This window comes from Xanthomonas sp. fls2-241-TYG-148 (assembly GCF_030208815.1).
Lineage (GTDB): Bacteria > Pseudomonadota > Gammaproteobacteria > Xanthomonadales > Xanthomonadaceae > Xanthomonas > Xanthomonas campestris.
The window spans coordinates 56,314-111,615 of sequence record NZ_JARVTE010000013.1; the positions used below are offsets into that span (position 1 = coordinate 56,314).

The following is a 55,302-nucleotide window of genomic DNA, read 5'->3' on the forward strand; positions in this document are numbered from 1 at the left end:
TTTGCGTTTCAGGCGTGCCGCGTTTCTCGTGCAGCGCGCAGCCGCAGTCACAAACTCGCCCCCCGCACGGCTTCACTCCACTCGCGCCCGCCATCGCCTATGGTGCGGCATCGATACGGCGCACTGGAGCCTGGCAATGCATCTGCTCATCACTGGCGGCACCGGTTTCATCGGCCAGGCACTGTGTCCGGCGCTGCTGGAGGCCGGCCACCAGGTCAGCGTGCTGACCCGCGACCCGCCGCGCGCTGCGCGCACACTCCCCGGCGTGACCACGGTCGCCACGCTCAGCAACAGCTTGCGCGCCGATGCGGTGATCAACCTGGCCGGCGAACCGCTGGCGGCCGGGCGCTGGACCGACGCGCGCAAGCAGCGCTTCCGTGCATCGCGAATCGGCACCACCGAGCAGCTACACACCTGGATCGCCCAGCAGCCGGCCGAACAACGCCCGCGCGTGCTGGTGTCCGGCTCGGCGGTGGGCTATTACGGCGAACGCGGCGATGCCGTGCTGACCGAGGCCGATGGCCCCGGCGATGACTTTTCTGCAGCGCTCTGCCGCGACTGGGAAGCCGCGGCCATGGCGATTGCCGCGCTGGGCCCGCGCGTGAGCTGCGTGCGCACCGGCATTGTCCTGGACCGCGATGGCGGCGCGCTGGCGCGCATGCTGCCGGCATTCCGGCTGGGTGGCGGCGGGCCGTTCGGCAATGGGCGGCACTGGATGAGCTGGATCCATCGCTCCGACATGGTGGGCCTGCTGCAGTGGCTGCTGGAGCACGGCCAGGCCGGCGCCTACAACGCCACGGCACCGACGCCGGTGACCAACGCAGAATTCGCGCGCACGCTAGCGGAAACGCTGCACCGCCCCGCCCTGCTGGCCTTGCCGGCCGGCGTGTTGCGACTAGGCTTTGGCGAAATGGCCGATCTGCTGCTGGTCAGCCAGCGCGTGCTGCCGCAACGCGCGCTCGATGCGGGTTTTCAGCTCCAGTACGTGCGCCTGGACGCAGCCTTGCGCGCCATCCTGCAGCACTGAGCGCACGTACGCGGCCACACGCGGCACCCAGCAGTGCGCGTCGTCGCGTTACTGCGCAGGGGCCAGCGCGCGCCAGGGTCGGCCAGAGCTCGGAGACTGTTGGGTGGATCGGCACCGCCCATTCCAGGGTGTCGATCGGCTGGTCGGCGTTGATCAGGTCGATGATGCCGTGGATGGCTTCGTCGCCGTGCAGACCCAGAATTGCGGCGCCCAGCACGCGCCGGGTCTGCGCATCGGCGACCAGTTTCATCATGCCGATGGTTTCCCCGTTCTCGCGCGCACGCCCCACCTGCTGCATCGGGCGGTGCGCCACCAGCAGGGGCCGCCCGCTGGCACGCGCCTGGGTTTCGCTCATGCCCACCCGGCCCAACGGCGGGTCGGTGAACAGCGCATAGGCCGGCACCCGCTGGCTGAGCCGGCGCTCGGCGCCGTCGAGCAGATTGGCGGCCAGAATCTCGTAATCGTTGTAGGCGGTGTGCGTGAATGCGCCGCGGCCGTTGCAGTCGCCCATCGCCCACACGCCGGGCACGTTGGTGGCCAGTTGCATGTCGACCTGCACATAGCCTTGCGCATCGGTGGCGATGCCGGCGGCCTCCAGCCCCAGGTCGTCGGTGTTGGGCTGCCGCCCGAGGGCCAGCAGCACGTGGCTGGCCACGATCTGCGGCGCGCCCTGCGCGCACTCCAGTTGCACGGCCGCACCGTCGGCATGCGCCGCGAAGGCGATGCAGCGCGCGTCGGTGCGCACCGCGATGCCCTCGTCTTGCAGCATCTGGGCGATGGCCTCGGAGATGTCGGCATCCTCGCGCCCGATCAGGTGCGCGTGCTGCTCCACCACCGTGACCTGCGCCCCCAGGCGGCGAAAGATCTGCGCAAATTCCAGGCCGATGTAGCTGCCGCCGATCACCACCAGATGCTGCGGCAACGTGTGCAGCTGCAGGATCGAGGTGTTGTTCAACGTATTGATCTGATCAAGCCCGGGCAGCTCCGGGGTGCGTGCGCGTCCGCCCACGTTGAGGAAGATGCGCGGTGCGGTGAGTTCTTGCGCGCCGACGCGCAGCCGATCCGGCGCGACAAACCGCGCATGGCCGCGGATCAACTGCACCCCCGGCGTCTGCGCCAGCCACTGCTCCACGCCGGTACGCGCCGCATCGCTGATCGCGTGCGCACGCGCCTTTACCTGCGGCAGGTCGACCTCCACCGGGCCGGCAATGCGCACGCCATAGTCGGCCGCGCGCCGGGCCAGGTGCGCCACGCGCGCGCTCGCCACCAGGGTCTTGGTCGGCATGCAGCCGGTATTGACGCAGGTGCCGCCCACCAGGTGCCGCTCGATCACCGCCACCCGCTGGCCACGTTCGGCCAGGCGCACCGCCAGCGACGGGCCGGCCTGGCCCGCGCCTACCACGATGGCGTCGTAGCGCGTGGCGGTCATGGCAGCAGCACCAGCGCCACACCGCCCAGCAGCAGCGCGATGCCGTCTTCGAGCAGCCCGGCGGGACGGTCGCGCCCCAGCCGCTGTGCCACGGCGGCGCGTGCCGCAGCGCCGCCATAGGTGCCCAGCACCGCACCGACCACGCCGGCCGCTGCGCCGAGCACCCACTGCCCGGCCTGCAGGCCAATCGCCCCGCCGCACAGCGCACCGCTCAGCAGCCGGGTCAGGAACTGCACCGGGACCTTGCGGCTGGGTGTATTGGGCAATTGGTCGGTGATCAGCTCACCCAGCGCCAGCAACGAGACGATCCAGGGGGTGTAGCGCCAGCCCAGCCAGCTCAGCGGCGTCCCGGCCAGCTGCACGTGGCCCAGGGCCGCGGCCCAACTGAGCAGGGCGGGCGCCAGCATCGCGCGCAGCCCGGCCACCACACCCAGCAACAACGCAGCAGGGAGAAGGTCCATGCAACCACTCCTCGTGAAATCAGCGGGATGCCGCGTCGGTGCGAGCCAGGCTCGGACACGGCCGCGATCGCCGCGAGTATAGGCAGCCCAGGCGCTCTCCCTCGCGGCTGAGCCCGTTACTGCGCACGCCGATACCTCTGGCCGGGCCGCCTCTGGTCGGCTGCCCGGGTCGCCCGCGGTGGCGATGCACTAATATTTGCCTAACGACCACAACCGACAGTGCTGCGGAGATCGGACTGGCCCCAGTGCCCGGCGGACCCACCATGCACCTGCTCCTTGTTGAAGACGACACCATGCTTGCCGACGCCATCTGCGACGGCGTCCGCCAGCAGTCCTGGACCATCGACCATGTCGGCACCGCCGCTGCGGCCAGGACCGCGCTGGTGGAACATCACTACACCGCCGTGTTGCTGGACATCGGCCTGCCCGGCGATTCCGGGCTCACGGTGATCCGCTACATGCGGGGCCATTACGACCCTACCCCGGTGATCGCGCTGACGGCGCGCGGCCAGCTCACCGACCGCATCCGCGGCCTGGATGCCGGCGCAGACGACTACCTGGTCAAGCCGTTCCAGTTCGATGAACTGATGGCACGCGTGCGCGCCATCACCCGGCGCAGCCAGGGCCGCGTGGTGCCGTTGCTCACCCAGGGCGAAGTGTCGGTGGACCCGAGCAGCCGCAAGGTCACCCGCAACGGCAAATGGGTGGCGCTAAGCGCGCACGAATACCGCCTGCTGCTGGCCTTGATGGAACGCGCCGGGCGCGTGGTCACCAAGGACCAGCTCGAGGAAGGCGTGTATGGCGGCCCGTCGGAAGGCGGCAGCAACATGATCGCGGTGTACGTGCACCAGCTGCGGCGCAAGCTCGGCGACGAGGCCATCAGCACCATCTATGGCCAGGGCTACATGATCGGCCAGGCGCCCGAATGAGATCCCTGCAGGCGCGCATGCTGGCGACGCTGGGGGCAATCGTGGTGCTGAGCTGGGCAGCCTCGATCTGGATCATCGTGGCGCTGATGTTCCATGGCAAAGACAGCGCACTCGAACACGAACTCACCCATTTCGGTGCGCAGCTGCTGGCGGCACTGCCGGACCCGATCGAACGCCAGATCGCCACTGTCGATGCAGCGCATCTACGCGCCAGGCGCAATGCCCGCGCCCACGACCAAGCTGCCGCCGATGCCGAATCACCCCGCGCCGAACTGGAACGCACGCTCACCGCGATCGTGCTCAATACCAGCCAGCTGGCGATCCTGGGCCTGCTGATGTGGCTGGCGGTGCGCACCTCGCTGCGCCCGCTGCGCGCCATCTCGCACGCCATCGCCCAACGCAAGGGCCTGGACATGGAGCCGCTGCCCTTGCAGCAGGTGCCCGATGAAATCCGCCCACTCGTGACATCGTTCAACACGTTGCTGGCACGCGTGGAAAAGGCCGTGCAAGCCGAACGCGATTTCGTTGCCGACGCCGCACACGAGCTGCGCACACCACTCTCCGCACTGCACGCCTACGCCGAGGTCGCCCTGCGCGCCACCACGCTGGAAAGCAAGGACGCCGCGCTGCAACGCTTGCTGGAAACCGCACGCCGCAGCAATCGCCTGGCCGAACAACTGCTGGATTTGGCCCGGCTGGATGCCGGCATCAGCTCGGCGGCGTATCACCAGGTGGAAATGGCCGAGCTCATCACGCATGTGCTGGACGAATTCAGCGTGCAGGCCGAGGCACGCCACATCAATCTGCAGGTGGAAGCCGCACCGTGCGTGCTGCGCTGCGACGTGGACGCGGTAGGCATCCTGATCCGCAACCTGGTCGACAACGCCATCCGCTACGGGCGCCTGCACGGCACGGTGGAAGTGAGTTGCGGGTATTGCCTGCGCGCAGATCAGCTGCATCCATTCGTGCAGGTCAGCGACGATGGCCCCGGCGTGCCGGAGGACGCCCGCGCCGCGATTTTTGAGCGGTTTTACCGTGTTTCCGGCAACGCGGTGCAAGGCAGTGGCATCGGGCTGTCGCTGGTGGCCGGCATTGCGCGGCTGCACGAGGCACGCATTGAAACTTGCGAAGGCGGCGACGGACGTGGCCTGTGCATCCGCGTGCTGTTCCCGGCCGGCACCACCAGCGGCCCCGCTGCGCGCTGAACACGCAAGCACGCACGGCGCCCTCGGCGCGCGCACCAATACCGTCCCAAACAGTGCTGCCTACAGTGCCTGGAACCGCTCGCATCCAGGATGCACGCCCATGTCCCACTCCATCCGTTCTACCCCGCCCGCTCCCGCTCCGCTGGTGCTGCACGTCCCCGCAATTGCCGCCAACGATAGTGCGCCGATCGCCACCACCGACATGCACGCGGCACCGCCGTATCGCTGCCCCCGCACCGGCATCTGCAATCGCGATATCTGGAGTGCGCTGCCGGACATCCGCAGCGCGCGCGATGCGCGCCGCCTGCAGCACCGCCATTGCGGGCTGCTGTGCCTGGCGGCCACCGGTGTGCTGGTGATGGCTGCGTGCCGGTTGCTGCTGCATTGACTCCGCGTGCCAGCCGCGCTGGTGCTGCTGATCCATTCGTTGTCTCCTTCCAATCAGGTACCCCTGTATGTCGAGCTCTCCTGTTGTTCGCTGGTGCGCAGTGGCATCGGTCGGCCTGCTGCTATGCAGCTGCGCCAGCACCCGGCCACTGCCGTATAGCCAGTTGCCCTCGTCCAGCTATCTGCGTCCGCATGACGGGAGCCGCGGCGACCGCATGCCCTACGCGTATCAAGGCGATGCCGACTGGAGCCGCTACCGCGCAGCGATCGTGGAGCCGGTCAGCATCTATCGCGGACCGGATGCGCAGTTCGAAGACGTCCCCGAGCAGGACAAGCGCATGCTGGCCGAGTACATGCAACAGGAATTCAGCGGCGCCATCACCCAGCGCTGGCAACGCGCCACCACGCCCCTGGCCGACACCGTGCGCATCCGCATCACCCTTACCGGTGCCAAGCCCAATAAACGGGTGATCGGCACCATCATGAAAGTGGATATCGGTGGCGGCTCTTACAACGCGGTGCAGGCCGCACGCGGCAAGGAAGGCGCGTTCTCAGGCTCGGTCAGCTACGCGGTGGAAATCTTCGATGCGCAGAGCAATCGCCTGCTGGCCGCCTACGTCGAGAAGCAATATCCAAGCGCCTTGAACATCAAGGCCAGCCTGGGCGCATACGACGCCGCCAAGGCCGGCATCCGCAGAGGCGCCGACCAGTTTGTGCAAGGCCTGCAGTGAGTGATGCCGTGACTGCGCTGCGCTGCGCGAGGCGGCTTACGCAGACGGCCGCCTGCGCAGACGCAGGTGCGTGCCGCATCCGGGCGTAGTGTTTACGTAGCTCCGCAGCCGATGTGCGTGCAGCGTCTTGCACACCGATCAATTGGTGCGCCGCTGTCACCGCCGCCACTGACAATGAAACAGGCCGGCGCTACTGCACCGCCGGCCTGTGGTTTTCAGCGCGTGCCGCGCGGAAGGGCCTTCTTGACCGCGGCCTTGCGCGCAACGCTGTTCTTGGCCACCACGCGCTTGGCCGGCGATGCGCTGGCGGTGGCGGCTTTCTTCAGTGGCGCCTTTTTCACCGCCACCTGGCGGGTGGCGGTCTGCTTGGCCGCGGGTGCCTTCTTGGCGATCTTCTTGGCAATGGCCTTCTTCACCGCTACCGACTTCACCTGCGCCTTCTTGGCAGCCGAGCGGGTGCCGGCCGTGGCAACCGCCGCCTTGCGCGCAGCCTTGCTGGCAGCGGTCTTGGTGCTCAGTGCCGCCGCTTCGGCCTTGGCATTGGCCTTGGCGGTTTCCAGCTTCAACTTGGTAGTGGCCTTGGTGCTGGCGATCTTCTGCTTGGCCGCGGCCTTGGTAGTGGCAATTTTCTTCTTCGCCGTGGCGGTGGTGCCAGCGATCTTGCGCTTGGCCGTGGCCGCGGTGGTTTCGATCTTGTGCTTGGCTGCCGCCGTGCCGGTCTCGATCGACTGCCGGGTCTTGGCCACGCTGCGCTTCACCGCGCTGGCGGCGGCGCCGGCTTTCTTGACCACGCGTTTTTCGACCTTGACCACGGCCTTGCGCGCCTTGTTGACCCGCTGCTTGACCTGCGTCACCGCGCCATCGGCGGCGTCCTGCACGCTGGCGACCGCGTCACTGGTGGTGCTGGCGATGCTCTGCCCCAGTTCGGTGGCCGTACTTTTCACGCTGTCGACGGCGTCGGACAGGGTTGCCGTCACACCATTGCCATTGCTCATAAGCCCTCCTTCGGGGCGTCAGTGTGGAAACCCGGGGCGGTGCGCACAGGCACGCCGTATTGCTGAATGTGGGGCTGTTCGAGCGGACGCTACGCCGGGCTCAAGCGGCTGTCAACGCAATGCCCACAAGGCCTGTGCGCGACTTTCACCAGCGGTTAAATCGCGCGCTGGCATCTTCGTTCAGCTTGATTTACGCAGTCAGACGCCCTATTCCTCTTCCACCGCGTAACCCGGAATCCGTTGCATGCGACCGCTGCCCACCCTGCTGTCCCTCTCGCTGGCCGCCGCGTTCGGCGGTTTCGCTGCCAGCGGCATCAATGCCTGGCTGGACAATCGCGCCGAAGCCGCGCCCACTGCCGGTGCGGCGTTCACGCTGCCCACCGCCGCCACGTTGCCGGCGGCGGTCGCCGGGCAGCCGGTGCCCTCACTGGCGCCGATGCTGCAGCAGGCCATGCCGGCGGTGGTGAGCGTCAACACCAAGCAGGTGGTGCGCGTACGCAACCCGTTCTTCAATGACCCGATCCTGCGCCGGCTGTTTCCGGAAATTCCGCAGGACCGCATCAACGAGTCGCTGGGCTCGGGGGTGATCATCGATGCGCAAAAAGGCTATGTGCTGACCAACCACCACGTCATCGAAAACGCCGACGACGTACAGGTGACGCTCGGCGACGGGCGCACGGTCAAGGCCGATTTCATTGGCTCCGATGCCGATACCGACATCGCGCTGATCCGCATCAAGGCCGACAACCTCACCGACATCAAACTGGCTGACAGCAACGCCTTGCGCGTCGGCGATTTCGTCGTGGCGATCGGCAACCCATTCGGCTTCACCCAGACGGTCACCTCGGGCATCGTGTCGGCGGTGGGCCGCAGCGGCATCCGTGGGCTGGGCTACCAGAACTTCATCCAGACCGATGCGTCGATCAACCCCGGCAATTCCGGCGGTGCGCTGGTCAATCTGCAGGGCCAGTTGGTCGGCATCAATACCGCCAGCTTCAACCCGCAAGGCAGCATGGCCGGCAACATCGGCCTGGGCCTGGCGATCCCGTCCAACCTGGCGCGCAACGTGGTCGAGCAATTGGTGACCAAGGGCGTAGTAGTGCGCGGCACGCTTGGCCTGGAAACCCAGAACCTCACCCAGCAGATGCTGCAGGGCCTGGGCGTGGATTCGCTGCGCGGTGCGCTGGTGACGCGCGTGCTGCCGGGTTCGGCGGCGGCAGCGGCCGGTGTGCAACCTGGTGATGTGATCGTGGCAGCCAACGATCAACGCGTGGACAGCGCGCAGGCGCTGCACAACTACGAAGGCCTGCAGGCGGTAGGCAGTGCGGTCACGCTGGACATACGCCGCGACGGCAAGCCGCTCAAGCTCAAGGCCACCTTGAAGGAACAGGACCGCGCAGTCACCGGCGACATGCTCGACCCGCGCCTGGGCGGCGCCACCTTCGTGGATCTGCCCGAATCGCTGCGCCAGTCCGGTGTCACCGGGGTCATGGTGAGCGAGGTCAAACGCGGCGGGCGCGCGGCTGCCAACGGGCTGGTGAGCGGCGATGTGATCGTGGCCAGCAGCGTAGGCGAGTTCGCCGACCTGGCCAGCTGGCGGGCCAATTTCCAGCGCAAGCCGCAACAGCTGGTACTACGCATCCTGCGCGGAAACGCCCAGTACGACGCGCTCATGCGTTGACCCGGCGTGCACTGACGAGCGCCTGCCCTAACACCCCCTACACCCTGCCGATGCTATTGCTACCGCACGACCGCACGCTTTCGCGGCTGCCCTCAACGACCGTAGGAGATATCGCATGAGCCCCACCAATACCGAACAGCTGAAGGACAACCTGAGCGAAGCCGGCACCCATCTGAAGTCCGCCGCCAGTGCAGCAGGTGAAGCGGTCAAGGGTGCTACCAGCGCCGCAGGCGATGAGCTCAAGCTGGGCCGTGCCAACGTCAAGGCCGAGCTGTCCGACACCGCGCTTGCGGGCATGGCCGCTGCCGAGTTCGGTGGTGCCGCTGCCAAGGAACAGATGGACGTGCTGGTCAGCAAGGGCAACGACCTGCTCGACAGCGCCACCGATCTGATCCGCGAGCGTCCGCTGGCCGCCTTTGGTGTGGCATTTGCTGCTGGCTGGATCATCGCCAAGCTGGCCCGTAGCAACGACAACTAAGTCGTGAGCGATCAGGCCTCTACTGCTGGCGGCCCGGACGCGCACGACGCACGTCCGGAAACGCCAGGATTGGACGAAAGCGTACGTCAGGTCGGTGCTGCCGGCCGGGCGACGCTGGGATCGGCCAAAGACACCAGCCGTGCCTTGCGCCGCCTGGTGTCGGCCGACCTGCAGCTGGCACGCAGCGCCTTTGGCCGCGGCCTGGCCTGGGCATGTGTGGCGGTGGTGTTTGGCGCCTCGTCCTGGTTGCTGCTGGCCGGTGCCATCATCGCGCTGCTGCAACGTGCAGGGTTGTCGTGGTTCCAGGCGATGTTCTTCACCGCCCTGGCCAGCCTGCTGGTCACCGGCCTCGCCGCATGGCGGGTGTTCTTCTACTTTGATCACACCGGCATGAATGCCACGCGTCGACAACTGGTGCGCCTGGGCATCTTCGATGACGGCAATGACGATGAGACCAGCCCGGCCTCGCCGGCAGCGCCATCGTCCACAACCGGAGGCCGCCCATGAAATTCGGCGCCATGCGTCATCGCGTTGAACGCGCCGAACTGCTGGTCGAAGGCCGCAGTGACGAAACCCGCCAGCATTGGGCGGAGCTGCGTCAGGCATGGACCAGTGGCTGGTCACCGGTGCGGATTCTGGTCGCCGGTTTCGGGCTGGGCTTTGTCGTCGGCCGCAACGAACCGCAGGCTGCACTGGGCAGCATTGCCAGCAAATTGGGCGGCATCCCCAAGATCCTGCAGATGATCAGCACCATCTCGGCGCTGTTTACCGCGCACCGCGCGCAGGAAGCGTCCGAGCAGGCCGAACGCGCTGCCGACAACGCCGAAGAAGTTGCCGCCGACAACAGCGCAGGTGCTGCCATGGGCCCGGTGCCGGTAGACGAACGCACGCTGGCCACGGCCACTGTGGCGCCGGCCCAGGCGACCTACCCGCGTGGCGCACCGCGTGCGGCCGAGGCCGCTACCGAGCTCTCCGAGCATTGAATTCCCGCGCACAGTTCTGTGCGCGGCGTTGACACGTTCTGCTGATAATGGCCCACCGCCGGCACCTCGCCGGCTGCTGCCAGGGCGCGCATGAACTTCCCCGTTGACTCACTGGATGCCGCCGAACCGGCAGACTCGCTTCCGCCACCACCGGCGCCACGCCCGCGTGCACCCGCCTCGTTGGTGGTGTTGGCCACGCTGGCAGTGGGCTACACGCTCTGGGCCGCGCAAACGATCATCCTGCCGGTGATGCTGGCGGCGTTTTTCGCGCTGATCGGCAACCCCATCCTGCGCGGTCTGCGCAAGCTGTACATCCCGCGCTTTCTCGGCGCCTTGATGATCCTGTGCCTGGGCCTGGCCGGCACCGTGGCACTGGCTGCGCAATTGGCGGGCCCGGCGGCCGAGTGGGTGCAGCAGGCACCGCGGCAGATGCGCCAGATCGCCCGCGATGTGCGCGACTTCACCAAGCCGGTGCAGCAGGCCAATCAGGCCGCAGAAAACTTTGCCCGCGCGGCCGGCGGCGAAGGCGCACGCGGCATCCAGATCGTGCGCACGCAGCTGGATGATCCGTACAAATCACTGACCCGCACACCCAAGCTCGCCGCCTCGGTGCTGGCGGTGGTGCTGCTGACGTTCTTCTTCATGGTGTATGGCGAGAGCCTGCAACGGCATGCGATTGCCTTGCTGCCCAATCGTCAGCAGCAACGCTTCACCACCGAAATCATGCTGGATATCGAGCGCGAGGTCTCGCGCTACGTGCTCACCATCAGCGTGATCAATATGCTGGTGGGCCTGGTGTTTGCCGGCATCTTGTACGTACTCAAGATTCCGCTGCCCGAAGCCCTGCTGTGGGGCACCGTGGTGGCGCTGCTGAACTTCGCGCCATACGTGGGCCCGCTGATCGGCGTGATGCTGATGTTGCTGATGGGCTTTGTGGAATTCCGCACCACGTTGTCTTCGCTGCTGCCGGCCATCCTGTATCTGGCGCTGCACACCATCGAAGGCCAGGTGGTTACCCCGATCGTGCTGGGCCGGCGCATGGCGATCTCGCCACTGATGTTGATCCTGGCGTTGATGCTGTTTGGCTGGCTGTGGGGCATGGTCGGCCTGCTGCTGGCGGTGCCGCTGCTGGTGTGCATCAAGATGGTGCTCAGCCGGGTGGAAGGCATGCAGCGCTGGGCGCGGTTGCTTGAGTAGCCGGGAATCGGGAGTTGGGAATCGCAAGAGCAGTGGCTGCGCTCTACCCATTCTCGATTCCCGACTCCCCATTCCCGGGATTACAATCTCGCGATGAGTTTCCAAATCAGCGCCATCACCATCGACCTCGACGACACGTTGTGGCCCTTCGCTCCGATCGGTGCGCGCATCGATCAGGTGTTGTACGACTGGATGTGCGAGCACAGCCCGGTCACCGCAGCGCGGTTCCCGGTGGAGGCAATGCGCGAGTTGCGCGAGCGCAGCTTTGCCGACAACCCGCACCTGCATCATGACCTGAGCGCGCTGCGCAGGCTCACACTGGAGATGGCCTTGCGCGATAGCGGCGGCGATCTGGCGTTGCTGGAGCCGGCCTATGAAGTGTTCTATGCCGCGCGCAATCAGGTGGAATGCTATCCGGATGCGCTCGATGCCTTGGCACGCATCGCCGCGCACGTGCCGGTGGCTGCGCTCAGCAACGGAAATGCCGATCTGGAACGCATCGGCCTGATGCACCATTTCGCCTTCCAGCTTGGCTCGCGCGAACACGGCAGCGCAAAACCCGACCCGAGCATCTTCCTGGCCGCATGCGCGCGCCTGCAGGTGCCGCCCGCGCAGGTGCTGCATGTGGGCGACCATGTGCGCATGGATGTGCTGGGCGCGCTCGATGCCGGCCTGCGCGCGTGCTGGATCAACCGCGAGCAGGCGCAGTGGTCGCACCCCACCCAGCAGCCGGACCTGGAGTTCGACAGCCTGACCGGCCTGGCCGATTGGCTGGACGTGCACCACACACCGGCGGCGCACGCTGGCGTGTGCGTGCCCGGCTAAGCCCGGCGCCTTCTTTCCGCAGCTTTCGCGCGGCATACCGCGCCGCATTCGAGGATTCCCATGTCCCACTTCACCGGTTTCACCGACCCCAGCGCGGCGGCGTTGCCGCTGCATGTCCTCGACCGCGAAGGGTTTGCCAGCTGGTGTGCCGACCAGCCCACCCAGGTGCTTGCATGGGCGCAGGCGCAACGCTTCGACGCCGCACCAGGTAGCGTGCTGCTGCTGCCCGGTGAGCAGGGCCTGGCCGGTGCGGTGCTGGGCATTGGTGACCGCGCCGATGCGTATGCGTATGCGCATGCACCGATGGCGCTGCCGCCGGCCAGCCGCTGGATGCTGGCCACGCCGTTGAACGAAGCCGAACAGGCGCTGCTGCAGCTGGGTTGGGGCCTGGGGGCCTACCGTTTTGCACGCTACCGCAAGGTGCCGCGTGCGCCGGCCGAACTGGCCGCCGCGCCGTCTGCGCATACCCGCGCGCTGATCGAGGCCTGCCTGCAGGTGCGCGACTGGGTCAATACACCCACCGAAGACATGGGCCCGCAGCATCTGGAAGACGCCGCACGCGCGTTGGCGCAGACGCACAGCGCACAGGTCGAGGCGATTGTCGGCGAGCAGTTGCTGACGCAGAACTTCCCCACCATCCATGCAGTGGGCCGTGCCTCGCACCGGGCGCCGCGGTTGATCGTGCTGCGCTGGGGCAAGCCGGAACACCCGCACCTGATGCTGGTCGGCAAGGGCGTGTGCTTCGACACCGGCGGGCTGGACCTGAAACCGGCCGACGGCATGCGCAACATGAAAAAAGACATGGGCGGCGCCGCCCATGCACTGGCGCTGGCCGGGCTGGTGATGGCACAGCAGCTGCCGGTGCAGCTGACGTTGCTGATTCCGGCGGTGGAAAACGCCGTGGGCCCGGATGCATTCCGTCCTGGCGAAGTGATCATCACCCGCGCCGGCGTGAGCGTGGAAGTGGACAACACCGATGCCGAAGGCCGCCTGGTGCTGTGCGATGCGCTCAGCTACGCCAGCGAGCAGCGCCCGGACCTGATCCTGGATTTCGCCACGCTCACCGGCGCGGCGCGCATTGCGCTGGGCCCGGACCTGCCTGCGCTGTTCGCCAACGACGAAGCAGTGGCGCAGGCCTGGTTGGGCGCTGGCGAACGCACCCGCGACCCGGTCTGGCGCATGCCCTTGTGGCGCCCGTACCTGCGGTATCTCAACAGCCATGTCGCCGACATGGCCAATGCCGGCTCGCGCATGGCCGGCGCGGTGACCGCGGCGCTGTATCTGGAACGCTTTATCGCACCGGGCCTGGCGTGGGCGCATCTGGACGTCTACGCCTGGAACGACAGCGACCGCCCCGGCCGCCCCGCTGGTGGCGAAGCACTGGCCTTGCGCTCGGCCTTTGCGATGCTGCAGCAGCGTTACGGCGGCTGAGGCACGCGGCCGGCGCGGCGCGCGCCCGGCATCGTCGGATACCGCGCTGAGACGTGCGGGACGCAGTGCAGGCGCATGCGTTGCAAGCGCCGGTCACACCGGCACTTGTCCGCGCGTTGCCAACATCACACGCTACAAGCAGCGCCCTGCGGATGATGCGGCGCAGGCGTCCTCTGCCGCGGCCATTGCGCGGCCGACCCGGGCGACCGCCACATCACCTCTCGCATCACCCGGAGCCAGCCATGTCGTTGCCACCTCCTTCGCCACACCGCGCACGCAGCCCTGTGGTGCCCTTGCTGGGTATCGCAGCGATCGCCGGCGGCGTTGCGCTTGCGTTCGCCTGGACCGCCGGCTGGATTGGCGGCGACCGGCTCACTGCCGCGCGCATGACCGACACCATCGAATCCAGCGGGCCGCCGCATCCGGGCTTCCGGCGTGCGCATACCAAGGGCGTGTGCGTGAGCGGGCAGTTCCAGTCCAGTGGCAAGGCCACCTGGCTGTCGTCGGCACGCATTTTCAGCCAGCCCAGCACACCGGTGCTGGGGCGCATGTCGATTGGCGGCGGTGACCCGCACGGCGCCGACGGTGCGGCGCGCGTGCGCAGTATGGCATTGCAGTTGCGCAGCGATGACGGGCAGGAATGGCGCACCGCCATGAACAGCTTTCCGTTCTTCGTGGTGGCCACACCGGCCGGGTTTCAGGCGCTCAACGTCGCCTCCAAGCCCGACCCGGCCACCGGCAAACCCGATCCGGCCAAGCTGGCGGCGTTCGGCAAACAGTACCCGGAGGCGGCCAAATTCCAGCAGTGGGCCAAGACCGCGCCGTGGTCGGACAGCTGGGCCAATACCCAATACAACGGCGTCAACGCGTTCCGCGCGGTGGCCGCCGATGGCCGCGAGCGCTACATCCGCTGGTCGATGCGCCCGCACACGCCGTTCAAGGGCTTGAGTGCGGAACAACGCGCGCAGGCCGATGGCGATTTTCTGGCCACCGATCTGGATGCGCGCCTGGCGCAGGGGCCGTTGCGCTGGGACATGGTGGTGACCGTCGCCGAGCCCGGCGACCCGGTGGATGACCCCTCCCAGCCATGGCCGGCGAGTCGCCGCCAGATCGTGGCCGGCACGTTGTCGCTCGACCATGCGCAGCCGCAGGCCAGCGGCCCATGCCGCGATCTCAACTACGACCCGCTGATCCTGCCCAAGGGCATTGCCGCCTCCAACGACCCGATCCTGGCGGCGCGCTCGTCGGTGTATTCGCAATCGTTCAATCGCCGCGAGCGCGAGATCGCCAACGGCAAAGGCAGCGCCGCCACCGGCCAGGGAGCCCACCCATGAGCAGCCGCACCCACTTCAATCTGCCCGCACGCGTGCTGCATTGGCTGATGGCCGCGATGATCCTGACCATGCTGTTCGTCGGCGTGGGCATGGTGGCCTCGGTGACGCAGCGGCCGTGGTTGATCGACCTGCATCGCCCGCTGGGTATCGCCATTTTGATTCTCGCCGTGCTGCGGTTGATCAACCGCCTGCGCAATCGCCCGCCGCCGCTGCCCTCCGATCTGCCGGCCTGGCAGAAGGCAGCAGCCATCGCCTCGCACTGGCTGTTGTACGCGTTGATGCTGGGCATGCCGCTGATCGGTTGGGCAATGCTGTCGGCCGGTGCGTATCCGATCGTGTTGTGGCCGGGCGCGCAGTTACCGCCGATCGCGCCGCATGACCCGGCGCTCTATGCCTGGCTGCGCAGTGCGCATGGCTGGCTGGCGTATCTGTTGTTCGCCACAGTGCTGGGGCATCTGAGCGCGGCGCTGTTCCATGCCTGGGTACGCCGCGATGGCGTGTTTTCCAGCATGGCGCGCGGGGAGCGCTCCGCGCGTTGATGGATGAGGGGGCTCCCTTCTCCCGCCGGGAGAAGATGCTCCGCAGGGGCGGATGCGGGTATGGGCGAAGCATCGGGTTCGCCGCCGTCTAGAGTGGCTTTGCCGCGTACCCTCTCCCCAACCCCTCTCCCGACGGGAGAGGGGCTAGCGCTGGCGTTTTGTCTTGGCCTCTGGCGCAGATGCGTCGATGCCCTTGCCGGTCGCGGCCCAGTAAATCCCGCCGTACAAATGCTCCAGATAGCGTGGGTCGTTGTAGGCCTCGGCCAGATGGCCCAATGCGGTAGCAAAGACGCGGCCACCTTCGAAGTGGTGGTACCACGCCACCGGGTGCTGTTTGCCCATGCCCTTGGCGACCTGGCCGGGCCAGATCAAGGTGGGGTCGTAGCTGGATTCGTCCACCGTCATCAGCGTCACTAACTCATCGCTGTAAGGCGGGTCGTATTCGTACCACTCATCGGTCCACACCCAGCGCGCAGGCAAGCCGGCCGTGGCGGGGAAATTGGCGTCCACCACATCCACCATGGCGGTCTGCATGTAGGGATGGGTGCGGAACGACCGCCCGATCAAATGGTCGTACCACTCCCAGTCGCCGCGCTTGATCGCAAACGCCTTGTGCACTGCAACCACACCGCCGCCGTTACGCACGTACTTCTGAAAGTTGGCGCGCTGGGTGGGATCCAGATCGGTGGCCGGTGTGTTGAGCAAGACGATCGCCGCGTACTGCGACAGATCGCCATCGAAGGCCTTGGCATTCCAGGCCCACACCAGTTCGACGTAATGCTTGCGCGCCATCGCTTCGAACTGCGGCTTGGCGATGGGAATGTAGTCGTGGTGATACTGGTTGGGAATGGCCGCCACCAGAATCTTGAATTGCTCGGCAGATGCGTTGAATGCGCAGGCCAATAGCAGACCCAACAGCCACAGATGTTTCATGCAATGCGCTCGCGTTAATCACCCATCAACGAGTGTACCTGCGCACGCATGGCATGCCTTTCCCCGCATTTTGGAATAGGTGTCCATGCGCGTTCTGCACCACAGACGTCACCACATTACATCGCGCGAGCAACAGCGGAACATCGCGCATGCCTTGCACGCGTATCAGCGCATCACTCGCTCACAACCAGCCTTTTTGCCGCGCCAGGCGATACGCTTCGATGCGATTGGCCACGCCCAGTTTGCCGATGCATTCGGACAAATAATTGCGCACGGTGCCGTGCGACAACTGCAGCTGTTGTGCGATCTCGCTGGCCGAGCGGCCTTCGCCGGCCAGCCGCAACACGGTGCGCTCGCGCTCGCTCAAAGGGTCGGCTTCCACCCAGGCATCCATTGCCAGTTGCGGGTCGATCACCCGCCCGCCGCGCTGCACCGTGCGCAAGGCGCTCACCAGTTGTTCGGCCGGTGCATCCTTGAGCAGGTAGCCGGCCACGCCGGCATCCAGGGCGCGGCGCAAGAATCCGGGGCGCGCAAAGGTGGTCACGATGATCACGCGCACCGGCAACGCCTGCCGCTGGATGCGCTGCGCCAGCTCCAGGCCGGTGAGGGCCGGCATCTCGATGTCGGTGACCAGCACGTCCGGCTGCAGGCGTTGCAGCTCGCGCCAGGCGCTTTCGCCATCGGCAGCGCTGCCGACCACCGTGATGTCGTCTTCCAGGCCGAGCAAGGCCACCAGCGCACCGCGCAGCAAGGCTTGGTCTTCGGCCAACAGGACACGGATCATCGGTCGCGCTCGCATGCATGCAACGGCTGCGCACGATAGCAGCCGCGCGCCTGGCGTGTATGCGACACGCGCACCGACCGATGCGCCGTTAGTGTGACTGTGGCATCAGCGGCACCGGCAGCGGCGGAGTGGCCGGCGCCAGCGTGGGGCGCGGCAGCGGCACGCTGGCTCGCAAGCGCATGCCACGCGGCAGCGCTTCCACATCCAGTGCACCGCCCAGGCCTTGCAGACGCGTACGCATGCCGTCCAGGCCGTTGCCGGGCACGATCACGCCACCGCGCCCGTCGTCGGTGATTTCCAGCACCGCCTGCGCGTCCTGTGCCTGCAGGCGGACCCGCACGCGTTTGGCCTGCGCATGGCGCTGCACATTGGTCGCGGCCTCGCGCACCACCAGCGCGAGCGCGGTCTCGTGTTCGGGTGGCAAGGCCAGCGTTTCCAGGTGCTGCTCCAGCACGATGCCGTCCAGGTCCAGCAACACCCGCGCCGAGGCCAGTTCGGCCACCAGCCCGGCCGCGCGGATGCCGGTGACCGCGCGCCGCACCTGCGCCAGCGCATCGCGCGAGATCTGCGCCACCGCATCGATCTCGCTGCGCGCCGCCTGCGGATCACGCTCGATCAGGCGGGCGGCCAGATCCGCCTTGAGTGCCACCAGCGACAAGGTGTGCCCGAGCAGATCGTGTAGATCGCGGCCAATGCGCTCGCGCTCGGCAGTGGCGGCCAGCCGCCGCACTTCATCCTGCGACAGCCGCAGCAGCATGTCCTTGCGCTCGTTGACGCTGTACACCGCGCCAACCGCCGCCATGCCCAGCACCGAAACCGGCAACCACACCAGCGATTGCCAGCCCAGCCCCAGCCAACGCGCCCAGGCCAGGTAGAGCAGGTTCATCAGCACCAGCATGCCGAAGTGCCGCCACAGTGCGTGCCGCGTGGAGGGGCGCAGGCTCAGGCAGGCAAACACGAAATAACTGATGCCGGAGGAATACACCGGCAGCAAGGCCGCGCTGAGCACGCCCATGGCCCAGGCGTAGCGATACAACTGGCCGCGCGGGGCGAGCAGCATGCGCGCGTACAACAGCAGGAACACCGGATACGACAGCAGCGTGCACAGCAGCCAGGTGGCATCGTATCCACGCGAAGAAAACACCGGCACCACAAAGATCCAGGCCGACCACAGCAGGTGCACGCAATCCATCCAGGGCGACTGCCCTTGCGCAAGGCGTGCGCTGACCTGCGAGTTGGCGGCGGGGCGTAACCAGGCAGGAGGCGGAAAGCGCATCTGGATGAGTCCGGTGAGGAAGCTGGAGTCTGCCACTGCGGTGCGCACAGTGGACTGGAACAGTTGAGCACGCAGCCGGTCTGTAAGGCACGGCCCGCTTGTCGCGTGCGCCAGTGCGTACACCTGCGACGCGACGGGCGCAGCGCTGGCACCGCATGCCTGGCGAACACGACAGCCTGGCACGCGCCCAGCATCGCCCGCTGCCACCGCCGCGCCCAGTTGCCGCTGTCATGTGCGGCGGGTGACAGCTGTCACTGGCGGGCACGATGCGGCAGTTGCATGCTGCGCGGCACCCCACCCCGTTGGTCGCCTTCGTATTGCTGGTGACTTCCGGCAGCTTGCGGCACGGCGCCCGGCCGGTCACATTTCGCGCAGCACCCCGTCACGGTCAACGATGAACACTTCCGCCGATTTGCTCAAGCAACTCCGTATCGATCGCCAGACCCCGCCACCGGCCCCGTCCCGGCGTGGGCTGTGGATCGGCCTGGCCATCGTGCTCGTCGTCATCGTTGCCGCCGCGTTGTGGTGGTTCAACCGGCGCCAGGTCATCGAAGTGCAGACCGCACCGGTGGTGGCGATCAGCGCCGGCAGCAGCAGCGCCTCGGTGCTGGATGCTTCCGGTTACGTGGTGGCACGGCGCATGGCCACCGTGTCGGCGCAGGTCACCGGCAAGGTGCGCGAGGTGATGATCGAAGAAGGTATGCGCGTGGAAGAAGGCCAGGTGATGGCCATGCTCGACCCGCTGGACGCCGACGCGCAACGCACCTTGTCCGCCTCGCAACTGTCGGCCGCACGCAGTCAGGTGGACAACATGCAGGCGCAGCTAGCGGTGGCCAATGCCGATGCCTCGCGTCTGCAATCGCTGGTAGGGGCGCAACTGGTCTCGCGCTCGCAGTACGAACAGGCCACCGCGCAGCGCGATGCCTTGCGTGCGCAGCTGCAGAATGCGCAGCGCAACGTGCAGGTGGCCTCCAATCAACTGGCGATCTCGGCGATCCGCTCGGACTTCAACGTGGTGCGCGCCCCGTTCGCGGGTGTAGTCACCGCCAAGGCCGCGCAGCCGGGCGAAATTGTCTCGCCGCTGTCGGCCGGCGGCGGCTTCACCCGTACCGGTATCGGCACCATCGTCGACATGGAATCGCTGGAAATCGAGGTGGAGGTGGGCGAGTCCTACATCGGCCGGGTGCAGCCGAAGATGCCGGTCGACGCGGTGCTCAATGCCTACCCGGAATGGAAGATTCCCGGCGAGGTGATCGCCATCATCCCCACCGCCGATCGCGGCAAGGCCACGGTGAAGGTGCGCGTGGCATTGAAGGTCAAGGACCCGCGCATCGTGCCGGAAATGGGCGTGCGGGTGAGCTTTCTGGAACCGGCCAAACCGCAGGAAGCGGCCACGCCGCAAGGCGTACGCGTGCCCGCCGCCGCGCTGGTGGAGCGCGATGGCGCCACGGTTGCCTTCGTGGTCGATGCGGAAAACCGCGTGCAGGCGCACACCGTTACCACCGGCATCACCCTGGGCGAGGACAGGCAGGTCAGCAAGGGTCTCACCGCCGGCGACAGCGTGGTGTTGCAGCCGCCGGCGCAGTTGAAGGATGGCGACACGGTGGCCGAGGCGGCCGCCGAGAGCGAGTGACGCACGCGATGGCGCCTTTGCACTAAGAGCGGCTAACAAAACGTAGCGAGCAGCCGTCAGGTGGGTGCGGACGGCGCGGAGGAACCGGAGTGTACGGGGGTCATGCCGATTCCGAGCACCGGCCGCGCCCGCCTGGCGGCTGCGCAGTCGTTTTGATAGCTGCTCTAAGCAGACGCAACCTGGTTGCAGCGCAGCGCTGCGGCGTTTGTCGAAATCAGCAGTTGCCGAACGTCGTGTGCTGTGTGTCTTGCTGTGTCGTGCCCGCTGTTGAATTGCTGGAGCCCGCTGTGTGTGGCCGTGTTTGCCGTTGTCGCGCCGCATCGCGGCCGCCGTGTGTAGCACCAGTTGGCCGCAGCGCGTAGCCGCGGTGTTGCACCGTCGTCCTGCCATGCGTTGCCGCTTTGCCTTGCCGTTCCATTCCCGCCATTGCCCCGTCAGGAACCGTCATGACCGCCCTTGTCACCCTGCGCAACATCACCAAGACCTACCAACGCGGCCCGGAAAAAGTGCAGGTGCTGCACGGCATTGACATGGAAATTGCCCGCGGCGATTTCGTCGCCATGATGGGGCCCTCCGGCTCCGGCAAGACCACCCTGCTCAACCTGATCGGCGGGCTGGACACGCCCAGCGGTGGCGAGATCGAGATCGAAGGCGAGCGCATCGATCGCATGAGTGGCGGCCAGCTCGCCACCTGGCGTAGCCACCATGTCGGCTTCGTGTTCCAGTTCTACAACCTGATGCCGATGCTCACCGCGCAGAAGAACGTGGAGTTGCCGTTGCTGCTCACCTCGCTCAACGCCGCCCAGCGCAAGCGCAATGCGGAAATCGCCCTGACCCTGGTCGGCCTGCAGGAACGTCGCAATCACAAGCCCAGCGAATTGTCCGGCGGCCAACAGCAGCGCGTGGCGATTGCACGCGCAATCGTGTCCGACCCCACCTTCCTGATCTGCGACGAACCCACCGGCGATCTGGACCGTCACAACGCCGAGGAAATCCTGCGCCTGCTGCAGGAACTCAACCGCGAACACGGCAAGACCATCGTCATGGTGACCCACGACCCGAAGGCCGCCGAATACGCAACCCACACCATCCACCTGGACAAGGGTGAGCTGGCCGACGCGCCACTCGCGCTGTAAAGGAGCGCTGCCATGAAGTATCTCTCGCTGGTGTGGGCGCAACTGTTCCGCAGCAAGACGCGCACCTTGCTGACACTGCTGTCGGTGGTGGCGGCGTTCCTGTTGTTCGGCATGCTCGATTCGGTGCGCGTGGCGTTTACCTCCGGCGGCAATGTCAGCGGCGTGGACCGGCTGGTGGTCGCCTCGCGGCTATCGATCACCCAATCGCTGCCGATCCGCCTGGAAAACCAGATTCGCAGCGTGCCGGGCGTGCGCGATGTGACCTCGGCGATGTGGTTCGGCGGCATCTACCAGGACCCGAAGAATTTCTTCCCGAACTTTTCGGTGGCGCCGAACTTCTTCGATGTCTACAGCGAATACCAGCTACCCAAGGACCAGCTCAAGGCCTTCCAGACCACGCGCACCGGCGCGGTGGTCGGCGAGTCGCTGGCCAAGCAATTCGGCTGGAAGATCGGCGACACCATTCCACTGCAGGCCACCATCTTCCCGCGTAGCGGCAGCAACGATTGGCCGCTGCAGCTGGTTGGCATCTTCCGCATGAAGGACCGCACCGTGGCGGCCAACCAGGAACGCCAGTTGATGATGAACTGGAAATATTTCGACGAATCCAACGACTACATCAAGAACCAGGTGAGCTGGTACACGGTGACCTTGCGCAGTGCCGACCAGGCCTCGCGCGTGGCGTTGGCGATCGATGCGTTGTCGGCCAACTCCGATCATGAAACCAAGTCGCAAACCGAATCGGCGTTCCAGCAAGCCTTTCTCAAGCAGTTCGCCGACATCGGTTTGATCGTCACCTCGATCATGGCCGCAGTGTTTTTCACCTTGCTGCTGCTGACCGGCAACACCATGGCGCAGGCGGTGCGCGAGCGCATTCCGGAACTGGCCACGCTCAAGACACTGGGATTCCAGGACCGCACCGTGCTGACGTTGGTGATGGTCGAATCGGTGTTGCTGATCGGCCTGGGCGGGTTGATCGGCATGGGGTTGTCGGCGTTGGTGATTCCGATGGTGGCCGCGCGTAGCGGTGGCCTGATGCCGACACAGACGGTGCCGCTGCAGACCTGGTTGGTCGGCCTGGGCCTGATGGCCGGGATCGGCATCGTGGTGGGTGTGCTGCCGGCGTTACGCGCGCAGCGCTTGAAGATCGTCGATGCCCTCGCCGGCCGCTGACAGGAGCACGCAGATGCAAAGCAAATGGAAGAACCGTCTGGTCAATCTGCTGTCGGTGGTGCTGCTGGCAATCGGCCTGGCTGCGTGGATCGCCTTGCCATGGACGTTGTTGCTGCCGATCGCCGCGCTGTTGGCGGTGTGGTTGGTGGTCACACGCAGCGGCCGGCTGTCGCTAGCGGCGGCACGCATCGGCATTGCGACGTTGCCGCAACGCTGGGGCTCCAGCTCGGTGATCGTGGTCGGCATCGCCGGTGTGGTCGGGGTGCTGGTGGCGATGCTGGCGATGGGCCAAGGCTTCCAGGCCACGCTCAACAACACCGGCGACGACAGCACCGCCATTGTGCTGCGCGGCGGCTCGCAAGCAGAAACCAACTCGGTGATTACCCGCGATCTGGTGCCGTTGATCAGCAACCTGCCCGGCATTGCGACCGATGCCAACGGGCGCGCGCTGCTGTCGCCGGAATTGGCGCAGGTGGTCAACATCGCCTCCAAATCCGATGGCACCGACGTCAACGCGCAATTGCGCGGGGTGGGTGAACAGGCCTGGGCGGTGCACACCAAGGTCAAGTTGGTGCAGGGCCGCCACTTCACGCCCGGCCTGCGCGAGATCGTGGTCGGCAAGGGCGCGTTGAATCAGTTCCGCGGGCTGGAACTGGGCAAGGCGCTCACCCTGGGCAGCCAGCAGTGGACGGTGGTGGGCGTATTCGCGTCCGGCGATGCGCACGACTCGGAGATGTGGACCGACGCGCAGACCCTGGCCACCACCTACAACCGCAGCGCGTATCAGTCGATCACCGCGCGCACCGCCGGCAAACCGGGGTTTGCTCAGTTCAAGGCCGCCATGGCCGCCGATCCACGGCTCAAGCTGGATGTGGACACCACCCGTGCGTACTACGGCAAGCAGGGCGGCGGCTTGAACAAGTTGATCAGCATTCTGGGCACGGTGATCGGCGCGATTATGGCAGTGGGCGCGGTGTTTGGTGCACTCAACACCATGTATGCCGCCGTGGCCACGCGGGCGCGCGAGATCGCCACCATGCGCGCGATCGGCTTCCGCGGGGTGCCGGTGATCATGGCGCTGATGCTGGAAACCATGCTGCTCGCCCTGCTCGGCGGCCTGCTGGGCGGGCTGATCGCCTGGGCAGTGTTCAACGGCTACACCGTCTCCACGCTGGGCAACAACTTCAGCCAGGTGGTGTTCCAGTTCAAGGTGTCGCCGGAGCTGCTGTGGAGCGGGCTGAAATGGGCGCTGGGCATTGGGCTGGTGGGCGGGCTGTTCCCGGCATTGCGCGCGGCGCGCTTGCCGATCACCACGGCATTGCGCGAGGTGTGAGGCGGGCGGCTGTCCGCCGGAATTGGGGAATCGGGATTGGGGATGTGTAACAGCCAGGGCAAACCATCTGGCTGCGGCTGAACGCCGGGCGGGCTGTCATCGTTTTGTCACCGCACTGCGGTAGATGCGCGCGCCAGGCAGGCCGTAGTCTGCTCGGCCGCTTCGCCCTTCGATGCATTGCCATGACGCGCCTGCTCCTGCTGGCCTGCGCCTGCCTTTGGCTGGCCGGCTGTTCCTCGTCCTCCACCTCGCTGAGCGAGCGCCTGGTCGCGCCCGGCGGCACCTCGCCGTTGCTGGACGAAGAACGCATTGCCGCCACCATCGCCAGCGTGCCCAGCCGCAGCGGGCACGTGGTCACCCGCGACCAGGTGCCGATCTTCTGGCGCGCAATCGACCCGGGCCAGTACGCCATGCGCTACCGCTACCGCGGCCAGCGGCATGACCCGGCGCATGCGCTGGACGTGGATTTCAGCTTCACCGCGCCCACCGCGGCCGCGCCGGCCACACCGCGCGGCACCGTAGTGCTGCTGCACGGCTGGATGATGGATGGCGACTCGCTGCTGCCGTGGTCGTTGGAGTTGGCGCAGGCCGGCTACCGCGTGGTCACCATCGACCTGCGCAACCACGGCCATTCCGGCGGTGGCCCGTCCGGCTACGGCACGCGCGAGTCCGACGACGTCATCGATGTGATCAATGCACTGCAGCCGCGCGGCGAGATTCAGGGCCCGCTGTACCTGTTCGGGATTTCCTACGGCGCGGCCACCGCGCTGTTCACCGCCGACAAACTGGGCGACCGCGTGGCCGGCGTGGTGGCCATGGAATCCTTCGCCAATGCCGGGCGCGGCATTCGCGACATGGTGCCGCACCTGCTCGCCAGCCAGCCCAACGGCTGGCGTGGGCAGGCGGTGGCAGCGTATGCGCGCTGGCGCTATGGCGGCCAGGACATCGATGCGGTGATTGCCGCGGCAGACACGCAATTACAGCTGGATCTGGACCATGTCGACGTCACCCAGGCATTGGCCGCCACGCGCAGCTGCGTGCTGCTGTTGCATGGCGATGCCGATCAGCACATTCCGGTGGCGCATGGCCGTGCCCTCGCCCTGGCCAGCCCGCGCGCGCACTACCTCGAGCTGCATGACGAAGACCATCTGAGCCTGCCGTTGCGCCTGGACCTGCTGGCGCAGCCGATCGATGCCTGGCTGGCGCAAACGCAACAGGACCGCGGCACTTGCCCGGCCCCGCAGGCACTGCCGGCCTCCACGCTTGCTGTAGCAGCGGCGGCCGCAACGCCGCCGCGTAGCTGATCGCAGGGCAGGCCGTCGCTTCAGAGCACTGCGCGACGATACGCGCGTAGCGAAACCAGATCGCACATCGAGTCCCGCACGCGCAGGTGCATCAAGCACACGACCACGTCCGCGCGGACTCTCACACCTGCATGCCACACGCTCCGCGCTCAGCGCGACGCCGCAGGCCTGCGCGCACGCCACACGCTGTCGCCGACAAACAACAACAAGCCCAGCCAGATCGCGGCAAATCCAATCGCACGGCCCTGGTCGAACGGCTCATGGAAGAACCACACGCCCAGCAGCAGCTGCAGACTCGGCGCGATGTATTGCAGGATGCCCACCAGCGACAGCGGAATGCGCCGCACACCGTAGGCGAACCCGATCAACGGCAAGGCGGTGACCACGCCGCCGAAGATCAGCATCGCATCGGTGCCCAGGCTCCAGCTGCCGATAAAACCGCCGCCGTGGCCGTACTCGCCCCAGCCCACCAGCAGCAGTGCCGGCACGAACAGATACACGCTTTCCACGCCCAGGCCGGCCACCGGATCCACCGCCACCAGTTTGCGCAGCAAGCCATACAACCCGAACGAACTCGCCAGCCCCAACGCGATCCACGGCGGCGCGCCCGCATCGAGCGTCAGCCACAGCACGCCCAGCGCCGCGCATGCCACCGCCACCCATTGCAGGCGCCGCAGGCGCTCCTTCAACACCACCACGCCCAGCAGCACGCTCAGCAGCGGGTTGATGAAGTAGCCCAGGCTGCTTTCGATCACATGCCCGGCGTTGATCGCCCAGATATACAGGCCCCAGTTGAAGGCAATCGCCACGCTGCTGCCGGCCAGCATCGCCAGCGCGCGCGGCTGCGCGGCGATCGTGCGCCACCAGCGCAAGCCGGAGGTGGCCACCAGCCACGCCACCACTAGCAGCGCACTCCAGACGATGCGATGGCCAATGATCTGCAGCGACGGCACCGCCTTGAGCACATGCCAGTACAGCGGAATCACGCCCCACAACACGAAGGTGGAGGCGGTGATCAACAACCCGCGGCGCGCTTCGACCGGCGACACCGCGCTCATCGGCGCGCCTTGGCAAGCGTCACCACCAGCACGCCGCACAGGATCACCGCCATCGCGCCGATGTCGTGCGCACTGAAACGTTCGTGGCCAAGCCAGGCGCCCAGGCTCACTGCAATCACCGGGTTGACGTACGCATAGCTGCCGGCCAGCGCCGGGCGCACGTGATGCAACAGCCACACGTACGCGGTGAACGCCACGATCGAGCCGAACACGCACAGGTAGGCCACCGCCAGCAGGCCCTGCGTGGTGGGCCAGGCGTGCGGGCGTTCGCCCAGCAACAGGCCGGTGCTCACCAGCAACACGCCGCCGCACAGCATCTGCCCGGCGGCGGTCATGAACGGGGTCGGCAGATCACGCCCACGCGACCACACCGAGCCGAACGCCCAGCCGATCGGCGCGATCAGCAACAACACCAGCCCGCCCGGCGTGGCGGTCAGGCTGCTGCCGGCATTGAGCCAGACCACCCCAAGAAATCCGATCACGATGCCCAGCCATTCGCCGCGGCTGGCGTGCTGGCCGCGCAACGCGCCGAACAAGGCCATCCACAACGGCACCGATGCCACTGCGGTCGCCGCCAGGCCCGACGACACGCTGCGCTCGGCCAGCACCACCATGCCGTTGCCCAACAGCAACAGCGCCGCGCCCATGAAGGCCACATGCGTCCATTGCGCAGGTGTCGGTGCGGCCACGCCACGCCAGCGCAGCACCGCATACAACAGCGTGCCGGCAACGATGAAGCGCGCGCCGGACACCATCGTCAGCGGTTGCGCGCCGCCGGCCAGGGCGAAGCGGATCACCAGGTACGTCGAGCCCCACACCACGTAGACCAGCAGCAGCGCGAGAACGACCAGCCCGTTGCGCGCAGGCGCAGGCGCGGCAGCGTTGTGAGAGGAAGACATCGGACATGCCAAGTGCAGCGGAAGCTTCAATTCTAGAGCACCTGCACACGCTCTCGTGCCGCATGCGCTCGCCTGCCGCGCACGTTATGGTGCCTACCGACTCTCATCACGATGGAATGCTTATGCAGCGTCGCATCACCTTGCTGGCCTTGGCCGCCCTGAGCCTGCTCTCCACCACTGCAGCGGCGCGCACGCCCGAGCCGTGGGAACTCACCGGGCAGGCGCTGATCGATGCCGGACTGGACGGTTCGCTGGCACCGGAAATCGACGCACCCGGGCAGCCCGAACTCAAGGTCATGGTCTCGGCCAGCCGCGCCGGCGCGTACGTACTCGGCGTCGCCAGCACCGGCTATCGCACCAAGTGGTGCATGCCCGCAGGCAAGGCCGGCCCGCCGGACTTGCAGTCGATCATTGCCGATCTTGCGGCGCTGCCGTTGAAGCGTCTGGAAGAGCCCGCTCCCGGCCTGATCCTGCAGGCGCTGGCCAAACGCTACCCGTGCCGCTGAGGGTCAGATTGCTTGGGCACTGCCGCAATCCTTTGGCGGCGTGCGCGATACAGCTGAAGGTGCATCTGCACTCAGCGACGCCCGGGCCTGACCACCGCGCCGGGCACCAGCACCACGCCGCGCTTACTTGCGTGCCGCATCGCTCTTGCTACGGATCGCCTTGAATTCCGAACCGTCCTGCCAGCTCGGCCATTGCCGGTTGTTGGCCAGCGCCACGCCCACGTCATAGACCAGCGTGGTGTCGGCCGCATGGCCGCTGGCATCCCATTGCGGGGTCCAGCGATCGCAGGGCTGGTGATAGCACTGCGCAAAGTAGGTATCGCGCAGCGCCTTGCCGGTAGCCACGCCACCGTCGAGCATGTCCAGGCCCGGGCCTGCGGTGATCGCCGGCACACCCATGCGGGCAAACGCGAAATGATCGGCGCGGTAGAAGAAGCCCGCTTCCAGATTCGGGTCCGGCGAATACGTGCGCCCACGCGCCTTGGCCGCCTGTTCCAGATCGCCCTCCAGCGACACCCGTCCACGGCCCCAGGAGGCGATATCGCGGGTCGGGCCATCCGGGCTGAACATCTCCATGTTGAGCACCGCCACGGTCTTGTCCAACGGCGCCAGCGGATGTGCCGCGTAGTAGTTGGCACCCAGCAGGCCCTTCTCTTCGGCCGTCAACGCAATGAAGTACAGCGTGCGCTGCGGTCTGGGGCCGGCAGCGAACACGCGCGCCAGTTCCAGCACGCTGGCCACGCCGGTGGCGTTGTCCACCGCACCGCGCCGGATCGTGTCGCCGCTTGCATCGGCCTTGCCAACCCCAAACGCATCCCAGTGCGCGGAGAAGATCACCGTCTCATCCGGATGCTGGCTGCCGGTAAGCTTGCCCACCACGTTGTGGGTTACCACCCGCTCGCGCTTGAGCTTGAAGTCCACCGACAGGCGTGCATCGCCCAGCGCGATCGGTGCGAAATCGCGCTGCTGCGCACGCTGTTTGGCTTGCTCGAAATCCAGGCCGGCGCGCTGGAACAACGATTCCGCTAATGCACGCTGCATCCAGCCACGCACCGGCACGTGCTGCGCGCGGGCGTCGGCATCATTGCGTTCGATATCGAACAGCGGCGACAGGCCGGAGCTCTGCACCGTGGCCCAGCCATACGCGGCCGGCGCGGTCTCGTGCACGATCAATACACCGGCCGCGCCGCGGCGCGCGGCTTCTTCGTACTTGTAGGTCCAGCGGCCGTAGTAGGTCACCGCCTTGCCGTCGAATGCGCCCGGCTGCGGCGTAGCGAAGTCGGCATCGTTGATCAGCACCACCGCGATCTTGCCGCGCAGGTCCACGCCCTTGTAGTCGTCCCACTGCCGTTCCGGCGCGCTGATGCCGTAGCCCACGAACACCAGCGGCGCATTCTTCAATGCCACCGAGTCGATCGGCCGCAGGCTCTGCAAGGTCACATCGGTGCCGTTGACCAGAGATTGGTCCTTGCCGCCCACATGCAACGTCGCGCGGACCGGCCCATCCACCTGCGCACGCACCAGCGGCACAGCCTGGGTCCACCCGCCCTGCTCGCCACCGGGCTGCACCCCTGCGGCCTTGAATTGCTCGACCAAATAATCCACGGTGCGCTGCTCGCCGGCGCTGGCCGGTGCACGACCTTCAAAATCTTCGGACGCCAGCAGGCGCACATGCCGCGACAGCGCTTCGGCATCGATCCCGCCGCCGGGCAGATCGTTGGCGGCCTGCGCCACGCCTCCCACAAACAGGCAGGCGGACAACAGCAGGATGCGCATCGGATTCACGGCGTGGCCTTGCAACTCAAAGATGACCGACAGTTTACAAAGCGCGCGCGCAAAACCGTAGCGCTGTGTTGCTGCGTGATACGGGCAAGCGTGCTGCGCAGTGATTCGCACGCGGTTGCCATGACTTGCAGCGCAACCACACGCCATACGCCGCCTCAGCCCGCGCGCACCGGCCGGTCCAGCCAGCAGGCCAATCCCTGCGCATTGAGTTCGATATCGGTGGCCAGCAAGTGCTCCACCGCGGCATCGTCCAATGGGCAGCCATGCTGGCGTGCGCGCTCCAGGTAGAGCGCGGTCAATGCAGCCACCAGGCAGCGGTGGCGGTCGGCACGCTCGGCACAGCCGTGCGCGATCTCGGTCATCGCATGGATCTGCTGCACCAGCGCCTGCGCCAATCGCTGCGGATGGGTCACGCGACCATAGTAGGTGAGATACATCGCCTCTGGCGCCATTGCCATCAGCCGTGCGATGGACTGCAGCATGGCCTCTGGCTCGAACTGCACCGGCGATGAGGTCGGCAGGATGAAGGCGCCCTGCGCGCTATCGAGCTGGCGATACGACAACCCGAAGGTGTCGCCGGTGAACCAGCTGCGGCTGCGCGCATCCCACAGGCACAGGTGATGCCGCGCATGCCCGGGCGTGTCGATGCACTGCAACGCGCGTGTACCCAGCAGTAGCGTATGCCCGTCCGGTGCCTGCACCACGCGTTCGGCCGGCACCGGCAGGATTTCGCCATAACTGCGCGCCAGCGCTTCGGCGCCATAGACGGCGGTGGCGCCGGCAATCAGACGCGCCGGATCGATCAAATGCGGCGCGCCGCGCGGATGCACCAGCACGCGCGCATTGGGCAGGTGCTGCAGCAAGGCACCGGCGCCGCCAGCGTGATCCAGGTGCACGTGGGTCAGGATCAACCACTCCACCTGCGCCGGCGTCAGCCCGGCATGGGGCAACGCCGCCAACATGTGCGGCACCGAAAGACTGGTGCCGCAATCGACAAATGCGCCGCGTTGTTCGTCGACGATCAGGTAGGCGGCATCGAAGTTCGCGCCGCCAAAGCCGGTGTCGATGATCTGGATGCCATGCTCGACGGGTTCTGTCATGCCCACCACACGATTGCCATGCGCAGCCTCAAGTGTAGACGCGTGCGCAGCGCTCCGCTGTGGACCACGTCAAGCGGCGACAATCACGCCTCGCGCAGCGCGCGCAATGCGGCAAGCACCGGCGCCGCATCGGCTGGCAGCTGCACACCCGGCAGTTGCAGCTGGGTGGTGTCTTCGGCCTGTTTCAAGCGCGCAATCAGCTGGCCCGCCTCGCGCGGCGATGCAAAGCCATCGCTCTGTAACAGCAAGGTACCGGCCGCATCGTGCAACTTGAAATAGAACTGGCCATCGCTCTCGCGGTATTGCTTGAATACCGGTAATGCAGCCTTTGCCGTCGTCGCCGGAGCCACCGCACTGGCCTGGCTGGACAGATCGCGCAAGCCCACCGCATCGCGCAGTTGCGCCAGCAGCGGCGTGGCATAACGGGCCCGCAGGCGCGCACCGCCGGCACGCAACGTCGCCTCGATCTTGGCCGGCTCAGCCATCAATGCCTCATAGCGTGCGCGCAGCGGTGCGATCTCCAGATCGATGCGTTCGAACAGTTGCTGCTTTGCATCGGCCCAGCTGATGCCATCGGCGAACGCCTGCGCAAACGCAGCGGTTTCCTGCGGCGTGGCGAAGGCCTGATACAGCTGGAACAGTGCCGAGCCCTGCGTGTCCTTGGCCTCGCCCGGCGCACGCGAGTCGGTCAGGATCGAGAACACCAGCTTGCGCAATTCCTCGCGCGGGGCGAACAGCGGAATGGTGTTGTTGTAGCTCTTGCTCATCTTGCGGCCATCCAGGCCCGGCAAGGTGGCCACCTGCTCATCGATCACCGCATCGGGCAGGGTGAAATAGTCCTGCCCATACACATGGTTGAAGCGCTGCGCGAAATCGCGCGCCATCTCGATGTGCTGGATCTGGTCGCGCCCCACCGGCACCTTGTGCGCATTGAAGATCAGGATATCGGCGGCCATCAGCACCGGATACATGAACAATCCGGCGGTGACTCCGGCGTCTTCGTCCTCGCCCTCGGCGCGGTTCTTGTCCATCGCCGCCTTGTAGGCATGCGCGCGGTTGAGGATGCCCTTGCCGGCCACGCAGGTCAGTAGCCACATCAACTCGGTGGTCTCCGGCACATCGGACTGGCGGTAAAACCACACCTTGTCCGGATCCAGGCCACAGGCCAGCCAGCTGGCTGCGATTTCCAACGTGGAGCGCTGCGTCCGCGCCGGGTCCTGCGCCTTGATCAGGCTGTGCAGGTCGGCCAGGAAGTAGAAGCTCTCGGCATCGGTAGCCGTGCTGGCCTGGATGGCCGGGCGGATCGCACCGACGTAGTTGCCCAGGTGCGGTGTGCCGGAGGGAGTGATGCCGGTAAGAACGCGAGTGGTCATCTGCATAGGCCAGGGAATCAGCCTGCAAGTTTAACGGTTCCGCGCCGGGGCATCCGCCAGCGCCTGGCGCCGGTGCCGCGTAGAACGAAAGACGGGCCGCAGTGCGGCCCGTCCCTTGCTCACGCTGCTCAGCCGATGGGCGCGCGGGCGCGTTGTGCCTTAGCGGTCGTCGCGCAGCGACTTCTCGAAGGCGCGCACCTCGGTCTGAGCGCGGTCACGGTCCCAGCCATAGCGCTCCTGCAGCTTGCCTTGCAGGTACTCGGCATTGCCTTCGGCCACCTTGAAATCGTCGTCGGTGAGGTCGCCCCACTTGGCCTGCATCTGGCCCTTGAGCTGGGTCCACTTGCCGGAAATGATGTCAGTGTTCATTGCGATTCTCCGCTGCTTGCGGCCGCGATTGACCGTGGCGCCAGCTTGATTCTGGCCGCGTTCGGCACAGGTCAAAAGATGTCGAGCGCGCACTCACCGCGATGAACGGTTGCCATCGCATCCGCATGCGAAGGCGATGCCTGCACCCGCACATAGTGCCGCGCGCCATTGCGTCATCCACAAAAAAAAACGGGCCTTTCGGCCCGTTTTTGTTCACCGATGCAGCAAGTGGATCACTTGCGCGCGGCGTCTTCCACCTTCTCGCCAGCGCCCTGCACGTCCTTGCCGGCACCTGCGACGGTGTTGCAACCCGCCAGCATTCCAACCGACAACATCGACAGCACCAACAATGCAATTGCACGCTTCATAAACTCACTCCTTCATAGGCACGCGGCGGTCGCCGCAGATCAATCAAGACCAACCAAACAGATCAAACAAAACCGATCAGCACTTACCGTCGCTGCATTTGTCGGCGGTCTTCTCGACCTTGTCACCCGCACCCTGCATGTCCTTTCCGGCACCAGCCATGGTGTTACAGCCAGTCATCATGCCGGCCGAGAACAGGCCCAGCACCATCAGTGTCAGCAGTCGCTTCATTTGGTCTTCCTCGGTTCCGCGTCCGGTGCCGATGCACCCCGCTTGGCGCCAAATCTGACTGCGCGACCGTGGATTTGATGTGAACGCCGGGCCAAACGTTCAGGCACCGATCAATCTCGCATCAGCGTCGACTTGCCAAACAGGCTTTCCACCAGATCCACCGCCAGCTCGGCGGTGGCGTTGCGGTTGTCCAGTACCGGATTGAGTTCCACGATATCCAGCGACCCCATTCGCCCGGTGTCGGCGATCATCTCCATCACCAGCTGGGCCTCGCGATAGTTCGGCCCACCCGGCACGGTGGTGCCTACGCCCGGCGCAATGCTGGGGTCCAGGAAGTCCACATCGAAGCTCACATGCAGGTGGGTATCGGCGCTCATGCCTTGCAAGGCCGCTTCCATGGTGCGCTTCATGCCGGCTTCGTCGATGTAGCGCATGTCGTAGACGTCAATGCGGTGCTGCTTGATCAGGCGCTTCTCGTCCGGGTCCACCGAGCGGATGCCGATCTGCCGGATCTGCTCGGGCAACACGGCGGGCGCGCTGCCGCCCAGGTGGGTCAGCGCCTGCGGGCCAAGGCCGCACAGGCAGGCCACCGGCATGCCGTGCACGTTGCCGGACGGGGTTACCTCGCTGGTATTGAAGTCCGAATGCGCATCCAGCCACAGCACCCGCAGCGGGCGATGCTGCTCGCGGCAGTACTTGGCCACCGCGGTGATCGAACCGATGCCCAGGCAATGGTCGCCGCCCAGCATGACGGGCATGCGGCCTGCGCACAGCTCTGCGTAGCTGGCGTCCATCAGCGCCTGGTTCCAGGCCACCACCTCGTCCAGATGCCGGTACCCGGCCTGCGGTGCCTGCCAGGGATTGCGCGGGCCATCCAGATTGCCCAGGTCACGCACCTCGACGCCGCGCCCGACCAAGGCCTCCTGCAGCCCGGCGATGCGCAATGCCTCCGGCCCCATCCGGGCACCACGGTGGCCGGCACCGATGTCGGTGGGCACGCCAATCAGGGAAACCGGCACGTACTGCGTTGCCATGCATTGCTCCAGCATCGGGAAAGCCGCGCAGTCTAGTCGTCGCATCGCGCAACTACGCGCGGCAGCGCAGCACGGCACACCGCTTGCATCGTGGTGCGTAGTCGTCATGACTGCCGTGAGCACCGTCATAAGTGACGTTGCGGGGCAGTTTGTGGCACGCGCAGCTTTGCGGACTGTGCTTGTCTGACCGCACAGTTAAGAAGCTGAGGCCGGTATGACTTTGCCCTCATATGCCGATGGTATCGTTCGCCCGCCAGCGCAGGACCGGTGTCACTTATTCGCGCAGGCCGTTCGCAACAGGGGGAAAATTTTCATGCCGCACAACGCCGTCAACCAGGTCGTCAAGGCTGCCGTGGGCGAAGTCGCGCGGGCGTCGCATCAGTACGACCTGCAGCGCATCGGGCGCGAATTTGCGCAGACCATCGAGCGCGAACCGGGGATCCGGCTGCTGATGTTGTCCACCGCCGACGGGCGCGCGATTACCGAGCAATCCAGCCTCGACGCCGATGGCCGCCGGCTTGCCGCCATGGCCAATTCGTTTTTGACGCTGGGCGAGACGCTGGCGCGCGAATCGGGCCTGAGCGAAGCCGATTACGCCACCATCAGCACCCGTGGCGGGCAGTTGGTGCTGATCCGCATCCGTGCCGACAAACCATTGACGCTGACCGCCGTGGGCGCCAACGATCTCAATGCCGCCGCGCTGCTGTTTAACGCACGCGATTGCGCGGGCCGGCTGGCCACGGCGCTGGCAACGCCACCGCCGGCCACCGCGTAGCACTGCTCGCTTGGCACTGTTCGTGCTTGCGTGTGCGCACGGCATCCGCCCACTCATTTCTCAACGCTGGTAAGGACGACTCGTGTCAAAACTCAATCTGGAACAACTGCATTCGCTGGCCGGTTTCGTTGGCGCCGCGCTGGTCGATAGCGACAGCGGCATGGCGCTGGGCATGACCGGCGGTACCGAGCTCAACCTGGAACTGGCTGCGGCCGGCAACACTGAAGTAGTGCGCGCCAAGCGCCGCATTGCCGAACAGCTGGGCTTGAACGACACCATCGAAGACATCCTGATCACCCTGAGCAAGCAGTACCACCTGTTGCGTCCGCTGGAAAGCAACGGCGCGCTGTTTCTGTACGTGGTGCTGGACCGCGCCAAGGCCAACCTGGCCATGGCACGTCACGAACTGAAGGCGTTCGAGAAGACCCTCGACTTCGGTTGATCGGCTGATCGTTAAAGAACGGCGCCACGGCGCCGTTGCTATTGGCCTGCCGGCGCCCGCCGGCAGGCGTTGCTGCCTCGATGCGCCGCCAGGCGCCAGATCATGACCACACCCATCCACACCATGCGGGTCGCCACGGCCGGCCTGGACCTGCTGCACACCACGCGCCTGAAACTGGCCTGCTCGCTGCTGCTCGCCGAACGCATCGACGTGCAGCTGGGCGAGTGGCCCGAGCACGCCGCCGATGTGGTGGTGCTGGGCCTGGAAAGTGCCGATGGCTTGGCCGCGTGGCAGGCCTTGCAAGGCCAGCCGGTGCGGGTACTGGTGGTGTCGCGCACGCCGGTGGCGGGCGCATGGCTCAAGCACGGTGCCACCGTGCGCGAACTCAACGAACAATTACGCCTGCTGCTGTCCTCGCCACAGCACGCGCCGGCCGCCGAGCCGGCGCTGTTGCTGCGGCATTGCCGCGGCGAATTCGGTACCGATGCGGTGGTGCTGCAACAGGCGCAGCTGCGCGTCCGTGTGGACCCGGGCAATGGCTGGCTGGAGTTGCCCGCCACACTGCCGCTGGCCGCCTTGGTGGCTGCGCTGGATCGCCCCGATTGGCAACGCGCAATGGGCGACATCGGCACCGCCGCCACCCAACGCATCTCGCTGGAAGCGCTGTATTTCGCCCTGCCCGAACACCTGCGCCCGGCACTGCCGGCGGTGGAACCGGGCCACGCGCTGCAACTGCGCCAATGGCCGGAACTCAGCGCCGATACCAGCACGCCGTCACAGTTGCTGGCCATCGCGCACCTGCATGCCCGGCCGTGGCGCCCGCAGGCGCTGGCCAATGCTTGCAAGCTGCCGCTGCAAACGGTGGAATGCCTGTTCGCCGCCGCGCTGGCCAGCGGCCTTGCCCAGACAGCGGAGATTGCCGTGCCGTCCACGCCGCGTCGTCAGAACAACAGCAATTCCCGGTTCTTTTCCTGGGTTGCGCGTCGGTTCGGTCTCACTCTCTCCCAGGCGCAGTCATGAGTCTTCCGGCCAACAAATTGGTGTTCGTAGGCGGCATGGGCGCGGGCAAGACCACCGCGGTGCGTGCGATCTCCGACGTGGAGCCGGTCAGCACCGAAATGCCGCTGAGCCAGGATGCCTACGGCGACAAGACCTACACCACCGTGGCGCTGGACTACAGCTCGATCGAGCTCGAAGACGGCGAGCTGCTGCACGTCTACGGCGTACCCGGCCAGAAATACCTGGATTTCATGTGGCCGCTGGTGTGCGACGGCGCCCTGGGCGTGATCGTGCTGACCAGCGCGCGCGATACGCAAATGCGCGACACCACACTGGAGCTGCTGCGCGAATTTTCGCGGATTGCGCCAGAGGCCAGCCTCGCCGTTGGCGTCACCATGACCGACGAGGTGCAGGAATTCCTGCTGCCGCCGTTCCGCGAAGCGCTGGTGGCCGAAGGCTTCCGCATCCCGGTCATGCGCGTGGATGCGCGCTCGGCCACCCAGATCACCTTCCTGGTGAAAACGCTGCTGTCCTATCGCTACACCTCCGCGCCGGTCTGAGCGGAAGGTGGCCGTGCGCAATCAACGCGCACACAAGTGAGTCAAGGAATCCGGTCACGACGGTGCCTGCAGAGGGCGTCACGCGGGGGATGCCGCCTCTAGGGTGGCGGCGACGCGTCCTTCATCCTTGAAGTCAGTAAAGCGTCGCTCAAACGCTACACGATTGAGCACCGTGCCTGACTTGTTCAGTATGACAACCGGGCACGAGCGGCGGCATCGGGACATTCCTGACACATACGGCAGCGAATGCTGCATGCGTTTGTCGGTGCAATGACCAGCGCGCGACTGCACGCAGCAATCGGCGGATTCAGGGGGATCGGCTAAAGTAGCGTGATGACTATCGAACTCACGCCAGGCGGCTTGTTGATCGCGATCGAAGGGATCGACGGAGCCGGCAAGACCACCCTCGCCAGGAGCCTGGCCACGCTGTTGGAGCAGGCCGGCGCGCGCGTCGTGCTGAGCAAGGAGCCAACCAACGGCCCCTGGGGCACACAGCTGCGGCAGTCGGCCGCCACCGGGCGGCTGAGTGCCCAGGACGAGGTCGACCTGCTGCTCCGCGACCGCCGCGAGCATGTGGAGACCCTGATCGCCCCGGCGCTGGCGCGCGGAGAGATCGTGATCCTGGACCGTTATTTCCCGTCCATGGTTGCCTACCAGGGCGCCGCCGGCCTGCCACTGGATGCGCTGCTGGCCGCCAACGATTTCGCGCCGCGCCCGGACCTGCTGCTGCTGCTCGACCTGCCGCCGCCCACCGGCCTGGCGCGCATCCGCGCACGCGGCGATGCCCCCAATCATTTCGAAACCCAGGACAACCTGGAACGCTGCCGCGCAATCTTTGCGGCACTGCAGCTGCCGGGCAAGCACGTCATCGATGCCAGCACCGATGCGGACAGCGTGCTCCGCCAAGCCCACGCCGTCGTCGTTGCAGCACTGGCCGACCGCCTGCGCGTCGGTGCCACCCACACCGACGCCGAAAAGGCCGCGCTGGAACTGCTATCGGCCGGTCGTCCGGCCTGAGTTGCTGCGCGTACTGCGCGCAGACAACAACAAACTGCACAATGCGCTTTGCGCGTACGGCGCAACGTATGTAAAGGCCTCTCCTTGCGGGAGAGGAAGTGGTGCGGCCAGCAAGATTTCCAGAAAACGCGCAATCTCACCGTGCGCCGTGGAAACTCCGACAATCAATGCAGAGGCTATTGCATAGCTTTCAGGGCTCAACCGCACACGATGCTGGCCATCTGTGACGCATCAGCCAGGCGGGCTTGAAGAATACAGCGCAGGCGACAGCGCGCTGCCGTGGCATGCAATCAATCCGCAAGCCGATAACGCCGCCGAAAGTCCGAAGGCGTGCACCCCACTTCACGCCTGAAAAACTTGTTGAAGTTGGTCGCTTCATCGAAGCCCAGCTTCTCTGCGATGGCAGCAACCGGCATCGACGTGTGCACCAGCAGGCGCTTGGCTTCCAAATTGATGCGTGCGGCAATGAAGGTCTTTGCGGTGGTGCCCATTGCCGATCGCACTGCGCGCGCCAGGCTCTTTTCCGTGCACCCAAGGCGATCGGCATAGTCCGCGACCTGATGCCACTGTGCGTGGCGGTCTTCGACCAGCTGCTGAAACCGGTGAAAACGTCGCAGCGCCGCAGACACTGCAACATCCCGCACTTGGGTACGACCGTGCAAAATGCTCAGCCGCGTCAGCAGCGCATGCAGCTGATGACGCAACAGCGCATGGACGTCCTCTTGCGGGGCCAGCATCAGCGTGTCCTCGCGCATTTGCGCGATCACATCGGTCAGCCGCTTCAGATCATCGCCACCGAGCAGCACATGATCCGGCAACGTGCCCAGATCGAAGGCGAGCTTCAAATCGCCCGGCGTTGTCGCTGCCGGCAGCACGAACTCCTGGCGAAAGATCACATTCCAGCCATCCCAGTCGTCCTTGACGCCATAGCTGTGCGCCTGGCCGGGCCGCACGATCAGGAGCGAGCCAGGCGCGCAGGCGATGGCCTTGAAGTCGACCAGCTGGGTGCACTCGCCATGGGTCACACACAACAGGGTATGGAATCCGTAGCGGTGCGTTGCCTGCACTTCCTCCCTGGTCGCACGGGTTCGCAAATCGGCAACCGTGAAGACTTCCAGGTCGAGACGATAGGGATCGGCGGGCTGGTAGGCCAGATGCAGGATCTGGGAGGTCGCCTGCGCCGCCGCAGCGCGTGCGCGTCTGGTCGTCGTCATTAGCGTAGGCTCTTCAAAACATGTCCGTAAATGATCAGCATCTGTCCACTCTGGACCGCTCGGGCTGGCCAATCAAGTCCAATAATTACTCCTACACCACGTCCCGCTTGATTGAGAAGACCGACCATGAGAATCGATATTGCAGAGATCACCCAGGCCATTCTGGCCGTGGACGACGGCATCAACGAACGCTGGAACCGCGGCGACGTCGATGGCGCACTGGAGGTCTACAGCGACGACGTGTCGTATTTCGACCCCCTCACCGAGTTGCGTCTGGACGGCCACGCCGCGGTGGAGGCGTATTTCCGCAAAGTGTTTGAGGGCAAGCTCAAGATCCTGCGCAACGACTACCTCCACCCGGTCGTGATGGTCAGCGATGGCGGCGACATGGCCGTGCTGCACTACAACCTGCGCAACATCGTGAGCGACGGCCAGGGCGGCGAAAAGCCGGGCACTCCGTGGAATTCGACGCAGGTCTTTCGCCACATCGAAGGACGTTGGCGCGTGGTTCACGTCAATTGGTCGATCACCTTGCATCCGGGCGCCCTGCAAAGCCTGATGTCCTGACGGATCGCGGCAGATCGCACCGCTCTCTCCCACCACAGATCGGCCAGCCGGGCAGAAGCGCCGGTAAACCTTACGCTCCGACATTTCAACCAACCAAGGAAAGCACCATGAACACCATCGACATCGCCAAGTCCTACATCACCGCAGTCCAGACCGGTGACCACGCAACGCTGGGCAGCATCATTTCGCCCGACGTGATCTGGCACCAGCCGGGTAACCATCAGTTCTCCGGCACCCACCGCGGCATGGCTGTCGTCGGGCCGATGCTGGGCAAGATGATGGAGGTCTCCAACGGCACCTTCGCCATCAGCCGTGCAGACGACTACATGGCCAGTGGCGACTGGGTGGCCATCACCCTGGAATTTTCCGGCCAGGCCAACGGCGTCACGCTCAAGCAAGCGGGCGTGGACCTGCTGCGCATCGAAGACGGCAAGATCGTCGAAGTACGGCTGTTCTCGGCCGATCAAACCCAGGAAGATGCCTTCTGGGGACGCTGAACCACAGCGCGGCCAATGCCTGGAGACATGGACGTTTCCGGGATGCAGCGAAAGACCTTATGGTGCCGACACCCGGATTCGAACTGGGGACCTACCGCTTACAAGGCGGTTGCTCTACCAACTGAGCTATGCCGGCAAAGGCCAAGCGCGTTGCGCGCCGGTGCGCATTCTAGCGCAGCGCGGTGCAGTCTAGCGATCGTTGCCGGCTCGCGCCCGCACTGCGCTGCAGGCTGGACACCGACGCACTGCTGCGCACGTCGATCCACCAGCGCGACTGGCCGGTGCCGCTGGGCACCAGTTGCGCGGGAAAGCCGGCGCTGACCAGGCTGGCCTGGCGCCGCTCTGCACGCTCACGGCTCTGGTACTGCCCCAGCGCGATGCTGTTGTCCTCCCCCTGGGCGATGACGTAGTAGTCGCCGATTCCGGCCGCAGCAATGCGCTTGACCAGCGCCTGCGCCGCGGCGCGGTCGCCGACATTCGGCAGCATCACCCGAAAGGTACTCACTCCCGCATCCTTGTCCTCGCGCACGCTGGTACGGCTGGCCTGCCCACGCAGTGCGGGCAAGGCCGCATCGGCCTCGGCACGCGCCGCGTACGGCCCCAGGCTGGCACAGCGCTCGGCGGGTGCGGCAACGGCGGGCGGCGGGCTTGCGGCCGGCACCGCTGGGGTGACAGCGGCGGCTGCCGCCGGCGTGGGCGGTGGCGTGTTCTCCACCGCTGCGACAGCCGGCTGCGCTGCAGGGGCCGCCGGGGGCGGCACGAGCGCTGCTGCTGGCGCCACCGTGGCAACGGCGGGCGCGGCAGCAGTGGGCGGCGTGGGCAGCAGCTCCAGCCGCGCCACACCTGCCGGTTGCGACGGCGCCGCCGGCGGGACAGACGCCGGTTGCAGTGCCCACCACAGCGCCACGCCGGCGTTGAGGATGATCAGGACAACGATGAGTGCGCGTACGTACATGCGGCCGATTCTACGGCGCGGCCGAATGCGTCGCCCAGGTCGCCAGGCCGTCCAGCACCAAAGCAGCGCGAAATTCAGCCGTGGGCAGCAACGGCAGCAACGGCGGCGCGCCACCGCCGTGCACCAGCAAGCGCACCGGCATGCCAAGGGTGCACGCGGCGTGTTGCAGGCTGCGCTCGATCAAGGCCACCGCCGCGCCATCGCAGCCGGAGGTCAGCGCATCGTCGGTGTCGTTGGCCAGTTCGGCATAGGCACCCCCGGTAGGCGGCAACTGCACAGCACGCGCATGCAGCGCCTCGCGCATGGTGGTCGGCGAGGCAGCGATCCGCCCGCCGTGATGCTGGCCGTCTGCGCCCAGCACGTCGATGGTCAGCGCGGTGCCGACCCCGGCCACCAGCACCGGCGCATCACCGCGCGCGCCGAGCAGGGCCAGGAAGCGGTCCACCCCGAACCGGCTCGGGTCGGCATAGGCAATCCGCACGCCGGCACAGGCAGCGGCGGTACGCACCACCCGCACCTGCTCAAAGCGCGTGCGCAGGCTGGCCAGCACGCGCTCGGTCAGGCCCGCTGCGGCCACGCTGGCCACGTGCGCAATCCTGCCCGAGGGCAGCGCCGACAACGCGGCGGTATCCATCGCCTCGGCGCCGTGCGCCCAGGCCTGCACATCGCCGGCGCGAGTGCCGTCCAGCGGCGCGTACTTGAAACGCGAATTACCCAGGTCGAACAGCCACTCACTCATGCAGGTCTCACGCTCACTTCTCCGGAGTGGAACAGGCGCACATCGGTGCCGATCTGCACACGCAACGCGCCATCGGCCGCCAGGCCAAGTGCGGTGCCGCGGTGCAGGCTGCCGGCCTCCTCCACCTGCACCGCGCGCCCGCTCAGCAGGTCCAGCGCGGCATAGCGGCTCAGGAACGGTGCCAGCCCCTGCGCCTCGAACAACGCCAGCGCGGGGATCAGCCCGGACAGCACGACCGCCACCACCTGGTCGCGCGACACCGGCCGGCCAGCCAGGGTATCCAGGTCTACCCAGGGCTGGTCGATGCTGGCAGCCGCAGCCGGCGGCATGTGTACGTTCAAGCCCAGCCCGATCACCGCGCGCGCATTGCCGGCCATCTCACCGCCGCCTTCGATCAACAAGCCGCCCAGCTTGCGCCCGCGGGCCAGCAGGTCGTTGGGCCACTTCAGCCCGACTTCGTCGAACCCACACCCGCGCAAAGCCTCGGCCACTGCCACTCCGACCGCCAGGCTCAAGCCGGCCAGCTGCCCGAGCCCACCGCTGAAGCGACGCGATGCCGACAGGTACAGGTGCGCGCCCAACGGCGAGGCCCATTGCCGGCCCCGGCGACCGCGCCCGCCGGTCTGCCGCTCGGCCAGCAACACAGACACGCCGTGTTCCGGCGCCGGGCGCGCCAGCAGGCTGGTGTTGGTGGATTCCAGCGTCCAGGCCACCTCCAGCGCCGCCAGCCCGGCGGCGGCATCGGCTTGCAGGGCAGCGCGGACGCGCTGGGCGTCGAGCAGGTCCAGCGGCGCCGCAAGCTGGTAGCCCTCGCCGGCCTGGCCGTCGATCGCAACCCCGGCCGCGCGCAGATTCTGAATGCGCTTCCACACCGCGGCGCGGGTCAGCCCGGCCTCGCGCGCCAGCGTGTCGCCGGAGAGCCGGCCAGTCGCAAGTTTGGCCAGCAACGCGCGGTCGTCCACGGCAAGGTCCCCAAATCGATCCGTGAAATTATGCGCCAAGCTCCCCCAGGCGCCCAGCGCGGCTTGCGTGATGGGGTGAAAACCACGTTATGATCGGGGACTTACGCCGCTTGCCCTGGATGTGGACGATGCGCCGACTCACGCTCTGCCTGCTCTTGTTGTTGGCTCCGCTCGCCGCTCTGGCAACGGACCAGCTGGCCGACGGCGATCATGAGAGCTGCGTCAGCAGCAACTCGGCAGCACGCGGCAGAACGCCAAATGGCGAGGCACCCGCCGCGTCGCGCGCACCGGCCCACAAGCCTGCACCCGCCTCCAATGGCGGTGGTGGCGAAGGCGATGCGTTGTTCCCGCGCATGCGCATGATGCCGCGCTGGCACAGCTTCCTGCCGGGCATGTTCCGCTGATCCAGTGGGTGTTGCGCTGGCTACGCCGGCCACCTGCTGCCCTTGACGATGCACTGTGGCAGGCGGTCTGCACCGAGTGCGCCTGGGTTGCCGCGCTCGATCCGCCGCGGCAACACCGCCTGCGTGCACTGACCACGCAATTCCTGCAGCAAAAGACCATTTCGCCGGTGCATGGGCTGACCTTGACCCCGCACGATGCCGTGCTGCTGGCGGCCACCTGTTGCCTGCCGCTGTTGAACATCGGCGCCGCCGGCTGGCGCGGCTGGTCGCAATTGATCGTGTATCCGGATGCCTTCCGCGTGCAGCGCACCCACATGGATGCGGCCGGCGTCATGCATGCCTGGGACGACACCCTGATCGGCGAGGCCTGGGAGCATGGCCCGCTGATCGTCAGTTGGGCCGATGTGCAGGCCGATCTGGCCGATCCCACCGCTGGCTTCAACGTGGTGGTGCACGAGATGGCGCACAAGCTCGATGCACTGGATGGCGCGCTCGACGGCACGCCGCCGCTGCCGGCAGCGCAGTACCGCGACTGGGCACGCGATTTCCAGCAGGCCTATACCGCGTTCTGCCGCCAGGTTGACGCCGGCACGCAGACCGACATCGACCCGTATGCCACCGAAGCGCCCGAAGAATTCTTCGCCGTGCTCAGTGAGTATCACTTCTCCGCACCGCAGGTGATCGCACGCGAGATGCCGCGCGTGGCCGCACACTTAGCCCGTTTCTACGGCGCCTCGCCGTTCGCGCACACGCCGCCAAACTGAAGTAACACGACGGCCACGGCATCGCTTGCGATTACCGCCGCAGTGCCGGCAACGCACGCGCACCTGATACGCCGTGCCGCAGGTCTTGCATCATCTTGACCCGCATTGGTTTGCTGCCTTAGACCAGCCCAAGATTGCGCGGCCTGGCACCAGGGAATACCCGCTCCAGCTGCGATGGCGACAAGCCCCACAGCCGGCCCAATAGGCCACCAAACAGGTCACGGTAATTGTTGAGTACCGGGTAATCGCGGTTCTGCAGCAGTTGCGCCTGCGCCACCGCGACCTGCTCGCCGGCGATGCGCCCACCCTGCACGGCGCCGCCCAGCACCCAGTACGCAGTGCCGTGACCATGATCGGTGCCCTTGCTGCCGTTTTCGCGGAAGGTGCGCCCGAACTCGGAAATCACCACCACCACGGTGTCCTGCCATGCCGGCCCCAGCGCGTCCGCATAGGCGGCCAGGCCCTGCCCGAGGTTGCGCAGGTTATTGGCCAGCCCACCTTCGACGCTGCCCTGGTTGGCATGCGTATCCCATCCACCGACATCCACAAATCCCAGCCGGTAGCGGTCGCGCATCAAGGTCGCCATGCGTCGGGTCTCGTCGGCAAAGGTGCGTGCGCTGGCCGCACCGCGGCCGGCCTGTTCCATTTCCTCGCGCAGTTGGGTGGTCACCTGCTGCCGCAACGCCAGCCCATCGCGCGCGGCCGCGGCCAACGGCGTGGCGCCATACATCTGCGCCAGGATCTGCGCCTGGCGGTCATCAAGGCCGCGCTTGCCGATGCCCTTGAGCGAGACGTTCGGCAGATCGCCGGCGCCCTGGAACGTCAGCGGCAGGGAGTCGGTAAAAGCGATCGCCGGCACGCCGCTGAGCACACCCGACAATCGCGCCATGAAGCCGGAGCGGTAATCGCGGCGCTGCGTGGCCACCTGGCCCGATTCGATATCGTCCTGGGTTTCGAAATGGCTGCGCGACAGATCATCGGTACCGGCGAACGGCACGAACGCCAGTTGCTTGCGTTGCCACAGTGGCCGCAACGACTCGCCCACCACCGGGTTGAGGCCCCACTGGGCATCCAGTGCCAGCGCGCTGCGCGGATTGCTTGTGTCTGGCCGGGCGATCGCCAGCGTCGGACGCGCCTGGTAATAGAAATCGCTGCCATGCGGCACCAACAGATTGTTGCTGTCGTAGCCGCCGCGCAGAAACACCACCAGCATGCGTGCGCTGTCGCATGGGGCAGCAAACAGGCGGCCGCTCCACGGCAGACTCGCGGCGGCAGCGGAGGCCAGCAAAAATTGACGTCGTTGCATCGGTGCACTCCCGCTCAGCGATAGTTGAAATCCGGCGAAGACAGCAAGAACCCATTCCACTCCTGCGGCGTGCGCGCCTGCTCCAGCGCCTGGCGCGTCTGCACCGACAGCGATGGTTGCAGCCAGCGGTACGCGGGGCGCGCATCGATGCGCGTCAGTGGTGGTTTGCGCGCGTTGCTCAGCTCTTGCGGCACATCGTCACCTTGAAACAATTGCACCGGTGCGCTGCCCAGCGTGCGTGCCACTTCGAACCGACGTGCCAGCTGCCCGGAGCTGGTCCAGGCCTGCGATTGCAGCGACCATCCATCCGGCGTGATCCGTCCGAACAACGGCTCACCGAGTTGCTGCACCCAGCTCACCATCGGCGCACCATTGGTGATGACTTCCCCGTCGTAGGCAAGCCGCATCGCCGATACCACCAGACGATTCGGGTCCTTGAATTTGCGCGGTTGCGCAGTGGCAAATTCCGGTGCGGCGAGCATGGTCTGCATCACTTGGGCGATGTCGCCGTCGCTGCGCTGGAACGTGGCGGCCATGCGCTTCACCAGCGCCGCAGGCGGCTTGTCGCTGACGAAGTATTCGGCGAGCTTGTGCGAGATGAACTGTGCGCACGCCGGCTGCCGCACCAGCAGTTGCACGGCGCGTTCGATCTCATCCAGGCCGCCACCGGCAATGCGCTGACCCAGCAAGGTCTTGTCGCCGGGCTGATGACGGGCCGGGTTGAATTCGAACAGCCCCTTGCGCACGACCTGTGCCTGATCCTTGGCGGGCGGCGCCACCAAGCCTTCGCGTTTGACCTGCACCAGGCCGGCGCCAGTGAGTATCAAGGCCAGCTGCTGCACATCCTGCTGGGTGTAGCCGCCATCCACGCCGAGCGTATGCAGCTCCATCAGCTCACGCGCGTAATTCTCGTTGACCTTGCCCTTGGCATTCTTGGCGTTGTCCAGATACTCCAGCATCGCCGGGCTCTGCAGCGTGGCCATCACCAGATCGGCGAACTTGCCGGTGGCATTGGGGCGAATGGCGGTTTCCATGTAATCGGCGGCCATCCACTTCACACGGCCCTTGTCGGCATACACGCTGAAATGATTGAGCCAGAACCACACCAGTTGCTCGCGCATCTGATCCGGCGCGTACACCGCGCGCAATAATTGCGCCTGGCGCGCCTGCGTAAGCATCTGCCCACCGCGTGCGCGCCACTGTTTGCTCGCGGCCACCTTGTCATCGCCCTCGGGCATCGCCTGCAAACGCGCCTTGTCGGCCTCGTATTGCACCAGCAAGGTGTCGAGCGGGGTATGCAATGCATCGAACTGCTGCAGCTGCGCGCGCACCGGTGCAGGCAACGCTGCATCGTCGCTGGGTTGCAGCAGGGCCGCGCTGTAACGCGCCTGGCCCAGCCGCAGCAACTGCGCCACGTTCTCCGCACTGGCACCGTAGGTGGCGCGCTGCAGCCATTGCAGTTGCTGCGGTGTCGGCGCCGGCGCGGCGGTGGCCACCGCGCTGCAGACAAGCAGGCAGCCCGCGGCAAGCACGCTAACCCAATTGCGGCCGCGTATCACCCGCGTGGACGTGGCAGCTTCACTCTGCATGGCGTCGCTCTCCATCGTGGCGGCCGAATACCGGCCCAGTATGGTCAAGGCAACGCGCGAGGCGTTAAACGGTTGTCGGTGCGCCGCGCGGCAGTCGCAACGGGTTCATGCAACCGTGGGCCAGTTACAAGCCTGGCGGCAGGGTGACTTCGAAGCGTGCGCCGCCCAACTCCTGCGAGCGCAGCACCTGCAGCTCGCCGCGGTAGGCCTTGATCAGGTCCTGCACGATCGACATGCCGATGCCATGGCCCTGCACGCGCTCATCGCCACGCACACCGCGCTGCAGGATCTTGGCCACATCTTCCGGCGCAATGCCGGGACCATCGTCTTCCACCGACAGAATCATGCCGGCGCGGCGGCTGCCGGTGGTCGGGCCCGGCTGCGCGGTCAGCAGCACGCGGCTGCGCGCCCACTTGAAGCCGTTCTCCAGCAGGTTGCCCAACAGCTCCTGCAAGTCACCCGGCTCGCCGTGGAAACGCGCATCGGGCGAAATATCGAATTCGCACAACACGCCCTTGGCCGCGTAGACCTTTTCCAGGCCACGCACGATTTCCTCGGCGGTCGGCTCGATCGGCAATGGCGCGGCAAACAGCTTGTGGCCGCTGGAAGCAGCGCGCGCCAACTGGTAAGAGACGAGGTCGTTCATGCGGCGCAGCTGCACGTCCATTTCTTCGTGCAGATCGCGCTCGGAGGCGCCGCTGTCCAATTGGGTGCGCAGCACCGCCAGCGGCGTTTTCAGGCTATGCGCCAGATCGGCCAGCGTGTTGCGCTGGCGATCCAGGTTGTCGCGCTCACTTTCAATGAAGGCGTTGATGCTTTCGGTCAGCGGTTCGAGCTCGCGTGGATGCTGTTCGCTCATGCGCTGGATCTCGCCGCGCTGCACCTTGGTCAGCTCGTTGATCACTCGCCTCAGCGGGCGCAGGCTCCACTGCAGGATGAAGGCCTGCAGCACCAGCAGCACCACACCGGCACTGCCCAGGTAGAACCACACCGCGCCGCGGAACACGCGCAACTGCGCGCCCATCGAGCGCGCATCTTCCATCACATAAATGGTGTACGGGATCTCGCCGCCGTTCTCGCGCTCGACATAGCTCACGCCCAGGCCGTAGCGATAGACCTGCCCAAGGCTGCCGTCGATCTGGGTCATTTCCAACGGGCCGATGAATTCTTCCTGCCGCGGCTCCAGCATGCGCCCATGCGGAATGCTCGGTCCCTCGGCCGATACGGACGTATAGCTTTCATCGGGGCGCACCACTTCTACATACAGCCCGCCGCCCGGCACGTCGAAGCGCGGGTCCGGCGGCTGGCCGCCGAGATACAGCGAGCCATCGCGGACGAAGTCGATGTTGTAGGTGTAGGCGTTGGCGTAGTTCTTCAGCCGCTCACGCAGATTTTTTTCTGCGGTGTCGGCGAACGCCACGTCGAGGGCGTAGCCAGCCAAGGCCAGAAAGGCCACCAGACTGAGGCTGGCGGCCAGCAGCTGGCGGGCCTGCAACGAGCGCGGCCGCCAGCGCCGATACCACTTGGAACGTCCCGACACTGGCCGATCGCCGCTGCGCTGACTCAGCCTTCGGTACGCGGGATGGCGAAGCGGTAGCCGCGACCACGTACGGTCTCGATCGGCTTCAACTCACCATCCGGGTCAAGCTTCTTGCGCAGGCGACCGATGAACACTTCCAGCACGTTGGAATCGCGGTCGAAATCCTGCTGATAGATATGCTCGGTGAGGTCGGCCTTGGAGACCAGTTCGCCGGCATGCATCATCAGGTATTCCAGCACCTTGTACTCGTAGCTGGTCAGATCCACGTTGGCGCCGTTGACGCTCACCGTCTGCGCAGCAAGATCCAGGGCCACCGGGCCGCATTCCAGCGTCGGCTTGCTCCAGCCGGCCGCACGACGCAGCAGCGCATTGACGCGCGCCAGCAACTCTTCGACGTGGAACGGCTTGACCAGGTAATCGTCGGCACCCTGCTTGAGGCCTTCCACCTTGTCCTGCCAGCTCGAACGCGCGGTCAGGATCAGTACGGGGAATTTCTTGCCCTCGTCGCGCAGCGCCTTGATCAATTCCATGCCCGACATCTTGGGCAGCCCGAGGTCGATGATGCCGACATCGAACGGCACTTCACGGCCCATGTAGAGACCTTCTTCGCCGTCCTGTGCAGCGTCAACAGCAAAGCCTTCGCGCTTCAGGCGCGCGGCAAGGGTCTCGCGCAGCGGAGCTTCGTCTTCGACCAAAAGGATACGCATGCACTCTCCCTACTTACGTTGTGTGGCCACAGGCCAGGGGATTTATGTCACTGAACGCAGAAGTATCTGCGCTTACTGGTGATCGGCGCGTGGTGGTGGCGGCGCGTCGGACGGAGATGGTGCCGGGCTGCGTGCATTGGCCGGCGGTGGTCCGCCTTGCCCGCCTTCGGGGTGGTAGACGATATGCACGCGGCCGCGTTCGTCCATGTACTTGACGCGCGTCAGCCGGCTATCGCCAAACGGAACACTCTCCGCACCAAGAATCTGTCCACCGGTAGACCGCTGCACGCGGCGAATGGTGTCCGAAAAAGAACGGCTGTCGCGCGGGCCAACGCCTTCGCGACCGGCCTGCGCCATCGGATATCCCTGCCCCCACGCGGACGGCGCGACCGCAGCAACCCAGAGGGCCACCAGGGCGAGACGACGGGACGTGTGGAAGGGCTGGGTCACGGATGAATCCTAGCGGGTTGTTCAGGAACATTCAAAATTCGTGAAACCAGCACCGCGTCACACCGATGCCAGCCGCAGAAATCGAGCCAAATTCTTGATTTTTCGGGGTGAATCCGATCTGAACTTTTTAGCTCGGTGTTAACGCCATTCAGTGAAATGAACATCTAGGCGGCAATTCCGGGTAAGGACGGGAGTGGATCTGGCGCAATCGCGATAGCGCATACCGCTGGCAGCCTCAACCGTACAGCGGCCGCCCATGTCCGAAGATTGCAAAAACCGGGCCGAACTTTCGTCCTGGAGGTGCCGACTGTTCAGGCAGCAATACGCCGCGCCTGATCGTCGGTGCGCTGCAATGCCTGCTCCACCAGCTCCCAACCCGCGCCGGGGCGGTGGGCGCCCTCGCTCAGCACCTGGCGGAACACCCGGCCGCCGGGCTGCCCGTGGAACAAGCCGAGGATGTGCCGGGTCATGTGCTTCAGGGCCAGCCCCTGATCCAGTTGCGCCTGCACGTAGGGCTGGTAGGCCTGCAGCAGGTCTGCGCGCGCGCGCTCGGGGCGCCCGGACAAGGCCGCCTCCAGCTGATGCAGCACGTACGGGTCGTGATAGGCGGCCCGGCCCAGCATCACTCCGTCGGTGTGCTGCAGATGCGTTAGGGAGGCCTCGACGCTCGCGATGCCGCCATTGAGCACCACCGGCAAGGCCGGCCGCTCCTGCTTGAGGCGGTAGGCCCAGTCATACCGTAACGGCGGGACTTCGCGGTTCTCTTTCGGCGACAGGCCCTTGAGCCAGGCGTTGCGCGCGTGCACCACCACCATGGCGGCGCCGGCGCCGACCACCTGGTCGATGAAGCCGGCAAACACGGCGTAGTCCTCATCGTCGTCCACACCCAGCCGGCACTTGACCGTGATCGGGAGAGTGGTGGCCGCGCACATCGCCGCGACGCAGTCCGCCACCAGCGCCGGCTCGCGCATCAGGCAGGCGCCAAAGCGCCCGGCCTGCACCCGGTCGGACGGGCAGCCGCAATTGAGATTGATCTCGTCATAATCCCACGCCTGGGCGATCTGCGCCGCCTGCGCGAGCAACGCAGGATCGCTGCCGCCCAGTTGCAGGGCCAGCGGGTGCTCGACCGCATCGAAGCCGATCAGGCGCTGGCGATCGCCATGGATCACCGCATTGGCGTGCACCATTTCCGTGTACAGCCGCGCCGACGGCGCCAGCAGCCGGTGGAAGACCCGGCAATGGCGGTCGGTCCAGTCCATCATCGGGGCGACGGACAGGCGCAGGGAATCGGCGTACGCAGTGGCTGGGGGCAGAGTCATCGACGTGGGCCGCGCAACCGGCGGCCTGGAATGCGGAGCAGGATCAACAGCTTACACGGCAGGCGCTGAATCTGCGGCAGCGCGGCGTGGCATGCTGGCGCCTCTTGCTGCCCGGCCCTGCTCGATGATCACTGTTCGCTGCGCTATGTGATCGACCCTACCTGCTGGCCGAGTTCGAACAGTACGCGTGCTTGTGGATCCCGCTGGTGACGCGCTGTGGCGGCCAGCATCATGGCGACTTCCTGCCGTTCGAAGGGGGGAACCACAGCGCGCTGGCGTTGTTTTCGTCCCGTCGCTTGCCGCGTACGAGCGCTATCGGAGCGCTTCGCTAGAGGAAGCCGAGTGCTGGCGGCGTTTGCGTATGCCGAGCGCACGCGGTGCATCATCAGTGACGAGCGGAGCTTCTTTCGTCCGCTACTGGGGGGTGAGCGCTGCGGCGCTCCCCATCACCATCCGCCTCAGCTGCGGATGCTGGCACGTTCTTCAACGCTCAGCGGCTTGCCGAGTGCGTGGTACGAGGCGACCAGCGTGATCAGGGCGGTGCCCATCACGGTGTAGAAGCTCCACGACTTGGCCAGCAGATGCACCTGACCGAACACCAGGGCCACGACAGCTGTCGCGGTGCACAGCACCATGGCCAGCAGGGACATCAGAAACGGGATGGAGGGATCGAGCTTCATGGTCCGGGGGTTCCAGGGTGCGATAGCTCCAGCATCGGCGTTCGCCGACCTTTCTTGAAGGATTTTTTGAGGTTTTTCTCGCTGCTTTTTTTGCAAGTCAGCGGGCGCTCAGATAAATGTCAAACCCTTGGCGTGCAAGGGTTTGCGCGTCAGAAATTCCCTGACAGCAGCGCAGAAAAACGACCACGCGTGTCGGCATTCCAACGCACGCGCGGCGGAAAACCGACGGCGTTGTTGGTGAGGTTTGGTCGGCGGAAATCGGGGTGGTCGACGGGCTGCGCGCCACCGTGGATGTCTATGCCGGAGCGCCAGATCATTGCGACGGTGCAAAGAGGAGCCAGCAGCAGGGACCCTCATCCCTGGCTGTCGCCTGGCGTGTTGCAGGGGCGGGGCGACATCACCAACCCCGAAGGCCGCCTGCGGGATCGTTCGGCACGCACACGAACGATCGCCCTCTCGCACGCTGAAGCGCTGCTGCGCTGCTGCGCTGCTGCGCCTTCAGCGTGCCGGCGCGGTGGCGAATTCGCCGCGTTGCAGCTTGGTCACTTCATTGCCCTGCGCATCCTTGATGCTCAGGTCTGCTCCCTTGGCGGCGAGATCCTTGAGCACATCGGTGCGCTGGAACAGCGCGGCGTACATCGCTGCGGTCTGGCCGGCATTGTTGCGCTGGTCCGGGGCGCAGTCGGCCTGCATCAGCCGCTTGGCGATGGCCAGCTCGCCCTTGAAGATCGCGCCCATCAGCGCGGTGTTGCCACGCTTGTCCTGCGCACACGGGTCCGCGCCGGCCTGCAGCAACTGCTCCACTGCCGGGCCCTGGCCGTGATACGCGGCCAGGATCAACGCGGTGTAGCCCTTTTCGTCGCGCGTATTGAGGTCGTAATGCGAGCGGATGAATTCGCCCAGCATGTCCTGACGCCCCTCACGCGCGGCGTCGAAGAAGTAGGTCTGCAGCTGTGTCTTGATCTGTGCAGGCGTTGCCGCCGCGGTCGGCGCCTTGGTGACGACCGGTGCCGGCGAGGCAGCGTTGGCGGTCACGGCCAACGCCGACCACGCTAAAAACAACAGAGTGCGCATCTCGCTCTCCCGAAACGAAGGACGGCACCGCGGCATGGCGCCGCGATGCCGTCGGGTGGATCAGTCCTGCAGGGTCGACGCGAGCTGCTTCACGCGCGCCAGATCGCCCTTGGCCACGCGGGTGACACCGGCGCCGTACTCGGGGTCGGCCTTGTACAGGAACGACAGCACCAGGTGCTTGCTCTCGGTGTCGGTAGTGGCCAGAGACTCGCCAAAACTCTGCACCAGATCGGCGCGATCCTTCTTGCTATAGGATCGATACAACTCACCGGCCTGCTTGAAGTTCTGCTCGCGGGTGATCTTGGCCTGCTGGGTGGTGCCCGACAACGGCAGCTCGCTGTAACGCGCGGCGGTGTCCTGCGGACGCGATTCCAGACGGCTTGGCTCGTAGTTCACGCCGCTGGTGGTGTGCCCGGTGTTGGCTTCGCCGTCCTGGTTGCCATTGTTGACGGCCACGCGCGGACGGTTGACCGGCAGGCTCAGGCCGTTGGTGCCGATGCGGTACAGCTGCGTGTCGGCGTACGAAAAGATACGGCCCTGCAGCAGGCGGTCTTCTGACGGTTCGATACCCGGCACCAGATTGGCCGGCGCCATCGCGACCTGTTCGGTCTCCTGGAAGAAGTTATCGACGTTCTTGTTCAACACCATCTGGCCAACCTTCTGCTCCGGCACATCCGGCCAGATCTTGGTGGCATCGAGCGGGTCGAAATCAAACTTGGCCAGGTCGTCCGGCTTGAGCACCTGCACGTACAGATCCCACTTCGGGTAATCGCCCTTCTTGATCGCACCGACCAGATCGTTGGTCAGATGGCTGTAGTCCTTGGCCTGCACTGCGGCGACCTGCTTGGGGTCGAGATTCTTGATGCCCTGCAGCGTCTTCCAGTGGAACTTGACGTAATGCACTTCACCCTGCGCATTGACCAGCTTGTAGGCGTGCACGCCGTTGCCATCCATGAAGCGATAGCCGGCCGGGGTGCCTTCATTGGAATACAGCAGGGTCAGCGTGCGGGTGGATTCGGGCACGTGCGAGAAGAAATCGAAACGACGCGAATCATCGTCCAGGTTGGTGCGCGGATCCGGCTTGAACGCGTGGACCATGTCGGGGAACTTGATCGCGTCGCGGATGAAGAAGGTGGGGAAGTTGTTGCCGACCAGATCCCAGTTGCCTTCGCTGGTGTAGAACTTGGTGGCGAAACCATGCGGGTCGCGCAGCGTTTCCGGCGAATGGTTGCCGTGCACCACCGAGGAGAACCGCACGAACACCGGGGTCTTTTCGCCGGCGCTGAACACCTTGGCCTTGGTCAGGTTGGACAGATCGGCAGTGGCAGTGAACTCGCCTTTGACGCCGGTACCGCGCGCATGCACCACGCGCTCGGGAATGCGCTCACGATCGAAGCGCTGCAGCTTCTGGATAAGCTGCACGTCCTGCAGCAACGTCGGGCCGGTGGCACCGGCGGTCTGCGAATTCTGGTTGTCACCGACCTTGGCGCCGTTGTCGCGGGTCAGGACGGATTGGGCGAAGACCGGCGGGGCGATCAGCGTGGGGGCTAGCAGGGCTAGCACCATGAGGGATCCAGGGCGCATGGCGTCAGCTCAAGTTGAAGGTGCTGAATCATGGCTAGCCAGCTGATGCGTGAGAAGTCGTTAGTTCTGATCGCTGCGATAGGGGAACATGATGATGACTGCGTAGCGTGATATGCATCGCCATATGCATCGGCAGCGTGTTGCAGATCCTCGCTGCATGCTTCGTCTTTGCGTTGAGCATCTCGCGGCGATGGTCAGCGGCCGCCGTGCGTTGCGTGCGCTGCGCGCTATAAATGCTGCGCTGCACGCGTGCGGCTTGGTCAAGACGGTGGCTTACTTGGCAGGCCTGATCAAGGCAGCGATACGCGGGTGTGCGTTCGAATAACGAAGCAGGCACCGCATTTCTCAAACGCGCGACAGCGACATGCGGTGCGTTTGCGAGACGCACACTCCAGCGTGCTGCTCGCCTCTTGCATGGAAGCAGGCTGTCTCGCTGCAACGCCTCACGACCTGCCTACTTAGCTGCCACTGATGCCGCAATGATCAACATGGCTGCACGCGAGACTAGCTCACGCCCACCTCGCCAAGCAGCAGTGTGGGTGCGTGGATCTGCACCGTGCCTGCCATCGCGCATCCATCCGCTGCACTGCGCGCCGCGCGCATCCGTCAAGCGTGCAGGCCGATGCACGCACACCAGCTCAGCGCCCGATCACCCGCTTGAACGGCGGCAGCGCATCGAGGATGCGTTTGCCATAGCGGCGCGTGAGCAGGCGCGAATCGAGGATGATGACGCGGCCGTGGTCGTTGGAACTGCGGATCAGGCGGCCGGCAAATTGCGTGAGCGTGCGCAGTGCATGCGGGATGGCGATCAGGTTGAACGCGTTGTGGCCGCGGCTTTCCAGCCACTCGCTCAAGGTGGAGGTCTGCGGGTCGGTGGGCACGGCGAACGGCACCTGGGTGATCACCACCGTGGTGCAGGCTTCGCCGGGCAGATCCAGACCTTCGCCGAAGGAGTTCAAGCCGAACAGCACCGAGCCCTCGCCTGCCGCGATCCGGCGCAGATGTTCGGTGATCAGTTGCGACTTGTTGCCTTCGCCCTGCACCAGCACGCGGTTGCGCTGGGCCAGCGGCAGCAGGTCGGCAACCTTTTCCATCTTCCAGCGCGAGGTGAACAGCACGATGCTGCCCTTGGCGGCCCAGTCCAGTTCGCGCACCAGATACTTGGCGACTTCCTTGGGATGGCCTTCGCGATCGTCGGGAGTGACTGGGAAATTGGGCACGATCAATTCGGCC

Annotated in this window: 58 protein-coding genes, 1 tRNA gene, 1 other RNA gene and 1 pseudogene (1 of these 61 only partly in view); 29 read left to right on the plus strand and 32 right to left on the minus strand. The window is 66.1% G+C overall.

Annotation, left to right across the window (positions count from 1 at the left end; genetic code table 11):
* Window positions 1-136: 136 nt before the first annotated feature.
* Entirely contained in the window at window positions 137-1,027 is an 891-nt protein-coding gene (locus QRM60_RS14180; RefSeq protein ID WP_285446427.1) for a TIGR01777 family oxidoreductase, read from the plus strand.
* On the opposite strand, the gene QRM60_RS14185 is transcribed toward QRM60_RS14180, so the two are convergent.
* Both QRM60_RS14185 and QRM60_RS14190 read right to left on the minus strand, forming a co-directional pair.
* Window positions 930-2,456, minus strand: coding sequence for an FAD-containing oxidoreductase (locus tag QRM60_RS14185; protein WP_285446428.1), 1,527 nt, complete (start codon window positions 2,454-2,456; stop codon window positions 930-932). The genes QRM60_RS14180 and QRM60_RS14185 overlap by 98 nt on opposite strands.
* Entirely contained in the window at window positions 2,453-2,917 is a 465-nt protein-coding gene (locus tag QRM60_RS14190) for a DUF4126 family protein (protein ID WP_285446429.1), read from the minus strand. Before QRM60_RS14190 ends, QRM60_RS14185 begins: the two co-directional genes overlap by 4 nt.
* Window positions 2,918-3,180: 263 nt before the next feature.
* Here QRM60_RS14190 and QRM60_RS14195 point away from each other — a divergent pair, with 263 nt between their 5' ends.
* From QRM60_RS14195 to QRM60_RS14210, 4 genes are all read left to right on the plus strand, one after another.
* Window positions 3,181-3,846, plus strand: coding sequence for a response regulator transcription factor (locus QRM60_RS14195; RefSeq protein WP_076040920.1), 666 nt, complete (start codon window positions 3,181-3,183; stop codon window positions 3,844-3,846).
* Window positions 3,843-5,051, plus strand: coding sequence for an ATP-binding protein (locus QRM60_RS14200; protein ID WP_042595626.1), 1,209 nt, complete (start codon window positions 3,843-3,845; stop codon window positions 5,049-5,051). Before QRM60_RS14195 ends, QRM60_RS14200 begins: the two co-directional genes overlap by 4 nt.
* 100 nt (window positions 5,052-5,151) lie before the next feature.
* A complete protein-coding gene (locus QRM60_RS14205; protein WP_285446430.1) occupies window positions 5,152-5,439 on the plus strand; it encodes a hypothetical protein in 288 nt (95 codons plus the stop codon).
* A gap of 67 nt (window positions 5,440-5,506) precedes the next feature.
* Window positions 5,507-6,169, plus strand: a complete 663-nt coding sequence (locus QRM60_RS14210; protein ID WP_285446431.1) for a DUF3313 domain-containing protein — start codon at window positions 5,507-5,509, stop codon at window positions 6,167-6,169.
* A gap of 215 nt (window positions 6,170-6,384) precedes the next feature.
* Here the strand turns inward: QRM60_RS14210 and QRM60_RS14215 are convergent, their stop codons facing one another.
* A complete protein-coding gene (locus QRM60_RS14215) occupies window positions 6,385-7,164 on the minus strand; it encodes a histidine biosynthesis protein HisIE (RefSeq protein WP_285446432.1) in 780 nt (259 codons plus the stop codon).
* A gap of 244 nt (window positions 7,165-7,408) precedes the next feature.
* On the opposite strand from QRM60_RS14215, the gene QRM60_RS14220 reads away from it, so the two are divergent.
* From QRM60_RS14220 to QRM60_RS14260, 9 genes and pseudogenes are all read left to right on the plus strand, one after another.
* A complete protein-coding gene (locus QRM60_RS14220) occupies window positions 7,409-8,845 on the plus strand; it encodes a Do family serine endopeptidase (protein WP_014506251.1) in 1,437 nt (478 codons plus the stop codon).
* A 115-nt stretch (window positions 8,846-8,960) separates the two neighbouring features.
* Window positions 8,961-9,323: a hypothetical protein gene (locus tag QRM60_RS14225; protein WP_011038974.1), complete on the plus strand. Its 363-nt coding sequence runs from the start codon at window positions 8,961-8,963 to the stop codon at window positions 9,321-9,323.
* A gap of 3 nt (window positions 9,324-9,326) precedes the next feature.
* Window positions 9,327-9,830: a phage holin family protein gene (locus QRM60_RS14230; protein WP_285446433.1), complete on the plus strand. Its 504-nt coding sequence runs from the start codon at window positions 9,327-9,329 to the stop codon at window positions 9,828-9,830.
* A pseudogene (locus tag QRM60_RS14235) lies at window positions 9,827-10,165 on the plus strand (hypothetical protein); the annotation flags it as partial. The gene QRM60_RS14230 and the pseudogene QRM60_RS14235, both read left to right, overlap by 4 nt.
* A 231-nt stretch (window positions 10,166-10,396) precedes the next feature.
* Window positions 10,397-11,503, plus strand: a complete 1,107-nt coding sequence (locus QRM60_RS14240; RefSeq protein WP_011038977.1) for an AI-2E family transporter — start codon at window positions 10,397-10,399, stop codon at window positions 11,501-11,503.
* 93 nt (window positions 11,504-11,596) lie between these two features.
* Complete coding sequence (locus QRM60_RS14245) at window positions 11,597-12,328, plus strand: HAD family hydrolase (protein ID WP_042595634.1); 732 nt, start codon at window positions 11,597-11,599, stop codon at window positions 12,326-12,328.
* A 60-nt stretch (window positions 12,329-12,388) separates the two neighbouring features.
* Window positions 12,389-13,759 carry a leucyl aminopeptidase family protein gene (locus tag QRM60_RS14250; RefSeq protein ID WP_285446434.1) on the plus strand — a complete coding sequence of 457 codons (1,371 nt, stop codon included), beginning with the start codon at window positions 12,389-12,391 and terminating at the stop codon, window positions 13,757-13,759.
* A 242-nt stretch (window positions 13,760-14,001) separates the two neighbouring features.
* Complete coding sequence (locus QRM60_RS14255) at window positions 14,002-15,093, plus strand: catalase family peroxidase (RefSeq protein WP_285446435.1); 1,092 nt, start codon at window positions 14,002-14,004, stop codon at window positions 15,091-15,093.
* Window positions 15,090-15,632 carry a cytochrome b gene (locus QRM60_RS14260; RefSeq protein WP_011038981.1) on the plus strand — a complete coding sequence of 181 codons (543 nt, stop codon included), beginning with the start codon at window positions 15,090-15,092 and terminating at the stop codon, window positions 15,630-15,632. The genes QRM60_RS14255 and QRM60_RS14260 overlap by 4 nt, the downstream gene beginning before the upstream one ends.
* Window positions 15,633-15,776: 144 nt before the next feature.
* Here QRM60_RS14260 and QRM60_RS14265 read toward each other — a convergent pair whose 3' ends face one another.
* The 3 genes from QRM60_RS14265 to QRM60_RS14275 form a co-directional block, all read right to left on the minus strand.
* Entirely contained in the window at window positions 15,777-16,565 is a 789-nt protein-coding gene (locus QRM60_RS14265; RefSeq protein ID WP_042595639.1) for a ThuA domain-containing protein, read from the minus strand.
* Window positions 16,566-16,746: 181 nt separating this feature from the next.
* The gene (locus tag QRM60_RS14270; RefSeq protein WP_014506244.1) at window positions 16,747-17,349 is read right to left on the minus strand and encodes a response regulator transcription factor; all 603 of its coding nucleotides are present in this window, start codon (window positions 17,347-17,349) and stop codon (window positions 16,747-16,749) included.
* 88 nt (window positions 17,350-17,437) lie between these two features.
* Window positions 17,438-18,625, minus strand: a complete 1,188-nt coding sequence (locus QRM60_RS14275) for a sensor histidine kinase (protein ID WP_285446452.1) — start codon at window positions 18,623-18,625, stop codon at window positions 17,438-17,440.
* Window positions 18,626-19,019: 394 nt separating this feature from the next.
* Between QRM60_RS14275 and QRM60_RS14280 the strand changes: the two genes are divergently transcribed.
* Entirely contained in the window at window positions 19,020-20,258 is a 1,239-nt protein-coding gene (locus QRM60_RS14280) for an efflux RND transporter periplasmic adaptor subunit (RefSeq protein ID WP_285446436.1), read from the plus strand.
* A gap of 30 nt (window positions 20,259-20,288) precedes the next feature.
* Here QRM60_RS14280 and QRM60_RS14285 read toward each other — a convergent pair.
* Window positions 20,289-20,362, minus strand: a non-coding RNA gene (locus QRM60_RS14285) — sX9 sRNA.
* Window positions 20,363-20,704: 342 nt separating this feature from the next.
* Between QRM60_RS14285 and QRM60_RS14290 the strand changes: the two genes are divergently transcribed.
* The 4 genes from QRM60_RS14290 (at window position 20,705) to QRM60_RS14305 (ending at window position 25,204) form a co-directional block, all read left to right on the plus strand.
* Window positions 20,705-21,394 carry an ABC transporter ATP-binding protein gene (locus tag QRM60_RS14290; RefSeq protein ID WP_011038986.1) on the plus strand — a complete coding sequence of 230 codons (690 nt, stop codon included), beginning with the start codon at window positions 20,705-20,707 and terminating at the stop codon, window positions 21,392-21,394.
* Window positions 21,395-21,406: 12 nt separating this feature from the next.
* Window positions 21,407-22,567, plus strand: coding sequence for an ABC transporter permease (locus QRM60_RS14295; protein ID WP_070693771.1), 1,161 nt, complete (start codon window positions 21,407-21,409; stop codon window positions 22,565-22,567).
* Window positions 22,568-22,580: 13 nt separating this feature from the next.
* Complete coding sequence (locus tag QRM60_RS14300; protein WP_161962919.1) at window positions 22,581-23,900, plus strand: ABC transporter permease; 1,320 nt, start codon at window positions 22,581-22,583, stop codon at window positions 23,898-23,900.
* Between the two features lie 182 nt (window positions 23,901-24,082).
* On the plus strand, window positions 24,083-25,204 hold the full coding sequence (locus tag QRM60_RS14305) for an alpha/beta fold hydrolase (RefSeq protein ID WP_011038989.1): 1,122 nt from the start codon (window positions 24,083-24,085) through the stop codon (window positions 25,202-25,204).
* Between the two features lie 149 nt (window positions 25,205-25,353).
* Here the strand turns inward: QRM60_RS14305 and rarD are convergent, their stop codons facing one another.
* Entirely contained in the window at window positions 25,354-26,262 is a 909-nt protein-coding gene (gene rarD, locus QRM60_RS14310) for an EamA family transporter RarD (protein ID WP_012439498.1), read from the minus strand.
* Window positions 26,259-27,161, minus strand: coding sequence for a drug/metabolite exporter YedA (gene yedA, locus QRM60_RS14315; protein ID WP_042595646.1), 903 nt, complete (start codon window positions 27,159-27,161; stop codon window positions 26,259-26,261). Before yedA ends, rarD begins: the two co-directional genes overlap by 4 nt.
* Before the next feature lie 122 nt (window positions 27,162-27,283).
* Between yedA and QRM60_RS14320 the strand changes: the two genes are divergently transcribed.
* A complete protein-coding gene (locus QRM60_RS14320; protein WP_042595648.1) occupies window positions 27,284-27,667 on the plus strand; it encodes a Rap1a/Tai family immunity protein in 384 nt (127 codons plus the stop codon).
* 123 nt (window positions 27,668-27,790) lie between these two features.
* Here QRM60_RS14320 and QRM60_RS14325 read toward each other — a convergent pair whose 3' ends face one another.
* The 7 genes from QRM60_RS14325 to rocF form a co-directional block, all read right to left on the minus strand.
* Complete coding sequence (locus QRM60_RS14325) at window positions 27,791-29,443, minus strand: M28 family metallopeptidase (RefSeq protein WP_285446453.1); 1,653 nt, start codon at window positions 29,441-29,443, stop codon at window positions 27,791-27,793.
* A gap of 164 nt (window positions 29,444-29,607) precedes the next feature.
* Window positions 29,608-30,552: an MBL fold metallo-hydrolase gene (locus tag QRM60_RS14330; RefSeq protein WP_285446437.1), complete on the minus strand. Its 945-nt coding sequence runs from the start codon at window positions 30,550-30,552 to the stop codon at window positions 29,608-29,610.
* 83 nt (window positions 30,553-30,635) lie between these two features.
* Window positions 30,636-31,925, minus strand: a complete 1,290-nt coding sequence (locus QRM60_RS14335; RefSeq protein WP_161960434.1) for a tryptophan--tRNA ligase — start codon at window positions 31,923-31,925, stop codon at window positions 30,636-30,638.
* Window positions 31,926-32,084: 159 nt separating this feature from the next.
* Complete coding sequence (locus QRM60_RS14340; protein WP_011038998.1) at window positions 32,085-32,294, minus strand: CsbD family protein; 210 nt, start codon at window positions 32,292-32,294, stop codon at window positions 32,085-32,087.
* A 233-nt stretch (window positions 32,295-32,527) separates the two neighbouring features.
* Window positions 32,528-32,662, minus strand: a complete 135-nt coding sequence (locus QRM60_RS14345; RefSeq protein WP_011270059.1) for an entericidin A/B family lipoprotein — start codon at window positions 32,660-32,662, stop codon at window positions 32,528-32,530.
* 76 nt (window positions 32,663-32,738) lie between these two features.
* A complete protein-coding gene (locus tag QRM60_RS14350; RefSeq protein ID WP_011038999.1) occupies window positions 32,739-32,891 on the minus strand; it encodes an entericidin A/B family lipoprotein in 153 nt (50 codons plus the stop codon).
* Between the two features lie 110 nt (window positions 32,892-33,001).
* A complete protein-coding gene (rocF, locus tag QRM60_RS14355; protein WP_103700858.1) occupies window positions 33,002-33,925 on the minus strand; it encodes an arginase in 924 nt (307 codons plus the stop codon).
* A gap of 313 nt (window positions 33,926-34,238) precedes the next feature.
* Here rocF and QRM60_RS14360 point away from each other — a divergent pair, with 313 nt between their 5' ends.
* The 5 genes from QRM60_RS14360 to tmk all read left to right on the plus strand — a co-directional run bounded on the left by QRM60_RS14360 (window position 34,239) and on the right by tmk (window position 37,718).
* The gene (locus QRM60_RS14360) at window positions 34,239-34,700 is read left to right on the plus strand and encodes a roadblock/LC7 domain-containing protein (protein ID WP_285446438.1); all 462 of its coding nucleotides are present in this window, start codon (window positions 34,239-34,241) and stop codon (window positions 34,698-34,700) included.
* Between the two features lie 82 nt (window positions 34,701-34,782).
* Window positions 34,783-35,142 (plus strand): hypothetical protein, encoded by a 360-nt coding sequence (locus QRM60_RS14365; RefSeq protein WP_011039002.1) that lies wholly within the window; start codon window positions 34,783-34,785, stop codon window positions 35,140-35,142.
* A 102-nt stretch (window positions 35,143-35,244) separates the two neighbouring features.
* A complete protein-coding gene (locus QRM60_RS14370) occupies window positions 35,245-36,162 on the plus strand; it encodes a hypothetical protein (RefSeq protein ID WP_042595652.1) in 918 nt (305 codons plus the stop codon).
* Window positions 36,159-36,701: a GTPase gene (locus tag QRM60_RS14375; protein WP_042595653.1), complete on the plus strand. Its 543-nt coding sequence runs from the start codon at window positions 36,159-36,161 to the stop codon at window positions 36,699-36,701. Before QRM60_RS14370 ends, QRM60_RS14375 begins: the two co-directional genes overlap by 4 nt.
* Window positions 36,702-37,034: 333 nt before the next feature.
* The gene (gene tmk, locus QRM60_RS14380) at window positions 37,035-37,718 is read left to right on the plus strand and encodes a dTMP kinase (RefSeq protein ID WP_042595654.1); all 684 of its coding nucleotides are present in this window, start codon (window positions 37,035-37,037) and stop codon (window positions 37,716-37,718) included.
* Between the two features lie 290 nt (window positions 37,719-38,008).
* Here tmk and QRM60_RS14385 read toward each other — a convergent pair whose 3' ends face one another.
* Entirely contained in the window at window positions 38,009-39,004 is a 996-nt protein-coding gene (locus tag QRM60_RS14385; protein ID WP_238151560.1) for a helix-turn-helix domain-containing protein, read from the minus strand.
* Window positions 39,005-39,058: 54 nt separating this feature from the next.
* On the opposite strand from QRM60_RS14385, the gene QRM60_RS14390 reads away from it, so the two are divergent.
* Complete coding sequence (locus QRM60_RS14390; RefSeq protein ID WP_042595656.1) at window positions 39,059-39,499, plus strand: nuclear transport factor 2 family protein; 441 nt, start codon at window positions 39,059-39,061, stop codon at window positions 39,497-39,499.
* A 107-nt stretch (window positions 39,500-39,606) separates the two neighbouring features.
* On the plus strand, window positions 39,607-39,996 hold the full coding sequence (locus QRM60_RS14395) for a nuclear transport factor 2 family protein (RefSeq protein ID WP_012439509.1): 390 nt from the start codon (window positions 39,607-39,609) through the stop codon (window positions 39,994-39,996).
* A gap of 60 nt (window positions 39,997-40,056) precedes the next feature.
* On the opposite strand, the gene QRM60_RS14400 is transcribed toward QRM60_RS14395, so the two are convergent.
* From QRM60_RS14400 to birA, 4 genes are all read right to left on the minus strand, one after another.
* Window positions 40,057-40,132 (minus strand) — tRNA-Thr (locus tag QRM60_RS14400).
* A 33-nt stretch (window positions 40,133-40,165) separates the two neighbouring features.
* The gene (locus QRM60_RS14405) at window positions 40,166-40,951 is read right to left on the minus strand and encodes an SPOR domain-containing protein (RefSeq protein ID WP_285446439.1); all 786 of its coding nucleotides are present in this window, start codon (window positions 40,949-40,951) and stop codon (window positions 40,166-40,168) included.
* Window positions 40,952-40,961: 10 nt separating this feature from the next.
* Window positions 40,962-41,690 carry a type III pantothenate kinase gene (locus QRM60_RS14410; RefSeq protein WP_115573750.1) on the minus strand — a complete coding sequence of 243 codons (729 nt, stop codon included), beginning with the start codon at window positions 41,688-41,690 and terminating at the stop codon, window positions 40,962-40,964.
* Window positions 41,687-42,691 (minus strand): bifunctional biotin--[acetyl-CoA-carboxylase] ligase/biotin operon repressor BirA, encoded by a 1,005-nt coding sequence (birA, locus tag QRM60_RS14415; protein WP_343237653.1) that lies wholly within the window; start codon window positions 42,689-42,691, stop codon window positions 41,687-41,689. The genes QRM60_RS14410 and birA overlap by 4 nt, the downstream gene beginning before the upstream one ends.
* A 50-nt stretch (window positions 42,692-42,741) precedes the next feature.
* Between birA and QRM60_RS14420 the strand changes: the two genes are divergently transcribed.
* Window positions 42,742-43,056 carry a hypothetical protein gene (locus QRM60_RS14420; RefSeq protein ID WP_040942016.1) on the plus strand — a complete coding sequence of 105 codons (315 nt, stop codon included), beginning with the start codon at window positions 42,742-42,744 and terminating at the stop codon, window positions 43,054-43,056.
* Between the two features lie 8 nt (window positions 43,057-43,064).
* The gene (locus tag QRM60_RS14425; protein WP_285446441.1) at window positions 43,065-43,820 is read left to right on the plus strand and encodes a M90 family metallopeptidase; all 756 of its coding nucleotides are present in this window, start codon (window positions 43,065-43,067) and stop codon (window positions 43,818-43,820) included.
* A gap of 118 nt (window positions 43,821-43,938) precedes the next feature.
* Here the strand turns inward: QRM60_RS14425 and QRM60_RS14430 are convergent, their stop codons facing one another.
* The 11 genes from QRM60_RS14430 to dinG form a co-directional block, all read right to left on the minus strand.
* Window positions 43,939-45,126 carry a DUF1501 domain-containing protein gene (locus QRM60_RS14430; RefSeq protein ID WP_285446442.1) on the minus strand — a complete coding sequence of 396 codons (1,188 nt, stop codon included), beginning with the start codon at window positions 45,124-45,126 and terminating at the stop codon, window positions 43,939-43,941.
* Window positions 45,127-45,140: 14 nt separating this feature from the next.
* Complete coding sequence (locus QRM60_RS14435; RefSeq protein WP_285446454.1) at window positions 45,141-46,730, minus strand: DUF1800 domain-containing protein; 1,590 nt, start codon at window positions 46,728-46,730, stop codon at window positions 45,141-45,143.
* 109 nt (window positions 46,731-46,839) lie between these two features.
* Window positions 46,840-48,210, minus strand: a complete 1,371-nt coding sequence (locus tag QRM60_RS14440; protein WP_172666263.1) for an ATP-binding protein — start codon at window positions 48,208-48,210, stop codon at window positions 46,840-46,842.
* A 68-nt stretch (window positions 48,211-48,278) separates the two neighbouring features.
* On the minus strand, window positions 48,279-48,962 hold the full coding sequence (locus QRM60_RS14445; RefSeq protein WP_002808458.1) for a response regulator transcription factor: 684 nt from the start codon (window positions 48,960-48,962) through the stop codon (window positions 48,279-48,281).
* Window positions 48,963-49,034: 72 nt separating this feature from the next.
* The gene (locus QRM60_RS14450; RefSeq protein ID WP_014506218.1) at window positions 49,035-49,319 is read right to left on the minus strand and encodes a hypothetical protein; all 285 of its coding nucleotides are present in this window, start codon (window positions 49,317-49,319) and stop codon (window positions 49,035-49,037) included.
* A gap of 404 nt (window positions 49,320-49,723) precedes the next feature.
* Complete coding sequence (gene dusA / locus QRM60_RS14455) at window positions 49,724-50,731, minus strand: tRNA dihydrouridine(20/20a) synthase DusA (protein WP_285446443.1); 1,008 nt, start codon at window positions 50,729-50,731, stop codon at window positions 49,724-49,726.
* A gap of 458 nt (window positions 50,732-51,189) precedes the next feature.
* Window positions 51,190-51,411, minus strand: coding sequence for a hypothetical protein (locus QRM60_RS14460; protein ID WP_014506215.1), 222 nt, complete (start codon window positions 51,409-51,411; stop codon window positions 51,190-51,192).
* Window positions 51,412-51,560: 149 nt separating this feature from the next.
* Complete coding sequence (locus tag QRM60_RS14465) at window positions 51,561-51,728, minus strand: hypothetical protein (RefSeq protein WP_161962917.1); 168 nt, start codon at window positions 51,726-51,728, stop codon at window positions 51,561-51,563.
* 181 nt (window positions 51,729-51,909) lie between these two features.
* Complete coding sequence (locus QRM60_RS14470) at window positions 51,910-52,485, minus strand: ankyrin repeat domain-containing protein (protein WP_285446444.1); 576 nt, start codon at window positions 52,483-52,485, stop codon at window positions 51,910-51,912.
* 60 nt (window positions 52,486-52,545) lie between these two features.
* Window positions 52,546-54,051: a catalase KatB gene (katB, locus tag QRM60_RS14475; protein ID WP_285446445.1), complete on the minus strand. Its 1,506-nt coding sequence runs from the start codon at window positions 54,049-54,051 to the stop codon at window positions 52,546-52,548.
* Window positions 54,052-54,707: 656 nt separating this feature from the next.
* On the minus strand, window positions 54,708-55,302 hold the final stretch of the coding sequence (dinG, locus tag QRM60_RS14480; protein WP_040942022.1) for an ATP-dependent DNA helicase DinG. Its footprint extends 1,541 nt past the window's final position; only the last 595 of its 2,136 coding nucleotides appear in the window; its start codon lies beyond the right edge, outside the window — the gene reads right to left on this strand; its stop codon occupies window positions 54,708-54,710.

Coding starts and splice junctions, on each gene's coding strand:
- QRM60_RS14305 (WP_011038989.1), top strand. CDS start 24,083: ATGACGCGCCTGCTCCTGCTGGCCTGCGCCTGCCTTTGGCTGGCCGGC.
- QRM60_RS14405 (WP_285446439.1), bottom strand. CDS start 40,951: ATGTACGTACGCGCACTCATCGTTGTCCTGATCATCCTCAACGCCGGC.
- QRM60_RS14430 (WP_285446442.1), bottom strand. CDS start 45,126: ATGCAACGACGTCAATTTTTGCTGGCCTCCGCTGCCGCCGCGAGTCTG.
- QRM60_RS14200 (WP_042595626.1), top strand. CDS start 3,843: ATGAGATCCCTGCAGGCGCGCATGCTGGCGACGCTGGGGGCAATCGTG.
- QRM60_RS14420 (WP_040942016.1), top strand. CDS start 42,742: ATGATCGGGGACTTACGCCGCTTGCCCTGGATGTGGACGATGCGCCGA.
- QRM60_RS14465 (WP_161962917.1), bottom strand. CDS start 51,728: ATGATCTGGCGCTCCGGCATAGACATCCACGGTGGCGCGCAGCCCGTC.
- QRM60_RS14275 (WP_285446452.1), bottom strand. CDS start 18,625: ATGCGCTTTCCGCCTCCTGCCTGGTTACGCCCCGCCGCCAACTCGCAG.
- QRM60_RS14450 (WP_014506218.1), bottom strand. CDS start 49,319: ATGGCGCAGGCCGGTCGCGAAGGCGTTGGCCCGCGCGACAGCCGTTCT.
- QRM60_RS14395 (WP_012439509.1), top strand. CDS start 39,607: ATGAACACCATCGACATCGCCAAGTCCTACATCACCGCAGTCCAGACC.
- QRM60_RS14340 (WP_011038998.1), bottom strand. CDS start 32,294: ATGAACACTGACATCATTTCCGGCAAGTGGACCCAGCTCAAGGGCCAG.
- QRM60_RS14225 (WP_011038974.1), top strand. CDS start 8,961: ATGAGCCCCACCAATACCGAACAGCTGAAGGACAACCTGAGCGAAGCC.
- QRM60_RS14240 (WP_011038977.1), top strand. CDS start 10,397: ATGAACTTCCCCGTTGACTCACTGGATGCCGCCGAACCGGCAGACTCG.
- tmk (WP_042595654.1), top strand. CDS start 37,035: ATGACTATCGAACTCACGCCAGGCGGCTTGTTGATCGCGATCGAAGGG.
- QRM60_RS14345 (WP_011270059.1), bottom strand. CDS start 32,662: ATGAAGCGTGCAATTGCATTGTTGGTGCTGTCGATGTTGTCGGTTGGA.
- QRM60_RS14210 (WP_285446431.1), top strand. CDS start 5,507: ATGTCGAGCTCTCCTGTTGTTCGCTGGTGCGCAGTGGCATCGGTCGGC.
- QRM60_RS14280 (WP_285446436.1), top strand. CDS start 19,020: ATGAACACTTCCGCCGATTTGCTCAAGCAACTCCGTATCGATCGCCAG.
- QRM60_RS14205 (WP_285446430.1), top strand. CDS start 5,152: ATGTCCCACTCCATCCGTTCTACCCCGCCCGCTCCCGCTCCGCTGGTG.
- QRM60_RS14245 (WP_042595634.1), top strand. CDS start 11,597: ATGAGTTTCCAAATCAGCGCCATCACCATCGACCTCGACGACACGTTG.
- QRM60_RS14325 (WP_285446453.1), bottom strand. CDS start 29,443: ATGCGCATCCTGCTGTTGTCCGCCTGCCTGTTTGTGGGAGGCGTGGCG.
- QRM60_RS14290 (WP_011038986.1), top strand. CDS start 20,705: ATGACCGCCCTTGTCACCCTGCGCAACATCACCAAGACCTACCAACGC.
- QRM60_RS14435 (WP_285446454.1), bottom strand. CDS start 46,730: ATGGAGAGCGACGCCATGCAGAGTGAAGCTGCCACGTCCACGCGGGTG.
- QRM60_RS14390 (WP_042595656.1), top strand. CDS start 39,059: ATGAGAATCGATATTGCAGAGATCACCCAGGCCATTCTGGCCGTGGAC.
- QRM60_RS14215 (WP_285446432.1), bottom strand. CDS start 7,164: ATGAGCAATGGCAATGGTGTGACGGCAACCCTGTCCGACGCCGTCGAC.
- QRM60_RS14260 (WP_011038981.1), top strand. CDS start 15,090: ATGAGCAGCCGCACCCACTTCAATCTGCCCGCACGCGTGCTGCATTGG.
- dusA (WP_285446443.1), bottom strand. CDS start 50,731: ATGACTCTGCCCCCAGCCACTGCGTACGCCGATTCCCTGCGCCTGTCC.
- QRM60_RS14370 (WP_042595652.1), top strand. CDS start 35,245: ATGACCACACCCATCCACACCATGCGGGTCGCCACGGCCGGCCTGGAC.
- QRM60_RS14265 (WP_042595639.1), bottom strand. CDS start 16,565: ATGAAACATCTGTGGCTGTTGGGTCTGCTATTGGCCTGCGCATTCAAC.
- QRM60_RS14360 (WP_285446438.1), top strand. CDS start 34,239: ATGCCGCACAACGCCGTCAACCAGGTCGTCAAGGCTGCCGTGGGCGAA.
- QRM60_RS14470 (WP_285446444.1), bottom strand. CDS start 52,485: ATGCGCACTCTGTTGTTTTTAGCGTGGTCGGCGTTGGCCGTGACCGCC.
- rocF (WP_103700858.1), bottom strand. CDS start 33,925: ATGGCAACGCAGTACGTGCCGGTTTCCCTGATTGGCGTGCCCACCGAC.
- QRM60_RS14445 (WP_002808458.1), bottom strand. CDS start 48,962: ATGCGTATCCTTTTGGTCGAAGACGAAGCTCCGCTGCGCGAGACCCTT.
- QRM60_RS14410 (WP_115573750.1), bottom strand. CDS start 41,690: ATGAGTGAGTGGCTGTTCGACCTGGGTAATTCGCGTTTCAAGTACGCG.
- QRM60_RS14375 (WP_042595653.1), top strand. CDS start 36,159: ATGAGTCTTCCGGCCAACAAATTGGTGTTCGTAGGCGGCATGGGCGCG.
- QRM60_RS14195 (WP_076040920.1), top strand. CDS start 3,181: ATGCACCTGCTCCTTGTTGAAGACGACACCATGCTTGCCGACGCCATC.
- yedA (WP_042595646.1), bottom strand. CDS start 27,161: ATGTCTTCCTCTCACAACGCTGCCGCGCCTGCGCCTGCGCGCAACGGG.
- QRM60_RS14220 (WP_014506251.1), top strand. CDS start 7,409: ATGCGACCGCTGCCCACCCTGCTGTCCCTCTCGCTGGCCGCCGCGTTC.
- katB (WP_285446445.1), bottom strand. CDS start 54,051: ATGGTGCTAGCCCTGCTAGCCCCCACGCTGATCGCCCCGCCGGTCTTC.
- QRM60_RS14190 (WP_285446429.1), bottom strand. CDS start 2,917: ATGGACCTTCTCCCTGCTGCGTTGTTGCTGGGTGTGGTGGCCGGGCTG.
- QRM60_RS14250 (WP_285446434.1), top strand. CDS start 12,389: ATGTCCCACTTCACCGGTTTCACCGACCCCAGCGCGGCGGCGTTGCCG.
- QRM60_RS14350 (WP_011038999.1), bottom strand. CDS start 32,891: ATGAAGCGACTGCTGACACTGATGGTGCTGGGCCTGTTCTCGGCCGGC.
- QRM60_RS14255 (WP_285446435.1), top strand. CDS start 14,002: ATGTCGTTGCCACCTCCTTCGCCACACCGCGCACGCAGCCCTGTGGTG.
- QRM60_RS14295 (WP_070693771.1), top strand. CDS start 21,407: ATGAAGTATCTCTCGCTGGTGTGGGCGCAACTGTTCCGCAGCAAGACG.
- QRM60_RS14270 (WP_014506244.1), bottom strand. CDS start 17,349: ATGATCCGTGTCCTGTTGGCCGAAGACCAAGCCTTGCTGCGCGGTGCG.
- QRM60_RS14320 (WP_042595648.1), top strand. CDS start 27,284: ATGCAGCGTCGCATCACCTTGCTGGCCTTGGCCGCCCTGAGCCTGCTC.
- QRM60_RS14300 (WP_161962919.1), top strand. CDS start 22,581: ATGCAAAGCAAATGGAAGAACCGTCTGGTCAATCTGCTGTCGGTGGTG.
- QRM60_RS14180 (WP_285446427.1), top strand. CDS start 137: ATGCATCTGCTCATCACTGGCGGCACCGGTTTCATCGGCCAGGCACTG.
- QRM60_RS14335 (WP_161960434.1), bottom strand. CDS start 31,925: ATGACCACTCGCGTTCTTACCGGCATCACTCCCTCCGGCACACCGCAC.
- QRM60_RS14185 (WP_285446428.1), bottom strand. CDS start 2,456: ATGACCGCCACGCGCTACGACGCCATCGTGGTAGGCGCGGGCCAGGCC.
- QRM60_RS14460 (WP_014506215.1), bottom strand. CDS start 51,411: ATGAAGCTCGATCCCTCCATCCCGTTTCTGATGTCCCTGCTGGCCATG.
- QRM60_RS14330 (WP_285446437.1), bottom strand. CDS start 30,552: ATGACAGAACCCGTCGAGCATGGCATCCAGATCATCGACACCGGCTTT.
- rarD (WP_012439498.1), bottom strand. CDS start 26,262: ATGAGCGCGGTGTCGCCGGTCGAAGCGCGCCGCGGGTTGTTGATCACC.